The organism is Rhizobium sp. Leaf371 (assembly GCF_001424045.1).
GTDB lineage: Bacteria > Pseudomonadota > Alphaproteobacteria > Rhizobiales > Rhizobiaceae > Ferranicluibacter.
In genome coordinates this window covers 742,966-799,264 of sequence record NZ_LMQB01000001.1, presented here as the reverse complement: position 1 = coordinate 799,264, position 56,299 = coordinate 742,966, and the positions used below count along the sequence as shown (strand labels likewise).

At 65.5% G+C, this 56,299-nt stretch carries 51 protein-coding genes and 1 pseudogene (1 of these 52 cut by a window edge); 27 read left to right on the top strand and 25 right to left on the bottom strand.

The window, feature by feature from the left end:
* Positions 1-85 precede the first annotated feature (85 nt).
* The 5 genes from ASG39_RS03540 (at position 86) to ASG39_RS03520 (ending at position 6,918) form a co-directional block, all read left to right on the top strand.
* Positions 86-1,114, top strand: coding sequence for an amino acid ABC transporter substrate-binding protein (locus tag ASG39_RS03540; protein ID WP_062592824.1), 1,029 nt, complete (start codon positions 86-88; stop codon positions 1,112-1,114).
* Positions 1,115-1,218: 104 nt separating this feature from the next.
* Positions 1,219-2,430 carry an amino acid ABC transporter permease gene (locus ASG39_RS03535; RefSeq protein ID WP_062592822.1) on the top strand — a complete coding sequence of 404 codons (1,212 nt, stop codon included), beginning with the start codon at positions 1,219-1,221 and terminating at the stop codon, positions 2,428-2,430.
* Position 2,431: 1 nt separating this feature from the next.
* The gene (locus ASG39_RS03530) at positions 2,432-3,586 is read left to right on the top strand and encodes an amino acid ABC transporter permease (RefSeq protein WP_062592820.1); all 1,155 of its coding nucleotides are present in this window, start codon (positions 2,432-2,434) and stop codon (positions 3,584-3,586) included.
* A gap of 14 nt (positions 3,587-3,600) precedes the next feature.
* Positions 3,601-4,371: an amino acid ABC transporter ATP-binding protein gene (locus ASG39_RS03525; protein ID WP_062592818.1), complete on the top strand. Its 771-nt coding sequence runs from the start codon at positions 3,601-3,603 to the stop codon at positions 4,369-4,371.
* A gap of 300 nt (positions 4,372-4,671) precedes the next feature.
* Positions 4,672-6,918, top strand: coding sequence for a M10 family metallopeptidase C-terminal domain-containing protein (locus ASG39_RS03520; RefSeq protein WP_082476888.1), 2,247 nt, complete (start codon positions 4,672-4,674; stop codon positions 6,916-6,918).
* Between the two features lie 62 nt (positions 6,919-6,980).
* Here ASG39_RS03520 and ASG39_RS03515 read toward each other — a convergent pair whose 3' ends face one another.
* The 5 genes from ASG39_RS03515 to cysG all read right to left on the bottom strand — a co-directional run bounded on the left by ASG39_RS03515 (position 6,981) and on the right by cysG (position 12,294).
* On the bottom strand, positions 6,981-7,793 hold the full coding sequence (locus ASG39_RS03515; RefSeq protein WP_062592813.1) for a ferredoxin--NADP reductase: 813 nt from the start codon (positions 7,791-7,793) through the stop codon (positions 6,981-6,983).
* 262 nt (positions 7,794-8,055) lie between these two features.
* Positions 8,056-8,568 carry a DUF934 domain-containing protein gene (locus tag ASG39_RS03505; RefSeq protein ID WP_062592809.1) on the bottom strand — a complete coding sequence of 171 codons (513 nt, stop codon included), beginning with the start codon at positions 8,566-8,568 and terminating at the stop codon, positions 8,056-8,058.
* 1 nt (position 8,569) lies between these two features.
* Positions 8,570-10,243: a nitrite/sulfite reductase gene (locus ASG39_RS03500; RefSeq protein ID WP_062592807.1), complete on the bottom strand. Its 1,674-nt coding sequence runs from the start codon at positions 10,241-10,243 to the stop codon at positions 8,570-8,572.
* 249 nt (positions 10,244-10,492) lie between these two features.
* On the bottom strand, positions 10,493-10,804 hold the full coding sequence (locus tag ASG39_RS03495; RefSeq protein WP_062593408.1) for a DUF2849 domain-containing protein: 312 nt from the start codon (positions 10,802-10,804) through the stop codon (positions 10,493-10,495).
* A gap of 2 nt (positions 10,805-10,806) precedes the next feature.
* The gene (gene cysG, locus ASG39_RS03490) at positions 10,807-12,294 is read right to left on the bottom strand and encodes a siroheme synthase CysG (RefSeq protein WP_062592806.1); all 1,488 of its coding nucleotides are present in this window, start codon (positions 12,292-12,294) and stop codon (positions 10,807-10,809) included.
* 247 nt (positions 12,295-12,541) lie between these two features.
* On the opposite strand from cysG, the gene ASG39_RS03485 reads away from it, so the two are divergent.
* Both ASG39_RS03485 and mazG read left to right on the top strand, forming a co-directional pair.
* Complete coding sequence (locus ASG39_RS03485) at positions 12,542-13,129, top strand: nucleoside deaminase (protein WP_062592805.1); 588 nt, start codon at positions 12,542-12,544, stop codon at positions 13,127-13,129.
* Positions 13,130-13,238: 109 nt separating this feature from the next.
* Positions 13,239-14,078 carry a nucleoside triphosphate pyrophosphohydrolase gene (gene mazG / locus ASG39_RS03480; RefSeq protein ID WP_062593406.1) on the top strand — a complete coding sequence of 280 codons (840 nt, stop codon included), beginning with the start codon at positions 13,239-13,241 and terminating at the stop codon, positions 14,076-14,078.
* A gap of 317 nt (positions 14,079-14,395) precedes the next feature.
* On the opposite strand, the gene cobT is transcribed toward mazG, so the two are convergent.
* Entirely contained in the window at positions 14,396-15,415 is a 1,020-nt protein-coding gene (cobT, locus tag ASG39_RS03475; RefSeq protein WP_062593403.1) for a nicotinate-nucleotide--dimethylbenzimidazole phosphoribosyltransferase, read from the bottom strand.
* Positions 15,416-15,690: 275 nt separating this feature from the next.
* On the opposite strand from cobT, the gene ASG39_RS03470 reads away from it, so the two are divergent.
* Genes ASG39_RS03470 through ASG39_RS03460 form a run of 3 tightly spaced genes read left to right on the top strand, consistent with a single transcriptional unit; the run spans position 15,691 to position 17,412 of the window.
* A complete protein-coding gene (locus ASG39_RS03470) occupies positions 15,691-16,446 on the top strand; it encodes an adenosylcobinamide-GDP ribazoletransferase (protein ID WP_062593402.1) in 756 nt (251 codons plus the stop codon).
* A gap of 40 nt (positions 16,447-16,486) precedes the next feature.
* Complete coding sequence (locus tag ASG39_RS03465; protein WP_062592803.1) at positions 16,487-16,717, top strand: DUF1289 domain-containing protein; 231 nt, start codon at positions 16,487-16,489, stop codon at positions 16,715-16,717.
* Positions 16,714-17,412 carry a TIGR02281 family clan AA aspartic protease gene (locus tag ASG39_RS03460; protein WP_062592800.1) on the top strand — a complete coding sequence of 233 codons (699 nt, stop codon included), beginning with the start codon at positions 16,714-16,716 and terminating at the stop codon, positions 17,410-17,412. Before ASG39_RS03465 ends, ASG39_RS03460 begins: the two co-directional genes overlap by 4 nt.
* A gap of 62 nt (positions 17,413-17,474) precedes the next feature.
* Here the strand turns inward: ASG39_RS03460 and ASG39_RS03455 are convergent, their stop codons facing one another.
* From ASG39_RS03455 to ASG39_RS03435, 5 genes are all read right to left on the bottom strand, one after another.
* Positions 17,475-17,834 carry a type II toxin-antitoxin system PemK/MazF family toxin gene (locus tag ASG39_RS03455; protein ID WP_062592798.1) on the bottom strand — a complete coding sequence of 120 codons (360 nt, stop codon included), beginning with the start codon at positions 17,832-17,834 and terminating at the stop codon, positions 17,475-17,477.
* Complete coding sequence (locus ASG39_RS03450; RefSeq protein WP_062592796.1) at positions 17,834-18,097, bottom strand: PbsX family transcriptional regulator; 264 nt, start codon at positions 18,095-18,097, stop codon at positions 17,834-17,836. Before ASG39_RS03450 ends, ASG39_RS03455 begins: the two co-directional genes overlap by 1 nt.
* A 63-nt stretch (positions 18,098-18,160) precedes the next feature.
* Positions 18,161-18,922, bottom strand: coding sequence for an ABC transporter permease (locus ASG39_RS03445; protein WP_062592794.1), 762 nt, complete (start codon positions 18,920-18,922; stop codon positions 18,161-18,163).
* On the bottom strand, positions 18,919-19,857 hold the full coding sequence (locus ASG39_RS03440) for an ABC transporter ATP-binding protein (RefSeq protein ID WP_062592793.1): 939 nt from the start codon (positions 19,855-19,857) through the stop codon (positions 18,919-18,921). The genes ASG39_RS03445 and ASG39_RS03440 overlap by 4 nt, the downstream gene beginning before the upstream one ends.
* A 284-nt stretch (positions 19,858-20,141) precedes the next feature.
* On the bottom strand, positions 20,142-21,323 hold the full coding sequence (locus ASG39_RS03435) for an extensin family protein (RefSeq protein WP_062593400.1): 1,182 nt from the start codon (positions 21,321-21,323) through the stop codon (positions 20,142-20,144).
* An 816-nt stretch (positions 21,324-22,139) separates the two neighbouring features.
* Here ASG39_RS03435 and ASG39_RS03430 point away from each other — a divergent pair.
* A complete protein-coding gene (locus ASG39_RS03430) occupies positions 22,140-22,382 on the top strand; it encodes a hypothetical protein (RefSeq protein ID WP_062592792.1) in 243 nt (80 codons plus the stop codon).
* A 333-nt stretch (positions 22,383-22,715) separates the two neighbouring features.
* On the opposite strand, the gene ASG39_RS03425 is transcribed toward ASG39_RS03430, so the two are convergent.
* Entirely contained in the window at positions 22,716-24,593 is a 1,878-nt protein-coding gene (locus ASG39_RS03425; protein WP_062592789.1) for a methyl-accepting chemotaxis protein, read from the bottom strand.
* 355 nt (positions 24,594-24,948) lie between these two features.
* Here ASG39_RS03425 and ASG39_RS03420 point away from each other — a divergent pair, with 355 nt between their 5' ends.
* The gene (locus ASG39_RS03420; protein WP_062592787.1) at positions 24,949-25,329 is read left to right on the top strand and encodes an acyl-CoA thioesterase; all 381 of its coding nucleotides are present in this window, start codon (positions 24,949-24,951) and stop codon (positions 25,327-25,329) included.
* Between the two features lie 25 nt (positions 25,330-25,354).
* Here the strand turns inward: ASG39_RS03420 and ASG39_RS03415 are convergent, their stop codons facing one another.
* Positions 25,355-25,900 carry a cysteine hydrolase family protein gene (locus ASG39_RS03415; protein WP_062592784.1) on the bottom strand — a complete coding sequence of 182 codons (546 nt, stop codon included), beginning with the start codon at positions 25,898-25,900 and terminating at the stop codon, positions 25,355-25,357.
* An 86-nt stretch (positions 25,901-25,986) separates the two neighbouring features.
* Here ASG39_RS03415 and ASG39_RS03410 point away from each other — a divergent pair, with 86 nt between their 5' ends.
* Positions 25,987-27,036 (top strand): GlxA family transcriptional regulator, encoded by a 1,050-nt coding sequence (locus tag ASG39_RS03410; RefSeq protein WP_062592782.1) that lies wholly within the window; start codon positions 25,987-25,989, stop codon positions 27,034-27,036.
* Between the two features lie 219 nt (positions 27,037-27,255).
* Here ASG39_RS03410 and ASG39_RS03405 read toward each other — a convergent pair.
* Positions 27,256-29,049: pseudogene (locus ASG39_RS03405) on the bottom strand (methyl-accepting chemotaxis protein); the annotation flags it as partial.
* Between the two features lie 169 nt (positions 29,050-29,218).
* Here ASG39_RS03405 and uvrB point away from each other — a divergent pair.
* Complete coding sequence (uvrB, locus tag ASG39_RS03400) at positions 29,219-32,314, top strand: excinuclease ABC subunit UvrB (RefSeq protein ID WP_062592780.1); 3,096 nt, start codon at positions 29,219-29,221, stop codon at positions 32,312-32,314.
* 10 nt (positions 32,315-32,324) lie between these two features.
* On the opposite strand, the gene ASG39_RS23000 is transcribed toward uvrB, so the two are convergent.
* Positions 32,325-33,836: an anti-phage dCTP deaminase gene (locus ASG39_RS23000; RefSeq protein ID WP_082476884.1), complete on the bottom strand. Its 1,512-nt coding sequence runs from the start codon at positions 33,834-33,836 to the stop codon at positions 32,325-32,327.
* A 340-nt stretch (positions 33,837-34,176) separates the two neighbouring features.
* On the opposite strand from ASG39_RS23000, the gene ASG39_RS03390 reads away from it, so the two are divergent.
* Both ASG39_RS03390 and ASG39_RS03385 read left to right on the top strand, forming a co-directional pair.
* Positions 34,177-34,689 carry a nuclear transport factor 2 family protein gene (locus ASG39_RS03390; protein ID WP_082476882.1) on the top strand — a complete coding sequence of 171 codons (513 nt, stop codon included), beginning with the start codon at positions 34,177-34,179 and terminating at the stop codon, positions 34,687-34,689.
* Between the two features lie 1,046 nt (positions 34,690-35,735).
* Positions 35,736-36,128 carry a hypothetical protein gene (locus tag ASG39_RS03385; protein ID WP_062592777.1) on the top strand — a complete coding sequence of 131 codons (393 nt, stop codon included), beginning with the start codon at positions 35,736-35,738 and terminating at the stop codon, positions 36,126-36,128.
* A gap of 162 nt (positions 36,129-36,290) precedes the next feature.
* Here ASG39_RS03385 and ASG39_RS03380 read toward each other — a convergent pair whose 3' ends face one another.
* Positions 36,291-36,911: a J domain-containing protein gene (locus tag ASG39_RS03380; RefSeq protein ID WP_156467997.1), complete on the bottom strand. Its 621-nt coding sequence runs from the start codon at positions 36,909-36,911 to the stop codon at positions 36,291-36,293.
* Positions 36,912-37,366: 455 nt separating this feature from the next.
* Between ASG39_RS03380 and ASG39_RS03375 the strand changes: the two genes are divergently transcribed.
* A complete protein-coding gene (locus tag ASG39_RS03375) occupies positions 37,367-37,579 on the top strand; it encodes a cold-shock protein (protein WP_062473876.1) in 213 nt (70 codons plus the stop codon).
* A gap of 207 nt (positions 37,580-37,786) precedes the next feature.
* Here ASG39_RS03375 and dusA read toward each other — a convergent pair whose 3' ends face one another.
* Together dusA and ASG39_RS03365 are read right to left on the bottom strand one after the other, a co-directional pair.
* Positions 37,787-38,911: a tRNA dihydrouridine(20/20a) synthase DusA gene (gene dusA / locus ASG39_RS03370; RefSeq protein ID WP_156467996.1), complete on the bottom strand. Its 1,125-nt coding sequence runs from the start codon at positions 38,909-38,911 to the stop codon at positions 37,787-37,789.
* A 411-nt stretch (positions 38,912-39,322) separates the two neighbouring features.
* Positions 39,323-39,565, bottom strand: a complete 243-nt coding sequence (locus tag ASG39_RS03365) for a hypothetical protein (RefSeq protein WP_062592773.1) — start codon at positions 39,563-39,565, stop codon at positions 39,323-39,325.
* A gap of 374 nt (positions 39,566-39,939) precedes the next feature.
* Here ASG39_RS03365 and ASG39_RS03360 point away from each other — a divergent pair, with 374 nt between their 5' ends.
* From ASG39_RS03360 to ASG39_RS03350, 3 genes are all read left to right on the top strand, one after another.
* On the top strand, positions 39,940-40,143 hold the full coding sequence (locus ASG39_RS03360; protein WP_062592770.1) for a hypothetical protein: 204 nt from the start codon (positions 39,940-39,942) through the stop codon (positions 40,141-40,143).
* A gap of 284 nt (positions 40,144-40,427) precedes the next feature.
* Entirely contained in the window at positions 40,428-41,129 is a 702-nt protein-coding gene (locus ASG39_RS03355; RefSeq protein ID WP_062592768.1) for a fumarylacetoacetate hydrolase family protein, read from the top strand.
* A 115-nt stretch (positions 41,130-41,244) separates the two neighbouring features.
* On the top strand, positions 41,245-41,781 hold the full coding sequence (locus ASG39_RS03350) for a gamma carbonic anhydrase family protein (RefSeq protein ID WP_062592766.1): 537 nt from the start codon (positions 41,245-41,247) through the stop codon (positions 41,779-41,781).
* Between the two features lie 7 nt (positions 41,782-41,788).
* On the opposite strand, the gene ASG39_RS03345 is transcribed toward ASG39_RS03350, so the two are convergent.
* The 3 genes from ASG39_RS03345 to ASG39_RS03335 are packed head-to-tail and all read right to left on the bottom strand — an operon-like array spanning position 41,789 to position 44,011.
* Entirely contained in the window at positions 41,789-42,190 is a 402-nt protein-coding gene (locus ASG39_RS03345; protein WP_062592764.1) for a Fur family transcriptional regulator, read from the bottom strand.
* The gene (locus ASG39_RS03340; RefSeq protein WP_062592763.1) at positions 42,190-43,020 is read right to left on the bottom strand and encodes an iron chelate uptake ABC transporter family permease subunit; all 831 of its coding nucleotides are present in this window, start codon (positions 43,018-43,020) and stop codon (positions 42,190-42,192) included. Before ASG39_RS03340 ends, ASG39_RS03345 begins: the two co-directional genes overlap by 1 nt.
* Positions 43,013-44,011: a metal ABC transporter ATP-binding protein gene (locus ASG39_RS03335; protein WP_082476880.1), complete on the bottom strand. Its 999-nt coding sequence runs from the start codon at positions 44,009-44,011 to the stop codon at positions 43,013-43,015. Before ASG39_RS03335 ends, ASG39_RS03340 begins: the two co-directional genes overlap by 8 nt.
* A 222-nt stretch (positions 44,012-44,233) precedes the next feature.
* On the opposite strand from ASG39_RS03335, the gene ASG39_RS03330 reads away from it, so the two are divergent.
* On the top strand, positions 44,234-45,265 hold the full coding sequence (locus ASG39_RS03330; RefSeq protein ID WP_277995948.1) for a zinc ABC transporter substrate-binding protein: 1,032 nt from the start codon (positions 44,234-44,236) through the stop codon (positions 45,263-45,265).
* Between the two features lie 86 nt (positions 45,266-45,351).
* On the opposite strand, the gene ASG39_RS03325 is transcribed toward ASG39_RS03330, so the two are convergent.
* A complete protein-coding gene (locus ASG39_RS03325; protein ID WP_062592761.1) occupies positions 45,352-45,687 on the bottom strand; it encodes an RcnB family protein in 336 nt (111 codons plus the stop codon).
* A gap of 334 nt (positions 45,688-46,021) precedes the next feature.
* Here ASG39_RS03325 and ASG39_RS03315 point away from each other — a divergent pair, with 334 nt between their 5' ends.
* Together ASG39_RS03315 and ASG39_RS03310 are read left to right on the top strand one after the other, a co-directional pair.
* A complete protein-coding gene (locus ASG39_RS03315) occupies positions 46,022-46,606 on the top strand; it encodes a TRAP transporter small permease subunit (RefSeq protein ID WP_062593392.1) in 585 nt (194 codons plus the stop codon).
* Positions 46,603-48,366, top strand: coding sequence for a TRAP transporter large permease subunit (locus ASG39_RS03310; RefSeq protein WP_062592757.1), 1,764 nt, complete (start codon positions 46,603-46,605; stop codon positions 48,364-48,366). Before ASG39_RS03315 ends, ASG39_RS03310 begins: the two co-directional genes overlap by 4 nt.
* A gap of 265 nt (positions 48,367-48,631) precedes the next feature.
* Here the strand turns inward: ASG39_RS03310 and ASG39_RS03305 are convergent, their stop codons facing one another.
* Positions 48,632-49,738, bottom strand: coding sequence for a TRAP transporter substrate-binding protein (locus ASG39_RS03305; protein ID WP_062592755.1), 1,107 nt, complete (start codon positions 49,736-49,738; stop codon positions 48,632-48,634).
* Positions 49,739-50,078: 340 nt separating this feature from the next.
* Here ASG39_RS03305 and ASG39_RS03300 point away from each other — a divergent pair, with 340 nt between their 5' ends.
* From ASG39_RS03300 to ASG39_RS03285, 4 genes are all read left to right on the top strand, one after another.
* Positions 50,079-51,056: a sulfate ABC transporter substrate-binding protein gene (locus ASG39_RS03300; RefSeq protein ID WP_062592753.1), complete on the top strand. Its 978-nt coding sequence runs from the start codon at positions 50,079-50,081 to the stop codon at positions 51,054-51,056.
* Between the two features lie 175 nt (positions 51,057-51,231).
* Entirely contained in the window at positions 51,232-52,053 is an 822-nt protein-coding gene (cysT, locus tag ASG39_RS03295; protein WP_062592751.1) for a sulfate ABC transporter permease subunit CysT, read from the top strand.
* Positions 52,054-52,055: 2 nt separating this feature from the next.
* Positions 52,056-52,982 carry a sulfate ABC transporter permease subunit CysW gene (cysW, locus tag ASG39_RS03290; protein ID WP_062592749.1) on the top strand — a complete coding sequence of 309 codons (927 nt, stop codon included), beginning with the start codon at positions 52,056-52,058 and terminating at the stop codon, positions 52,980-52,982.
* Entirely contained in the window at positions 52,979-54,004 is a 1,026-nt protein-coding gene (locus ASG39_RS03285) for a sulfate/molybdate ABC transporter ATP-binding protein (RefSeq protein ID WP_062592746.1), read from the top strand. The genes cysW and ASG39_RS03285 overlap by 4 nt, the downstream gene beginning before the upstream one ends.
* A gap of 55 nt (positions 54,005-54,059) precedes the next feature.
* Here the strand turns inward: ASG39_RS03285 and mgrA are convergent, their stop codons facing one another.
* Together mgrA and ASG39_RS03275 are read right to left on the bottom strand one after the other, a co-directional pair.
* On the bottom strand, positions 54,060-55,091 hold the full coding sequence (mgrA, locus tag ASG39_RS03280) for an L-glyceraldehyde 3-phosphate reductase (RefSeq protein ID WP_062592744.1): 1,032 nt from the start codon (positions 55,089-55,091) through the stop codon (positions 54,060-54,062).
* 204 nt (positions 55,092-55,295) lie between these two features.
* Positions 55,296-56,299: the 3' portion of a Gfo/Idh/MocA family oxidoreductase gene (locus ASG39_RS03275; RefSeq protein ID WP_062592742.1), read on the bottom strand. It continues 130 nt past the right edge of the window; 1,004 of the gene's 1,134 nt are visible here — the last part of the coding sequence; its start codon lies beyond the right edge, outside the window; its stop codon occupies positions 55,296-55,298.

The window sequence follows — 56,299 nt, the reverse complement described above, 5'->3', positions numbered from 1 at the left end:
GAGGGTGGCGGGGGCGCTTCTTCCGGTTCGTCTCAAAAGGACGCCGGGATGAGGGCGACAGAAAAACAGAAAAAGGGTCTCAAGAATGGCAACAAGAATTCTCCCGATCGTGATCGGCGCTGCGGTCCTGGGCTTCGGCGCCCACGCAGCCTCCGCCGGAACGCTCGATGACGTGAAGGCCAAGGGCTTCGTGCAGTGCGGCGTGAACGGATCCAACCTCGCGGGCTTCGGTGCCCAGGACTCCTCCGGCAACTGGACCGGCCTCGACGCCGACCTGTGCAAGGGCGTTGCCGCCGCCGTCTTCGGCGATGCGACCAAGGTCAAGTTCACCCCCCTCTCCGCCAAGGACCGTTTCCCGGCCCTGCAGTCGGGCGAAATCGACATGCTCGCCCGCAACACGACCTGGAGCGCCAGCCGCGACAGCCAGCTCGGCTTCGATTTCCGCGCCATCAACTACTATGACGGCCAGGGCTTCATGGTGAAGAAGGAACTCGGCGTGAAGTCGGCTCTGGAGCTGAACGGCGCGTCCGTCTGCGTCCAGTCGGGCACCACGACCGAGCTCAACCTCGCCGACTACTTCCGCGCCAACAAGATGGAATTCAAGCCCGTCGTGTTCGAAGCGCAGGACGAAGCCGACGCCGCCTACAATGCCGGCCGTTGCGACGTCTACACCACCGACCAGTCGGGCCTCTATTCGATCCGCCTGAAGATGGCCAATCCGGACGATCACGTCGTTCTCCCGGAAATCATCTCCAAGGAGCCGCTCGGCCCGGCCGTTCGCCAGAACGATTCGAAGTGGTTCGACGTGGTGTCCTTCACGCACTACGCCATGATCACGGCGGAAGAGTTCGGCATCACCCAGGCCAATATCGAGGAAATGAAAAAGACCGAAAACCCCGACATCAAGCGTTTCCTCGGTGAAGAAGCCAACAACACCATCGGCGCCGATCTCGGCCTGCCCAACGACTGGGCCGTCCAGGTCATCAAGGCCGTCGGCAATTACGGCGAAGTCTTCGAACGCAATGTCGGCAAGGGCTCCCCGCTCAAGATCGAGCGCGGCCTGAACGCCCTGTGGAACAAGGGCGGCCTGCAATACGCACCGCCGATCCGCTAAACCACACGCACAGAAGAGGCGGGCCGCGTCCACCGCGGCCGGCCCGCCTCTTCCTCAACGTCTTGAACACCCGGAAAAAAGGGTGACCGACAGGGGACAAGTGAATGGCTGCAAACGACGTCCGCACCGAGGGCGGCGAACACCGACCGTCGGTGTCGCTGATTTATAATCCGGCTTTCCGAAGCATTCTCTTCCAGATCGCGACCGTGCTCATCGTCGGCAGCGCGGTCTATTACGCCGCCCATAACGTCGCGGCCAACCTCGCGCGCAACGGCATGTCCACGGGCTTCGGCTTCCTCAACAGCCGCGCCGGCTTCGACATCGGCCAGACGCTGATCGCCTATTCGCCGGACTCGATCTATTTCCGCGCCCTGCAGGTCGGCCTCCTCAACACCCTGCTCGTCGCCTTCTGGGGCATCATCACGGCCACGATCGTCGGTCTTCTCGTCGGCATCGGCCGCCTGTCGAAGAACTGGCTGATCGCCAAGCTCTGCACCGTCTATGTCGAGGTGTTCCGCAACATCCCGCCGCTGCTCGTCATCTTCTTCTGGTATCTCGGCGTGCTCGCGCTGCTGCCGAACGTCCGCACCATCTTCCAGCATGTGAAGGACAATCCGGACGCCTTCTTCTTCGTCAGCAACCGCGGCATCTATTTCCCGGCGCCCGTTCCCGGCGAAACCTTCGTCTATGTCGCCGCCGTCTTCGCGCTCGGCGTCGTCGCGGCCATCGCCTTCACGCGCTGGGCCGGCGCCCACCAGCTGAAGACCGGCAACCGCCCGCCGGTGCTCCTCGTCAATCTGGGGCTGATCGTCGCGCTGCCGCTCGTCGTGTTCTTCGCGCTCGGCATGCCGATGACGCTCGATTATCCCATTCCCGGCTCCTTCAACATGCGCGGCGGCATGGTCGTCGGGCCCGAGTTCCTGTCGCTCTATCTGTCGCTCTCGTTCTACACGGCCGCCTTCATCGCCGAGATCGTCCGCGCCGGCATCCGCGGCGTCGCCTCCGGCCAGACCGAGGCGTCCTACGCGCTCGGCCTGCGCTCGAACCTTGCGACCCGCCTCGTCGTCCTGCCCCAGGCCATGCGGATCATCATCCCGCCGCTCACCTCGCAGTACCTCAACCTGATCAAGAACTCCTCGCTCGCCGTCGCCGTCGGCTTCTACGATCTCGTGGCCGTCGGCAACACGATCCTCAACCAGACGGGGCGCTCGATCGAGATCATCTCGATCTGGATGCTGATCTACGTCTCGATCAGTCTGATCACCTCGCTGTTCATGAACTGGTTCAACGCCCGCATGGCATTGGTGGAGCGCTGATATGGCCGCTGATATCGCCTACGTCCGCCGCGACGTCCTCCCGCAGGAAAAGCCGCCCACCTCCGACGCCTCGGCTGTCGGCTGGCTGCGCAAGAACCTGTTCGCCACCCCGACCGACAGCGTCCTGTCGCTCGTCGCCCTGCTTGCCGTCGTCTGGTACCTGCCCGGCGCGCTGAACTGGCTGTTCGTCCAGGCCGTCTGGACGGGCGCCGACCGCTCGGTCTGCACCACGACCGTCCAGGGCGGCATCCAGCCGGATGGCTGGAGCGGCGCCTGCTGGGCCTATGTCAACGACCGCTTCGTGCAGTTCATGTTCGGCTCCTATCCGCGCGCAGAACTGTGGCGGCCGCTCGCCGTGCTCGCCCTCGCCGTCGCGCTGCTCATTCCCTTCCTGATGCCGAAGGCGCCGCGCAAGGGGCTGAACGCCATCCTGCTCCTCATCGTCATGCCGATCATCGCCTATGTGCTGCTGCTCGGCGGCTGGTTCGGCCTGTCCTATGTCGAGACCTCGCTCTGGGGCGGGCTCATGGTCACGCTCATCCTGTCCTTCGTCGGCATCGCCGTCTCGCTGCCGCTCGGCATCGTGCTGGCGCTCGGACGGCGCTCGGAAATGCCGATCATCAAGACCGCCTGCGTCTTCTTCATCGAGCTCATCCGCGGCGTGCCGCTGATCACCGTGCTGTTCATGGCCAGCGTCCTTCTGCCGCTGTTCCTGCCGCCCGGCACCAATTTCGACAAGTTCCTGCGGGCGTTGGTCGGGGTCTCCATCTTCGCCGCCGCCTATATGGCCGAGGTCATCCGCGGCGGCCTCCAGGCCATTCCGAAGGGGCAGTACGAGGCGGCAGACGCGCTCGGCCTCAACTACTTCACCAAGACGGCCTTCATCATCCTGCCGCAGGCGATCAAGCTGGTCATTCCCGGCATCGTCAACACCTTCATCGGCCTGTTCAAGGATACCTCGCTCGTCACCATCATCTCGATGTACGACCTGCTCGGCATCGTGAAGGCCAGCTTTGGCGACAGCGCCTGGAGCACGCCGGTCACGCCGATGACGGGCCTCGTCTTTGCAGGGTTCGTCTTCTGGATCTTCTGCTTCGGCATGTCACGCTATTCCGCCTTCGTCGAGCGTCGCCTCGACACCGGCCACAAACGATAATCAGGGGATTGACCATGGCTGCAGCCGCCCAGAATTTGACTGTTTCGTCCACCGACGTCGCCATCGAGATCGTCGGCATGAATAAGTGGTACGGGGATTTCCACGTGCTGCGCGACATCAACCTGAAGGTCATGCGCGGCGAGCGCATCGTCATCGCCGGCCCCTCGGGCTCCGGCAAGTCGACGATGATCCGCTGCATCAACCGTCTGGAGGAACACCAGAAGGGCACGATCGTCGTCGACGGCATCGAGCTCACCAACGATCTGAAGAAGATCGACGAGGTGCGCCGCGAGGTCGGCATGGTGTTCCAGCACTTCAACCTCTTCCCGCACCTGACCATTCTCGAAAACTGCACGCTGGCCCCCATCTGGGTCCGCAAGATGCCGAAGAAGCAGGCCGAGGAGATCGCGATGCACTATCTGCAGCGCGTCAAGATCCCCGAGCAGGCGAACAAGTATCCGGGCCAGCTCTCGGGCGGCCAGCAGCAGCGCGTCGCCATCGCCCGGGCGCTCTGCATGAAGCCAAAAATCCTGCTCTTCGACGAGCCGACCTCGGCACTCGATCCGGAAATGGTCAAGGAAGTGCTCGACACCATGGTGAGCCTTGCCGAGGAAGGCATGACCATGCTCTGCGTCACCCACGAAATGGGCTTCGCCCGCCAGGTCGCCAATCGCGTCATCTTCATGGACCAGGGCCAGATCGTCGAACAGAACGCGCCCGCCGAATTCTTCGACAATCCGCAGCACGAGCGCACCAAGCTGTTCCTCAGCCAGATCCTGCACTAGATCCACGTCGGCCGCGGGCCGGATCGCAAGGACGAAACCAGACCCTCCGGTGAACCCGCCTTCACCGGAGGGTTTTTCTTGGTCAGTTTTCTCCTGGCCCGTTTTCTCTTCACTGGTTTTTGCGTGCGCCGCCGGTCACCGAAACCGCATCGTCCGCACAATGGGGTTGCACGCCCTTAACCCAAGTTGCAGACGCCACCTTGACCCCCAAAGAGCCACCCTGTACCGCTTATCAAGCATGGTCTGTCCGACGGAAACGGACCGCGTTCGAACGCCCGTTTTTCTCCAAGGCACAGCGTCATGACCGGATTGTATACCCCCTCCAAATTGATCGCCAACACCGGCAATCCCCTGATCGACGGGTTGCTCTCGGGCAATGCCTGGAATGCGGCGACGCTGACCTATGCCTTCCCGACCACCACGTCGGCCTATACCTATACGAGCGGGACATATAGGGATGTCGCTCCGGTGTCGCTGGCGCAGCAGAAGGCAGCCCTGTTCTTCCTGGAGCAATCCTCCGGACCGGCGGCCAATGACGGTTTCTCGGTCGAAGGCTTCACGCTCCTGAAATTCGCAGCGGGATCGGCGACGAATGCGACGCTGCGCTTTGCCGAATCCCCGACGGCCGACCCCACCGCCTACGCCTTCTATCCCGGGAACTATGACTCCGCGGGCGACGTCTGGTTCGGCACGGCCTATGCCGGCACGGAATACGACTATCGCTCGCCCAAGATCGGCACCTATGCCTGGCACACGATGGGGCATGAGATCGGCCACGCCCTCGGCCTGAAGCACGGCCATGAGGATGCCGCCCTTCCGTCCAATGTCGACAGTGTCGAATACAGCATCATGACGTACCGCGCCTATATCGGCGCACCGCTGACGGGCTACAGCTACGGGCTCAACGATGCGCCGCAAAGCTTCATGTCGCTCGACATCGCCGCCCTCCAGGCCATGTACGGCGCGGATTACACCGTCATGAACGGCAACACGGTCTATCGCTGGACGCCCGACAGCGGCCAGACGATCATCGACGGCGTGGTCACCATCGCGCCCGGCGCCAACAGGATCTTCGCAACCATATGGGATGGCGGCGGCACCGATACGTTCGACCTCTCCGCCTACAAGACCGCCCTGTCGATCGACCTGCAGCCCGGCAAATACTCGCTCTTCAGCACCGGCCAGACCGCCGACCTCGGCGGCGGCCCGAACAATGGCCACGCCCGCGGCAACATCTTCAACGCGCTGCTCTACAAGAACAACACGGCGTCGCTGATCGAAAACGTGCTCGGCGGTTCCGGCAACGACCGGATCGTCGGCAATCAGGTCCAGAACAAGCTGTTTGGAAACGCCGGCAACGACAAGCTCTTCGGATTGACCGGCAACGACATCCTCGTCGGCGGCATCGGCGCCGATACGCTCGATGGCGGCAGCGGCACGGATACGGCTTCCTATGAGGACGCCAAGGCCGGCGTGCTGGCAAACCTGACGCAGTCGTCGCTCAACACGGGCATCGCCGCCGGCGATGTCTATGTGTCGATCGAGAACCTCACAGGCTCGGCCTACGCCGACAGCCTCATCGGCGACGCCGCCGCCAACGTGCTGAAGGGCGGTGCCGGCAACGACACCCTGTCGGGCGGCGGTGGCAGCGACGTGCTGATCGGCGGCATCGGCGCCGACAGGCTGAACGGCAATGGCGGCTCGGACACCGCCTCTTACGAAGATGCGACCGCCGGCGTCACGGCCAACCTGTTGAACGCGTCGCGCAACACCGGCTTTGCCGCGGGCGATATCTACGGCTCCATCGAGCACCTCACCGGCTCGGCCTTCGACGATCTCCTCGCCGGCAATGCCTCCGCCAATACGCTGCGCGGCGGCGCCGGCCGGGATGTGCTGTCGGGCGACAGCGGCAACGACACGCTCATCGGCGGGGCCGGCGCCGACAAGCTCTATGGCGGCGCCGGCACCGATCTCGCCTCCTACGAGGATGCCACCGCCGGCGTCATCGCCAATCTCGGCAAAGCCTCTGCAAACACCGGCTTTGCGGCCGGCGACACCTATGCGTCGATCTCGGGGCTGATCGGATCGGCCTTCGACGACCAGCTGACCGGCGACACCGGCGCAAACATCCTGATCGGCGGCAATGGTCGCGATAGCCTCAATGGCGGCAACGGCAACGACCGCCTCATCGGCGGTGCCGGGCTGGACACGCTGACCGGCGGCGCCGGGGCGGACACCTTCGTCTATGCCGCCACGCAGGAGTCCGGTCCGTCCTCCTCCGCGCGGGACCTGATCACCGACTTTTCCGGCACCTCCGGCGACCGGATCGACGTCTCGGGCATCGATTCCAATCTCGTCATCGGCGGCGTCCAGCACTTCAGCCTCATCGGCGGCGCGGCCTTCTCGAACACGGCCGGCCAGCTGCGCTACGTCACCCTGTCGACCTCGTCCTTCGTCTATGGCGACACCAACGGCGACGGCACCGCCGATTTCACCATCGCCTTCGACGATGCCGTGACCTTCCGTTCGGACTATTTCATCGTCTGACACGAAAAAGGCCGGAGGGACGATATCCCTCCAGCCTTAAACCTTTCGCAAGACGAACTACCCTACCCGACAAACGCCCGTTCGATCACGAACTCGCCCGGCTTGTTGTTCGCGCCTTCGTTCAAACCGGCCTCTTCGAGCAGCAGCTTGGTTTCCTTCAGCATCTCCGTCGAGCCGCAGATCATGCCGCGGTCGATCGCCGGATCGAAGGCGGGCACGCCGAGGTCGGTAAAGAGCTTGCCGTTGCGGATGAGGTCGGTGATGCGGCCGCGGAACGGAAAATCCTCACGCGTCGCCGTCGCATAGTGGCGCAATTTGTCGCCGACCACGTCGGCCAGGAATTCATGGTTGCGGATTTCCTCGATCAGGTCGAAGCCGTATTTCAGCTCCGCCACATCGCGCGTCGTATGGGTCAGGATGACCTCGTCGAACTTCTCGAAGGTTTCCGGATCGCGGATCAGGCTGGCAAAGGGGGCAACGCCGGTGCCGGTCGAAAACATGTAGAGCCGCTTGCCGGGCGTCAGCGCGTCCAGCACCAGCGTGCCCGTCGGCTTCTTGCGCATCAGCACCTGGTCGCCGGGCTGGATCGCCTGGAGATGCGAGGTCAGCGGCCCGTCCGGCACCTTGATCGAGAAGAACTCCAGTTCCTCGTCCCAGGCGGGGCTGGCGATCGAATAGGCGCGGTAGACCGGCTTGCCCTCGACCATCAGGCCGATCATGGCGAACTCGCCCGAGCGGAAGCGGAAGCCCGCAGGCCGGGTCATGCGGAAGCGGAACAGCCGGTCGGTATAATGCGTGACGCTGGTCACGGTCTCGGCAAACACGCCGGCCGGTACGGTCGCGGCGAAATCCTCGGTCTTGGCCGGAGCATTCATCTGTGCGTCTCATCCTCATGGGGTGCGGCGAGCCGAAGCGCGTCGACGGGAGCGAGCGAAAGGCTGACAGCGCCTCTCAGGTTTTCATGCGCGGAATATTCCAAACCGGCGCCCAAGGAAAGCAATTCCGTTTCAAAAATTGCCCCCGCGGGAGATTGGCGCAGGAGATTGGCGCGGCAGATTGGCAAGCCCTAGGGGATCAGGAGCGCCAGCACCCCTGGCCCGCCCGGACTGCCAGGAAAGGCCTGCCAGGAAAGGACGGTCAGGAAACCCGGCGCCAGCTGTAGGAGCCAGCGTCAGGCGCGGGCCGCGCCGTCGGCTGGTAATGCTGCTCGATGCCCGGCAGCCGCCCTTCCCCGAGCCGCTTCAGCGCCGTCGGGTTCGTCACAGCGAAGCTGTCGATGCCACAGCGCAGCATCAGCGGCACCTGGTCGATCAGCACGTCGCCGATCGCCCGGATCTCGCCGTCGAATTTCAGCCGCGCGCGCAGCAGCGAGGCATGGCTGAACGCCCGCCCGTCGTTGAAGGCGGGAAACGCCACCGCGACGAGCGCGATGCGGTCGAGATAGGGCTGCAGCCGCGCCACGTCGTCGGCCGGGTTCACCAGCACGCCGAGCCCGGTCTCGCCGGCCTCCGCCTTCTCGATGAAGGTCGTCAGCCCGTGGATCGCCCGCTCGTTGGAGCCCGCCTGCGTCTCGTCGGTCTCGCTCCCCTCCGTTTCGATCACCCAGGGGTCGTCGGTCACGAAGCCGGTCGTCTTCCAGATCTGCGTCATCTCAGGCGGCTTCCTGTTCCTTGGCGCCGTACAGCGCATCCTTGAAGGGCTGCGGGCCCACGCGGCGATAGGCGGCGAGGAAGGTCTCCTCCTTCGACAGCCGCAGGCCGAGATAGGTATCGACGATCGTCTCCACCGCATCCGTCACCTTTTCCGGCTCGAAACCGCGCCCGATGATCTCGCCGATCGAGGTCGTCTCGTCGCCGGAGCCGCCCAGCGTGATCTGGTAGAGCTCGGCGCCCTTCTTCTCGACGCCGAGAAGACCGATATGGCCGACATGGTGGTGGCCGCAGGCATTGATGCAGCCGGAGATCTTGATCTTCAGCTCGCCGATGTCGGCCTGCCGTTCGGGATCGCCGAAGCGCGTCGAAATCTCCTGCGCCACCGGAATGGAGCGGGCGTTCGCCAGCGCGCAATAGTCGAGGCCGGGACAGGCGATGATGTCGGTGATCAGCCCCGCATTCGCGGTCGCCAGCCCCGTCGCCACCAGCCCGCGATAGACGGCTTCGAGGTCGGCCAGCGCCACATGCGGCAGGATGATGTTCTGCTCGTGGCTGATGCGGATCTCGTCGAAGGCATACTCCTCGGCGATCTCGGCCACGGCCTCCATCTGCACGTCGGTCGCGTCGCCCGGAATGCCGCCGATGGGCTTCAGCGAGATCGTCACCATGCCGTAGTCGGGGTTCTTGTGCGGCGCCACGTTCTGCTGCACCCAGCGGGCGAAGTCCGGATCGGCCTTCTTCCAGCTCGCAAGGTTCGCCCAGCCTTCCGGCCGCTCGGCCAAGGCCGGCGGCGCGAAATAGGCGGAAATCGCCGCGATATCGCTGTCGGGCAGCTTCAGCTCGGTGTTCTTGAGTTGCAGGAATTCCTGCTCCACCTGGCCGGCCAGCACCTCGGCGCCGGTCTCGTGCACGAGAATCTTGATGCGCGCCTTGTACTTGTTGTCGCGCCGGCCGTGCAGATTGTACACCCGCATGATCGCGGTGGTGTAGGAGAGCAGGTCTTCCTCCGGCAGGAAGTCGCGGATCTTCTTGGCGATCATCGGCGTGCGCCCCTGCCCGCCGCCGACATAGACGGCAAAGCCGATGCGGCCCTCCGCATCCTTCTTCAGGTGCAGGCCGATATCGTGCACCTGGATCGCGGCGCGGTCGCGCTCGGCACCGGTCACGGCGATCTTGAACTTGCGCGGCAGGAACGAGAATTCCGGATGCACCGACGACCACTGCCGCAGGATCTCCGCATAGGGGCGGGGATCGGCGACCTCGTCGGCGGCAGCCCCGGCAAAATGGTCGGCCGTGACGTTGCGAATGCAGTTGCCCGAGGTCTGGATGGCATGCATCTCGACGCTGGCGAGATCGGCCAGGATGTTCGGCGTGTCGGACAGCGCCGGCCAGTTGTACTGGATGTTCTGCCGCGTCGTGAAATGCCCGTAGCCGCGGTCGTAGGTCCGCGCGATATGCGCCAGCATGCGCATCTGCCGGCCATTCAGCGTGCCGTAGGGAATGGCGACGCGCAGCATGTAGGCGTGCAACTGCAGGTAGACGCCGTTCATCAGCCGCAGCGGCTTGAAGGCATCCTCGGCCAGTTCGCCCGAAAGGCGCCGCTCCACCTGGTCGCGAAACTGCTCCACGCGGGCCGATACGAAGGCATGATCGAATTCGTCGTAGCGATACATCGTTTGTCTTTTCCCTGGCGCCCGTCCCTCGAACCCCTGGGGCTCCTGCAGGCGACGCTTGTCCGGCCCGACCCCGCCGCACACCGTGGCGAGGATCGCGCAATGCTCACATCCGCTGATGCATTCCTTTAGACCAGCCGTGGCTTCAGGAAAAGCAATCGCGCGGTTTTCTCTCCGCAGGTCTTGCGCGTCCTGCGTCCCTCCTGCCGATGCGCGGAAAACCCGGCTCCCGCATCACATGAAGGCAGACTACGCCGCACCCAGATGATGCAGGCCCTTGTAGCCCGGCGCATACTCCATCGTCGGCCCTTCCGCCCGGATCCGCTCGCGCAGGCGCGAGGGGCGCAGCACGCCGTCGATCTCCACCACCTCGATCACGTTGACATCGACCACCTTGTTGTCGGCGAAGGCCGCCTTGCCGGCCGCCTCCAGCGCCGCCACCGCTTCGGCATGACGCGCGATGAAGGCATCCTGCAGGCTCTCGCCCCAGTTGCCGGCCGCATCCAGCCAGACGGAAATGCCGTCGGACAGTCGGTTGGCCGTCAGGACCTTGTCAGTCATCGTCATGCTCCTTGCCTGTGATATCGCACGTCGTCGTCTCCCGTCGGAAGCGTGCCACGCCCCGATTGCGCCCGGTCCGGTTCAGCCAGACCCTGCCTCCGGGACAGCGGCTCGGACCGCTCGAAATTCGCCCCCGCCACCGCATCGCCGATGATCACCATCACCGGCCCGTCGAGATCGTCGCGCGCCTCCAGCCCCGGCAGCTCGCCGAGCGTCCCGTGCAGCAGACGCCGGTCGGCCCGGCTGGCATTTTCCACCACCGCCACCGTCGTGTCGCGGTGCAGCCCGGCCGCGATCAGCCGTGCGGCGACCGAGGCCGCCACCGTGCGGCCCATATAGACCGAGATCGTCGCGCCCGACACCGCCAGCCGCGCCCAATCGGGCAGCACGTCGCCGGCGAGATCGTGGCCCGTCGTAAAGATCAGCGAGGAGGCGACGCCGCGCAGCGTCAGCGGCAGCTCGAAATCGGCGGCCGCGGCAAAGGCGGAGGTGATGCCCGGCACGATCTCGTAGCCGATGCCCGCCGCCCGCAGCGCCGCCATCTCCTCGCCCGCCCGGCCATAGACCAGCGGATCGCCCGATTTCAGCCGCACGACGCGCTTGCCCTCGCGGCCGAGCCGCACCAGAAGCGCGTTGATCTCGCTCTGCGATTTCGAATGGCAGCCCTTGCGCTTGCCGACCGACAGCCGCTCGGCATCGCGCCGGCCCATGTCCACGATCGCCTGCGGCACCAGCGCGTCATAGACGAGCACGTCCGCTTCCATCATCACCCGCTGCGCGCGCAGCGTCAGCAGATCCTCGGCCCCCGGCCCCGCGCCGACGAGATAGACACGGCCCTCGACAGCGCTGCCCGCCTTCAGGAGCCGCGTCGCCTCGCGCCGTGCGGCGGAGATATCGTTGGCGGCCACATGCGCGGCCACGCCGCCGGTAAAGAACCGCTTCCAGAACTGCCGCCGCGGCGCACCGCGCGGCAGAAGCTTCTCCGCCGCGATCCGGTAGGATTGCGCAAGCCCCGCAAGGCTGCCGAGCGACGGCTGCAGCAACTGGTCGATCTGCGCGCGAATCATCTGGGCGAGGATCGGCCCCGCCCCCTCCGTGCCGATCGCCACCGCGACGGGCGCGCGGTTGACGAGCGCCGGCGTCAGGAAATCGCAATAGTCCGGCTGGTCGACGGCATTCGCCGGAATGCGCGCTGCCCGCGCCGCGCCCACGATCCGCCGGTCCTCGGCCGCGTCCCCGGTCGCCGCAAAGACGAGCACCGCGCCCTCCACCTGCGCCGCATCGAAAGACGCAACGACCCGGACAACGCCCTTGTCGTGAAGAAACCGCGCATAATCCGGCTCGGCCGCATCGGCATAGGCGACGATCCGCGCCTGCGTGTTCAAGAGCAGGCGAACCTTGGCATAGGCCTCGTCGCCATTGCCGAACACCGCCACACATTTCTGCGCAACGCGAAAAAAAGCCGGAAATACGGTCAGCTGCTCGCTCATGACGATGGGGGATCTGTCCTTTCAGGGTGTCCTAGATATCGCCCATCCTACCGCGAAATTGAAGAAACAGAAATCCGCAGGCTTCTGGCCCTGCGTATTCTTTTCCTCACGCAAGGCGCAATCGGAGCAAATGTGACCCGGCCCGTGGGCACCATGCATTGCACCCCGGCCGCATTGCCCGCTACATACGCCGGATCATGACCCATGCGCAGGCTCGCTTCGCCCCCTGCCCGAAAGGACCGCGCCGATGTCCACCGATCCGCTCGCCGACCGCCTCCTCTCCGTCATCGAAAGCGATATCCTGCCGCTGACGCAAAGGGGCGTCGCCGCCGGCAACAAGGTCTTCGGCGCCGCCATCCTGCGCAAGTCCGATCTCTCCCTCGTCGTCGCCGAGACCAACAACGAGACCGAGAACCCGCTCTGGCACGGCGAGGTCCACACGCTGAAGCGCTTTTACGAGCGCCAGCCCGCACTGGACACCAGGGACCTCATCTTCCTCTCCACCCACGAGCCCTGCTCCATGTGCCTCTCGGCCATCACCTGGGCGGGCTTCGACAATTTCTATTATTTCTTCAGCCATGAAGACAGCCGCGACAGCTTCGCCATCCCGCACGACCTCGTCATCCTCAAGGAGGTCTTCCGGCTGGAGCCCGGCGGCTATGCCCGCCAGAACGCCTTCTGGCGCTCCGTCGCCATCGCCGATCTCATCGCCACCGCCGACGAAGCCGACCGCCCGGACCTGAAAGCCCGCGACGCCCGCATCCGGCGCCGCTACCAGGACCTCTCCGACACCTACCAGTCCGGCAAGACCGGCAACGCCATCCCGCTCGCCTGACGCCTGCCACCCCTGATACGCGCGCCCCCTGACACCTGTTCCGGAATCCCCTTTCCACCGAGAAACCCGCCTCATGCCCGACCTCCCGAACGACACGCCGCCCGAGCCAATGCAGCCCTCCCGCGACATCCGGCAGCTTCTCGACATCATGTCCGCTTTGCGCGCGCCGGAGACCGGCTGCCCCTGGGACATCGTCCAGACCTTCGAGACCATCAAGCCCTACACGATCGAGGAGGCCTATGAGGTCGCCGACGCCATCGAGCGCGACGACATGGACGATCTCTGCGAGGAGCTGGGCGATCTCCTGCTGCAGGTGGTCTTCCACGCCCGCATGGCGGAGGAAGCCGGCGCATTCGATTTCGGCCATGTGGTCGAGGCCGTCACCCGCAAGATGATCCGCCGCCACCCCCACGTCTTCGCCCGCGCGGCGGCCGACACGCCGGATGCCGTCAAGCTCCAGTGGGACACGATCAAGCAGGCGGAAAAAGCCGAGCGCCGCGCCCGTCGCCTGCGCCGTGGGCTGACCGACGACGCGACCGGCTTCCTCGACGGCGTCCAGCGCCACCAGCCGGCGCTCAGCGAAGCGCTCAAACTGCAGCAGCGCGCCGCCAAAGTCGGCTTCGACTGGTCGGAACCCGAGCCCATCCTCGACAAGATCGAGGAGGAAATCGCCGAACTGCGCGAAGCCCTCCACGACGGCGACAGCGCGAAGATCGCCGACGAACTCGGCGACCTCACCTTCGCCCTCGTCAACCTCGGCCGCCACACCGGCACCGACCCCGAAATGGCGCTGCGCGGCACCAACACGAAATTCCGCCGCCGCTTCCGCCACATCGAAACGCAACTTCAAGCATCGGGTGAAACGCTGGAAGCCGCAACGCTGGACCGGATGGAAGCCCTCTGGCAGGACGCCAAGGCCATCGAGCGATCCCTGGCCGGGACGGCCTGAGCGGCGAGGCGTCTGAGCCCCGAAAAGCCCCTCATCCGCCTGCCGGCACCTTCTCCCCGCAGACGGGGCGAAGGGACCCGAAGACCCGCCGGATGCGACACAGAAACCCGAGGCACCGCCGGGCGAGACAAAAACCACGAGGGACAACCTCGCCGCGCATCAACCCGCCAGGCAGGCCACGTCCCCTCGCCCCGCATGCGGGGAGAGGGTTAGGGTGAGGGGCAGCCACCAGCAGAACCTTGACCACGACAGCCCTAGGCTGGGGGCAGCCGCCAGCGAATTCTCACCACGGCAGCCCGCCTCACCGCGCAAAAACATCACTCGGTGCGTCCGCTCACACCCGCCTGCTCGAACGTCGCCATGCCGGAATGGCACGCGGCCGCCGCCTTGACGATGCCGGCGGCGAGCGCGGCCCCGGTGCCTTCGCCGAGCCGCATGCCGAGCGCCAGGAGCGGCGTCTTGCCGAGCTGTTCGATCGCCGCCATGTGGCCGGGTTCGGCCGAGACGTGGCCGATCAGGCAATGGTCGAGGGCGGCGGGGTTGATGGCCTTGAGGATGGCGCCGGCGGCGGTCGCCACATAGCCGTCGATGATCACGGGGATCTTCTGCATCCGGGCGGCCAGGATCGCACCGGCCATCGCCGCCACCTCGCGCCCGCCGAGACGCCGCAGCACTTCCAGCGGATCGGCGAGATGGTCGCCATGCAGCGTCACCGCGGTTTCCACCGCCGCGATCTTGCGCTCCAGCAGCTCTCCGTGCGAGCCCGTGCCCGGTCCCACCCAGTCGCGCGCCGAGCCGCCATAGAGCGCCAGATTGATGGCGGCCGCGATCGTCGTGTTGCCGATGCCCATCTCGCCGATGCAGAGCAGGTCCGTGCCGCCCGCAACGGCCTCCATGCCGAAGGCCATGGTGGCGGCGCAGTCGCGCTCCGAAAGCGCGGCTTCCCGCGTGATGTCGCCGGTGGGATAGTCGAGCGCGAGGTCGAACACCTTCAGCCCGAGATCGTTGGTCACGCAGATCTGGTTGATCGCCGCGCCGCCGGCCGCGAAATTCTCGACCATCTGCGCCGTCACCGATGGCGGATAGGGCGTGATGCCCTGGGACGCCACGCCGTGATTGCCGGCGAAGATCGCCACCAGCGGCCGCGTCACGGCGGGTGCCCGCCCCTGCCAGGCCGCCAGCCAGAAGGCGATTTCCTCCAGCCGCCCGAGCGCGCCGGCCGGCTTCGTCAATTGCCCGTCGCGCGCCCGCGCCGCGCCGAGCGCACCCGAATCGGGGCCCGGCAACTGACGCAGCAGCGCGCGAAAATCGTCGAACGGAAGACCGCTGGCACTCATCTGGTTTTTCCTTTTCTCCGGCTGGCTGTCTGCCGGTTTTCCGGCTGCGCGGCAGCCGATGATGCCGCCGGTTGCCCGGCCACGTCCCATGCCGATGCCGCCCGGCACCATCGTCGGGCAAAGCAGCGGCACCTCGTCTTGTCTCGCGCCCTCTTAGAGCGCATGACGGTTTCCGGCAACGGCTTATGCGCGCGCCCGAAGCATCGGCCGCCGCAACCGCACACGAGGAAACAGACAGCGTGACGAACCCCGCGAGCGCCTTCCTGACCGATACGATGCGCGCCATCGCCTTTCTGAGCCGCCTGCGCGTGCCCGCGCGCTTCTTTGCGGGCGACGACGGCCGCATGGGCCGCACGGTGCGCGCCTTCCCCACCGCCGGCATCCTCATCACCCTGCCGGCCTGCCTCGTCTTCGCCGTCACGCTGGCGCTCGATGCCGATCCGCTGCTCGCCGCCCTCCTCTCGCTCGTCGTGCAGGCGCTCGTCACCGGCGCGCTGCACGAGGATGGCCTGGCAGACGCCGCGGACGGGCTCGGCGGCGGGCGCGCGCGCGGCCATGCGCTCGACATCATGAAGGACAGCCGCGTCGGCACCTATGGCGTCATCGCGCTCGTCCTCACCCTCGCCCTCCGGGCGGTCGCCATCGCCGATCTGGCGGATCATCTCTCTTCGGCCGGCGGCGCGCTGGCGCTCCTCGCCATCGCCGCGCTCAGCCGGGCGGGCATGGTCTGGCACTGGTCGCTGCTGCCGCCGGCGCGCGAGACCGGCGTTGCCGCCGGCGCCGGCGCGCCGCAGCCGGCCGCCGTCACCATGGCGCTCGCCACCGGCGTCGTGCTCGCCGCCCTCCTGCTGCTGGTCGCGGGCGTGCCGCTCACCGCAGCGCTCCTCTCCTTCGCCGCCTTCGCCGCCGCGGTTCCGCTCTGGACAAGATATGTCCGCCAGCGCATCGCGGGTCATACGGGCGACACAATCGGAGCCACACAACAACTGGCGGAAACAGCCCTCCTCGTCGCCCTTGCGATCTTCGCCTGAGGCGCCGATAGTCAAAGATCATTCCCCGCACGGACTTTTTATGGAATCACCCTGCACTTCCGTCTGCTCCATCGATATCGCCACCGGCTTCTGCCGCGGGTGCGGACGAACGGGCGACGAAATCGCGAGCTGGACGCTCTATAGCGACCGTGAACGCCGCCACATCATGACGGGCCTGCACACGCGCCTGAACGCGCTCGATCCCGGTCTCCGTCTGGAAACGCGCAACGACCGCCGCGACCGCAGGACCGGGGAGCGCGCCAGACGATGAACAGGCTGACCGTCGCCCTCGGCATTCTCGGCCTCGGGCTCGTCCTTCTGCTTGTCAATCAGGAGAGTGGCCGCACGCTCGGCCTTGCCAATGACAGCTTTGCGAGCCTCGTCGGCATGACGGCCCTGCTCACGGTCTTTGCCGCCGGCATCTGGCGCAGCCGGAATTTGAGCGAGAGCGTCCGGCAGTTCGCGTTGTGGGTGCTGATCTTCCTCGCCGTCGTCACCGCCTATCTCTATCGCGGCGAGCTCGAATCCTACTGGGCCCGCCTCTCCGGCGGCCTGATGCCCGGCCGCGCCGCTGTCTTCACCGACAATGAAGGCTATCAGGAAGTCGTGCTGCACAAGGTCATGAACGGCCATTTCGAGGCCAACGTCGCCATCAACGGTTCGTCCGTCCAGATGCTGGTCGATACCGGCGCCAGCACCATCGCCCTCTCCTATGCCGACGCGAAAAGCCTCGGCCTCGATCCCGCCAACCTCGCCTATACCCAGCGCCTGATGACCGCCAACGGCGAAGCCCGCGGCGCCCCCGTCACGCTCGCCGAAGTCGCCATCGGCCCCATCGTCCGCAACGACGTCCGCGCCACCGTCGCCGAAGACGGCAAGCTCGACCAGAGCCTGCTCGGCATGAGCTTCCTCTCCACGCTCGACATGATGCAGATGAAGACGGACGAGCTGCGGTTGAGGGATTAGTGAGGGGTGAGTGGTGAGTGGTGAGGAGGCAGCCGTGGCTTCGCAAGTGGTCGCGCCACGCCTTACGGGATGTCGATGCTGCTGACGACGCGGGCGACGATCTCATCCACCGTTGCGGCATCGAGGGTATCGACATAACGCGCGGTCTTCTGCCGGGCCCGCTCGACGAGATCGAGGCTCCGGACCTGATTGCAGAGCGCGACGCCATTGGTCGCGTGTCCGGTGATGTTGACCGCCAGCCCGGCCTTGCGGGCGAATGCCCCGCCCGTCGTGATGGCGACGGTCATGCACATGCCGAGCGCGTTGATCTCGCGCGGCGAGATGACGACGCATCGATGGTCGTCCTTCATCTCGCGTCCGACGACGGGATTGAGATCGACGATGAAAACGTCGCCGCGTTTGGGAACAGGGCTTCGGACCATCAGAGCACTTCGTTGCCGACGGAAGCGCCACTCTCCCAGTCCGCCGCCTGCCTGTTCAGGGCCTCCATCTCGTCGGCCCCTTCGAGCAGCTCGGCCAGCGTGTAACGTCTCCTGGGCTTCAACGGCGTGGCGACAAGCGCACCCTTGTCCACCACCAGCGTCAGCTCCGTGCCCACGTCGGCGCCCAGCATCTTCAAGAGCGCGGGGGGAATGCTGAAGACGGTGGCGCCGCCCTGCCGGCGGATCTTGGCTGTATTCGACATGCGCATAGCCTCCATAAAGTGCTACTTATATAGCACTTTTAGCCGCCCTGCAACACCGCGCCCTCAGTTCCTCAACCGATACCCCGTCCGGAAAATCCACAGCAGCAGCCCCATCAGCACGCTCAGGAACACGAGGATGATCGCGAAGCTGACCAGCGGGTTGACCTCGGAGATCTCGAAGAACGACCAGCGGAAGCCGGAGATGAGATAGAGCACCGGATTGGCGTGGCTGACCGCCTGCCAGAAGGGCGGCAGCATGGAGACGGAGTAAAAGCTGCCGCCGAGGAAGACGAGCGGCGGGATGACGAGCATGGGGATGAGGTTCAGCTGCTCGAAATCCTTCGCCCAGATGCCGATGAGGAAGCCGAACAGCGAGAAGGTCACCGCGGTCAGCACGAAGAACACCAGCATCACGAAGGGATGGGCGATGTGCAGGTCGACGAACAGCGAGGCCGTGCCGAGAATGATCAGGCCGATCATCATGCCCTTGGTCGCCGCCGCCCCGACATAGCCGAGCACGATTTCCGTCATCGAGATCGGCGAGGACAGGATCTCGTAGATCGTGCCCGTGAATTTCGGGAAATAGATGCCGAAGGAGCCGTTGCCGATGCACTGGGTGAGCAGCGTCAGCATGATCAGCCCCGGCGTGATGAAGGCGCCATAGGAGACGCCCTCGATCTGCTGGATGCGCGAACCCACCGCCGCGCCGAACACGATGAAATAGAGCGAGGTGGAAATGACCGGCGACACCACGCTCTGCAGCAACGTGCGCCGCGTGCGCGCCATTTCGAACAGGTAGATCGCCTTGACCGCTTCGAAATTCATGCCCGCTTCTCCACCAGTTCCACGAAAATATCCTCGAGCGTGCTCTGCCGCGTCGAGATGTCCTTGATCCGCAATCCCGCTTCGGCGACCGCCGCCAGCAGCGTCGTGATGCCGGTGCGCCCGCTCGCCGCGTCGTAATCGTAGATCAGCCGCGTGCCCGCCTCCTCCAGCGTCAGCCGGTAGGGCTCCAGCCCCGGCGGCAGCCCCCCTTCGAGCGTCGTGATCGGCTCGGCCAGCTCGATGCGCAGCTGCTTGCGGCCGAGCGTCTTCATCAGCGCGCTCTTCTCCTCGATCAGCAGGATCTCGCCGCCATGGATCACGCCCACCCGGTCGGCGATCTCCTCGGCCTCCTCGATGTAGTGCGTCGTCAGGATGATCGTCACGCCGCCTTCGCGCAGCGTCTGAACCACCTTCCACATGTCCTTGCGAAGATTGACGTCCACGCCCGCGGTCGGCTCGTCGAGAAACAGGATGCGCGGCTCGTGCGACAGCGCCTTGGCGATCAGCACGCGCCGCTTCATGCCGCCGGAAAGCTCGCGCAGCATATTGTCCTTCTTGTCCCACAGCGACAGGTCGCGCAGCACCTTCTCGATATGGGCGGGGTTGGCCTTCTTGCCGTGCAGCCCGCGCGAGAACGACACCGTGTTCCACACCGTCTCGAACTGGTCGGTCGTCAGCTCCTGCGGCACGAGCCCGATGATCGCCCGCGTCGCGCGAAAATCCCGGACCACGTCGTGCCCGTTGACAAGAACGGTGCCGGACGTCGGGTTGACGATGCCGCAGATGATGGAGATCAGCGTCGTCTTGCCGGCGCCGTTCGGCCCGAGCAGCGCGAGGATTTCCCCTTCCTCGATCTCGAGGCTGACGCCCTTCAGCGCTTGGAACCCCGAGCCATAGGTCTTGACGAGATTGGAAACGGAGACGATGGGCGCCATGGGATCATCCGGAATGAGGGGGACAGAATGCCTTATATGGCATCCCCCGGCCGAAAGTCACCCGGCGTTGCAGGAACGCGTTCCAAGGGCAAAAGGCAGGGCGAACCGGACTGTCATCAATCCTTCGCCGGAATCACGCATCCTGCCCGGACACAACAGGCGCGGTCCATCCATCCCCCGCCTTCGTGGTTTGCACCGATCGGCTGGCAGTCCCCTCCGCCCGGTTTTTTTCGGCCGGCTCCGCGCGCAAGCAGGAGACCGGCCATTTTTTTAAGCCGGACGTCTCAGTCGCAATGCCGGTAGCCGGATTTGCGCTCCCTGAGGTCGAAGTGGAAATGGTCCTTGTGAAACGGGTCGCTGCCTGGCCCGAGGACCGTGTTGAAATATTTGCAGCTGTCCTGCCGCACGGCCTTCAGCAAGCCCTTTTCCCGGAAGGCGAAGAAGCCGGGCTTGCGCACGTCGATCGCCTTGCCGTTCTTCAGCACGAATTTGCCGACATCGATCGCATTGCCGTGGGCATGCTCCGACATGGCCGCGCCCCGGCGCGAATTCATCGTCCGGCAGGAATAGCCGCCGAGCGGCTTGATGGTGCCGATGCCGCTCAGATAGCGATAGCGGGCCGAAGGCGCGAGCTCGTTCTTCACCCACAGCGCGAAGGCCTCGGTCACCTCGCAGTTCAGCTTCACCGCCGGCTTCACGGCGATGCTGCCGGAAAGGCCGGAGAGCTGGATCGGATAATCGATGCCGCAGGAGGGGGCGTTGGAAATGCGCGGCACGTCGGTAAAACTCACGCCGAGCTTCGTCAGCCGCTGGCGGCAGGCGACTTCCGACGCCGGCATCCGGCCGCTGAAATCCGGCTCGGACACCGCATCGGCGGGATGTGCCGCGCGCGGCAGAAACGCCACCTGCTCCTCGCGCGCCCGCTCCTCCCGCCGTCTGTCGCGCCGCTCGATCATCACGCGGCTCTCCTGCTCCAGAAACTGCGCCTTGCGCCGCGTCTCCATCTCCATCCGCTCGGGCGTCAGCAGCGGCAGATCGGGATCGACCCCGGATGCGGCCGCCGACGCACCGCCGCCCGCCGCCGCCATGGCACCGCCCTCGGACGGCACCGACAGCACATGCACGCTGTTCGTGCCGATCCCGTCGACCAGCACCGGCCCGGCCGAGGCACTCTGATAGGGATAGCCGGACGAACCGGCATGAATGTCGCGGCTCTGCTCCTCGGCAAGCCCGACCACGCCGCCTACACCAGACCCCGCCGTCACCATCCCGTCTATATCGACACCCTCCGCCGGGATCGGCGAAGCCTGCGCCTGCATCGCCTCGGGCGATCCCGTCGCCTCCACCGGATCGCGCGCCACCCTTTCCGGCCGCGCCTGCGCCGCGGGCCGCACGCTGCTGATGCGCTCGGACGGCTCCAGCGCATCCGTCGAACAGGCCGCCACGGTCAGAGACAACGCCAGCATCAGCCCGACCGACACCAGCGGCCGACGGAAAGAGCCCCCTGACAAGGAAGACGAAAGGAACAGAGGAAAACGGGAAGGAGAAAAAGATTTGGCCATGCCGGATATCGCCTTTCGAACGCAACCGGTTCCCCGGCCGGGAGACCTGCAGCCGCAGACCGCCCCGAAGCCCCGAAAGGCCCCAGAATTGTAAGAAGAGGCGCAGCGCCCCCAACCAGCCAAGAGGCCCGCCTCTCGCGGCCAGCCCCTCTCGGCCAGCCACCCTCGGCCAGCCCCTGTCGGCCAGCCGTCTTGATCGGGACGTCCCGGCCAACAGTCCCAGCCAGGACGGCGCACCCAAGACTGCACGCCCCAAGACCTCACGTCCGAAGACTGCACGTCCCCAGACGTCACGCCCCAAAACTCCGTGGCCCAAGGCTTACGCTCAAGCCTGCGCGGCCCGAGAGGTCGAAGCCATGACGCCACGCCCGAGACTGCCCGCACTCTTCGGTCATTTCCGGGCACACGGCGCGGGTCAGACGCCCATCGCCCGAGTTTAGGCAAGCATGGTAAATGAAAGGTTACGTCCGTCCGGTTTCGGACCCCGCGCCGCCGTTTACTCCGGCCTTGGAAACCGCTACGATCCCCGCACCGGCGGTCCCTTGCGCACCGCCGATCCGGGCAGAGGCCGCCCGCGTTCCGAGGGGGCTTGGGAACGGATGGCATGACGATATGAGCAGCCTGAAACGGTGAACGGCATGAGACGGGCGCGCCTCGACGTCGAGACGCCGACAGTCATGCGGAGGAGACCGGCGCGCGCGCCGGGAGGGAGGGCCTGGCATGCAACAATCGCAACAGACCGCAGCTTATGACGCAACCGCAGCCGTCCAGACCCTGACGGAAACAGCCACGGCCGTCCATGTCGTCCCCGACCGCGACGAATGGAACGTCGTCATCATCGAAAACGGCATCGAACGCCTGCAATCCTTCGTCCAGCACGACTGGGCGCTGAGCTACGCCCGAGGCCAACGCCTCCGCCTCGGCCTCCCCGCCCCCACGGACCCGCCCCCCGCCACCGCCTGACCCGGCACCGCCCGATCCGGCACCGATACCGCACACGGCAAACCCCCGCCACGAGTCTCTTCTCCCCGCAAGCGGGGAGAAGATGCCGGCAGGCAGATGAGGGGCCCTCGCGGACGCCCGCGTCACCACGCCGATCGCGCAACACCCCGACCGGCCGATCCGCGCGTCCGCAACGCCGTCACTGCGCGTTCTGCTTGGCATCCCCCTTGATGATCGAAACCTCATATTCAATCATCCGGGCGCTTTGACAAGCCCTTTCACCGGGAACACGCGCAACGGCAGACAAGCCCCGGCAGTGCGGTTACGAACGCATCCCGGCCCGCGCGCGCGCCCTCACGCCGCCCGCCCCATCCGCGCCGCCACACCACGCCCGTCGCCCTGCCCGTCGCCCTGCCCGCCCATACCCGCCGCCCCCAGCCGGAACTGCTCCACCAGCGCCATCAGCGCATCGGCTTCCGTCGCCAGCGCGCCGCTGGCCGCGGTGGTTTCCGCCACCATGGCGGCGTTCTGCTGGGTCATCTGGTCCATCTGGTTGACGGAGGTGTTGACCTCGCTCAGCGCCGAGGCCTGGTCGCTGCTGGCGGTCGTGATCATGTCCACATGCTCGCTGATGACGGAGATCTTGGCGCTGATGGCCGAGAGCACCGCGCCGGCCTGCGTCACGAGGCTGGAGCCCGCCCCCACCTCTTTGGTCGAGGTGTCGATCAGCGTCTTGATCTGGCGCGCGGCGTCGGCCGAGCGCTGGGCGAGTTCGCGCACCTCCTGCGCCACCACGGCAAAGCCCTTGCCCGCGTCGCCCGCCCGCGCCGCCTCGATGCCGGCGTTCAGCGCCAGCAGGTTGGTCTGGAAGGCGATGTCGTCGATCACGGAGATGATCTGCTCGATCTCCTGCGATGCCGCCTCGATCCGGCCCATCGCCGCCACCGCGCTCGCCACCACATGGCGGGAATCGTCGGCGCTCTTCTTGGTGTCGCGCACGAGGCCGTTGGCCTCCGCCGCCCGCCCGGCCGAGGATTTTACGGTAACGGTGATCTCCTCCACCGCCGCCGCGGTCTGCTCCAGCGAGGCGGCCTGCGCCTCGGTGCGGCGGGACAGGTCGTCGGCCGAGCCGTGCAGCCGGCCGCCATTGGTCTGGATCGCAACGACGCTTCCGCGAATTCCCGTAAGCGTCTCATCCAGCCGGGCGATCGAGCCGTTGAAATCCTGCCGCAGCGTTTCCAGCCGGCCGGTAAAGGGCGTGTCGATCGTCTGCGTCAGGTCGCCGCGCGCGAGCCGGTCGAGGCCGGCGCCCAGCGCCGTCACGGCCCGCTCGATCCCGGCTTCCGTCGCCCGCCGCTCGCGGTCGCGCGCCGCGCGTTCCTCGTCGGTCAGCGCCCGCTCGGCCGCATTGTCCTCCTCCATCTGCCGGCGCGAGAGCGCGCTGTCGCGAAACACGGCAAGCGCCCGGGCGATCGCGCCGAATTCGTCTTTTCGCGCGGCATAAGGCACATGGGCGGCGAGATCGCCCTTCGAAATCGCCTCGACCGAACCCGTGAGGATCGACATCGGCCGCATGGTCCGGCGGATCGCGAGCGTCGCGACGATGCCCATCAGCACGAGCACGCCGGCGCCGGTCGCCAGCGACAGCACCAGAAGTTCGTTGATCTTGGCGAAATAGACCTCCATCGGAATGCCGATGAAGATGACACCCACGACCGCGCCGGCGGCCGAGGTCACCGGCACGTAGCCGGTCATGAAATCGCGCCCGAACAGCACCGCCTGGCCGAAATAGGCCGCGCCGCGCGCCAGCGCCGCCTGTGCCGGATGCGCGGGCGCCAGCTTGGTGCCGACGGCACGCGCGCCCGTCTCCGTCTTCACATTGGTGGAGATCCGCACATAATCGGCGCCCTGCTTGGCGAAGATCGTCGCGACGCCGCCGATCGTCTCCGCCGTCCGGTCCACCAGATCGTGGTTGGCGACCGCGGGCATGGCCTCCGCCGTGACGCCGGAAAGCTGCCCGTCCGTCAGCGCGACCCGCACCGCCGGTGCCGTCACCGCATAGAGCACGGCCATGGCGCGGCTCGCATCGCGCGCGTCCACGTCCGCATTGGCCATCACATGGGCGCTCAGCCGCACATGCATGGCGGCTACCAGCGTGGCGAGGCCGAGAAAGACGAGGGTCAGGGTGATCGCGACGTTGCGCGCGACGACGGAAAGCGAAACTGGACGCATAGGGCGCTCCTGGAATGGCGGCAAGAGCCGGACGCGCGCCATCGCCGCCCGAAAAGGCGGTCGCCGGCCGAACCAATGCTCTGGCAGGAAGGGGGATCGTCGCCGAAAGCGCACGAACATGACGATGATCGTGCCGGTAAAGCTTTAAGAAAAACCTGCCGTTCAACCCCAAGATTAGGTAGAAACGACTTACAGAGTCATCGGAAACGCCGTTTTGCCTTGCACGCGCCCCGGCGAACCGGCGGGAGCGGGCGCATTTCCACAGCAAGGGGGATGACGAAAGCGCACAAGCGCGGTAGGCACGAGGCTCGGCATCGGCGCGCGCACGGAGCGCTGCAACACACGGGAGAAGGCCATGACGACGCCCAGCGGTGAACTGACCTTGCGCACCCTTGCCATGCCGGCCGATGCCAATGCCGCCGGCGACATTTTTGGCGGCTGGGTCATGGCCCAGATGGACCTGTCCTGCGGCATCCGCGCCGCCGAGCGCGCCCGCGGCCGCGTCGTCACCGCCGCCGTGCGCGAAATGGCCTTCGCCCTGCCGGTCAAGATCGGCGATACGCTCTGCATCTACACCGACATCGCCGCCGTCGGCCGCACCTCCATCACGCTCAAGGTCGAGGCCTGGGCCCAGCGCTACCTCTCCGACCGCATGGAAAAGGTCACCGACGCCACCTTCGTCATGGTCGCCCTCGACGCGGACGGCCACCCGACGCCGGTGCCGGGCGACCGCTGAGCCGCATCGATCGCCGGCCGGCCGGCTACCCGGCCAGATAATCCTCGGTCGAGACCACCTGCCCGTAAGCGAAGGCCAGCGCCGACATGAAGGCGGCGTGAACCGTCGCGGCCGGCACGGTCCGACCCTTAAATTCCAGATCGCGCGTCGCGCAGGCATCCTCCACGATCGTCGTCGCATAGCCGAGATCGGCCGCCGCCCGCGCCGTCGCGTCGATGCACATATGGCTCATCGCGCCGATCACGGTGACCGCCGGAACACCGGCAGAGGCCAGCATCTCCGCCAGCGCCGTCTCGCGGAACGCGTTGGGATAGTGCTTGGTCACCACCGCCTCACCTTCCAGCGGTGCCATCGCGGCGACGATCTCCGCCCCGTCCGTGCCCACCGCGAAGAACGGCCCATCGGCCGGGCTCTCATGGCGGATGTTGATCACCAGGTCGCCGGCCTGCCGCGCCGCGGCGACGACGCGCGCGGCGTTGCCGACGGCCTGGTCGGTGTCCGTTAGCGGAAACCGACCTTTTGCCAGATAATCGTTCTGCAGATCGACGACGAGAAGGGCGCGCGGGCTCATGGAGTATCCTTTCAAGAAATCCTGTCTTGTCATAGCCGCGATCCCCCCGCCATAAGAGGGGCATTCCGGACAAAGAAGCGGGCGATATGGACAAACCGGCACAGGTCGCGGAGATCGCGATCCTCTCTTACGATGGCGCGCAGGCCGCAGCCGTGCTCGGCCTGACCGATCTACTCGCCGCCGCCGCCCGCATCGCCGCCGGTAAGCCGGGCGAGATCGGCACGCCGCCGCGCCTGCGCGTCAGCCACTGGACCCGCCTTGCGGGACAGGACGCACCGACCCGCATCTTCTCCTCCGCCCCCGGCGTAGCCACGAACAGCACCCCGGCCAGTCCCCCAGACAACTCAGCCGACAGCCCGACCGACATCCCGACCGTCATCGTCATCCCCCCGGGGCTCGGCGATCCCCTGCCGCAGGCCGAGGCGCGGTTCTACGCGGCCTGGCTTCGCGCCGGCCATGAGCGCGGCGCCGGCCTCTGCTCCATCTGCAAGGGCGCCTATGTGCTCGCGGAAACCGGCCTGCTGGCCGGCCGCACGGTCACGATCCACTGGACCGACGAGGCGCATTTCACCGCCCGCTTCCCCGATATCCGGGTCGATGCCGACCGCCCGATCATCGATGACGGCGACATCGTCACCGCCGGCGGCGTCATGGCCTGGATCGATCTCGGCCTGATCCTGATCGAGCGCTTTCTCGGTGCGGCGGTCATGCAGGACACCGCCCGGGCCTTCCTGGTCGATCCCCCCGGCCGGGAGCAGAGCGATGACAGCGCCTTCTCGCCCCGTCTGAACCATGGCGATGCGGCGATCCTCAGGGTCCAGCACTGGCTCGGCGCCAGCCACGGCAGGGAAACCCGCCTCGACGCCATGGCCGACCGCGCCGGCCTCGATCCGCGCACCTTCATCCGCCGGTTCAAGGCGGCGACCGGCCACACGACCGGGGATTATGTCCAGCGCCTGCGCGTCGAGGCGGCCCGCGACCTGCTGCTGTCGTCGCGCGATCCGGTGGACGCCATCGCCTGGCAGGTCCATTACAGCGACCCCGGCGCCTTCCGGAAGATCTTCACCCGCGTGACCGGCCTCACCCCCACCGCCTACCGCCAGCGCTTCCGAACCCGCACCACGCCGTCCGGCTAACCCCAGCCGCAAAGCCCCTCGTCTGCCTGCCGGAATCGTCTCCCCGCCTGCGGGAGACGAGACCCGGAGCGGGCCGTACCACGGCCCTCTCCCCCCCTGCGGGCGGAACGGTCACACCACCGCTCAGGCAACCCGCCTGATCGGGCGGACGCCCCCGGCATCCGAAGACGCCCCCGCCGAAGACGCCCCTGCCGAGGACGCGCCCGCCGAAGACGCCATGGGAGACGCACCCTGCCCCGCCAGCCGGAAGGTCTGCAGCAGGGCCATCAGCGTGCGGCTTTCCTCGGCCAGCGTCTGGCTGGAGGCCGTGGTTTCCTCCACCATGGCGGCGTTCTGCTGCGTCATCTGGTCCATGCTGTTGACGGCGATGTTGACCTCCTGCAGGCCGGTCGCCTGTTCGCGGGCGGAGGTGGCGATCGAGACGACGTGGTCGTTGACGCGGTTGACCAGCGTTTCGATCTCCGACAGCGCCTGGCCCGTCGACCGCACCAGCGCGACGCCGGTTTCCACCTCTTCGCTCGAGGTGCGAATCAGGCCCTTGATCTCCTTCGCCGCATTGGCGGAGCGCTGGGCGAGCTCGCGCACCTCCTGCGCCACCACGGCAAAGCCGCGTCCCGCCTCGCCGGCCCGCGCCGCCTCGACCCCGGCATTCAGCGCCAGCAGATTGGTCTGGAAGGCGATCTCGTCGATCACGCCGATGATCTGGCCGATCCGCTCGGACGAGCCCTCAATCCGGCTCATGGCCGCGATCGCATTGCGCACGATCCCGCCGGATTTCTCCGCGCTCGACTTGGTCTCGGCCACCATGGCCTGCGCCTCGCCGGCCCGGTCGGAGGCGTTGCGCACGGTCGAGGTGATCTGGTCGAGTGCCGCCGCCGTTTCCTCCAGCGCCGCCGCCTGCTGCTCCGTGCGCCGCGACAGATTGTTCGCCGCCTCGGAAATATCGCCGGCATTGTCGTGCACGACGTCGGCGGAGCGGGCGATCGAGGTCACCGCCCCCGCCAGCGAGGACACGGCCGCGTTGAAGTCGTCGCGCAGCTTGGCATAGTCCGGCGAGATCCGCCGCACGTCGGCCGTCAGGTCGCCCTGCGCCAGCGCTTCCAGCGCTTCGCCGATGGTGGCCATCGCCTGCGCCTGCTCTTCGGCACGGCGCAGGGTCTGCGCCTCGTTGCTGCGGCGCTCGCCCTCGATCTCGCTCTGCTGCTGCGCCTCGCGGTCCCGCAGCGCGATCCGTTCCGAGACGCTGTCGCGCAGCGTCACCAGCGCGCTCGCCATCTCGCCGATCTCGTCGCCGCGATCCGTCGCCGGCACCGGCGACGACACGTCCTCGCGGGAGATCGCCAGCATCGCCGTCTTCAGCCGGTCGATGGGACTGACGACACTGCGCACCACGGCCAGCGCCAGGCCGAGGATCGCCAGGCCGGCAATGCCGAGGATCATCGCGATCTGCATCAGCCCGCTGCGGAACAGCGCCGCGAGATCGTCGGCATAGACGCCGGTCGCGACGATCCAGCCCCAGGGCTTGAAGCCGACGACATAGGTGTATTTCAGCACCGGCGCGTCGGCGCCGGGCTTCGCCCAGCGATATTCGACGAGACCCCGGCCCTGGGCTTTCACCATCTCCACGATGCGCAGGAAGAAGGTCTCGCCGTCGGCGTCCTTGACACCGCTCTGGTCCTGGCCCTCCATCTCCGGCCTGAGCGGATGCATGATCATGCGCGGCTGCATGTCGCTGACGAAGAGATAGCCGGTCTCCTGGAACCGCATGGCGCGGACGGCGTCCAGCGCCGCGGCCTGCGCGGCATCCCGCGTCATGTGGCCGGCGACCTCCAGCCCGTTGTAATAGGAGAAGATGCCGACCGCGCTCTCGTCGAGCGCCGCCAGCATCGACGTGCGCTCCCCGACCAGCCGGTTATGCGACTGGAACAGCGAAAAGATCATGGCCCCCGCCATGATGATCAAGGCCATTCCCACCAGTCCGTACAATCGCACGGAAATTCTAAACTGCTTCATGACCGGCCCCTCGCCTGTCTGCTTCTCGTCTCTGAACAGATTTTGCTCATACAAATCTTTCTAATATGTAAGCGACGGCTCGGGATATTTGGGCCTTACGGAGCATAGGTCCGTACACGATGCGTTCTCTCCCCTTCCTTTTCCGGAAGACTCTCTCCATATTTCGCGCATGGCCAGATCTCCGAAGAAACCCGCAGCGTCCTCCCCGAAAACCGCCGGATTCGACGAAGCGCCGCAGGCGCCGTTCGAAGGCGCGCCCCTCTCGGGCCCCCTGTCTGGCTCAGTCTCCGACTGGGTGAAACAGCTCGAGGCCGAGGCCGAGGCGACCTCGCATGAAAGCCGCCGCGATGTCGCGTCCAAGGCCGGCAAGCACCGCAAACAGGTCGAGATCGCCGCCGCCAGGGCGAAGGCCAAGCCGGTCGAGCCCGCCTTCTCCGCCAAGGCGTCGAAATCGGCGCGCGGCACCTCCATGGGCGGCGCCAGCGATCCGAAATCGCGTGCCGCCGCGGGCCTGCCGGCCGTCTCGGGCATGGATATCTCGCTGGAGGACTCCGCCACGCTCGCCCCCGGCGCGGTCACCGCCACCGTCGATGCGCTGGCCAGCCTGATCGAGAGCGGCAACCCGCTGTTCAAGGACGGCAAGATGTGGACGCCGCACCGGCCGGCCCGCCCGTCCAAGTCCGAAGGCGGCATCCAGATCGAGATGGTCAGCGCGTACCAGCCGGCCGGCGACCAGCCGACCGCCATCAAGGATCTCGTGGAAGGGCTCAGCAATGGCGAGCGCAGCCAGGTGCTGCTCGGCGTCACCGGCTCGGGCAAGACGTTTACCATGGCCAAGGTGATCGAGGCGACCCAGCGCCCGGCCGTCATCCTCGCGCCCAACAAGACGCTGGCGGCCCAGCTCTATTCCGAGTTCAAGAATTTCTTCCCCAACAATGCGGTGGAATACTTCGTCTCCTATTACGACTATTACCAGCCGGAAGCCTATGTGCCGCGCTCGGATACGTTCATCGAGAAGGAAAGCTCGATCAACGAGCAGATCGACCGCATGCGCCACTCCGCCACGCGCTCGCTGCTGGAGCGCGACGACGTCATCATCGTCGCCTCGGTCTCCTGCATCTACGGTATCGGCTCGGTGGAAACCTACACCGCCATGGCCTTCCAGATGTCGGTCGGCGACCGCCTCGACCAGCGCCAGCTGCTGGCCGATCTCGTCGCCCAGCAATACAAGCGCCGCGACATGGACTTTCAGCGCGGCAGTTTTCGCGTGCGCGGCGATACGATCGAGCTGTTCCCCGCCCACCTGGAGGATGCGGCCTGGCGCATCTCGATGTTCGGCGACGAGATCGACGCGATCACCGAATTCGACCCTTTGACCGGCACCAAGACCGGCGATCTCCGCTCGGTCAAGATCTACGCCAACAGCCACTATGTCACCCCGCGCCCGACGCTGAATGCCGCCATCAAGTCGATCAAGGAGGAGCTGAAGCTGCGGCTCGCCGAACTCGAAAAGGCCGGCCGCCTGCTCGAAGCCCAGCGGCTGGAGCAGCGCACCCGCTACGACATCGAGATGCTGGAGGCCACCGGCTCCTGCGCCGGCATCGAGAACTATTCCCGCTATCTCACCGGCCGCCGTCCGGGCGAGCCGCCGCCGACCCTGTTCGAATACATCCCCGACAACGCCCTCCTGTTCATCGACGAGAGCCACGTCTCCGTCAGCCAGATCGGCGGCATGTACCGGGGCGACTTCCGGCGAAAGGCGACGCTGGCCGAATACGGCTTCCGCCTGCCCTCCTGCATGGACAACCGGCCGCTGCGCTTCGAGGAATGGGACGCCATGCGCCCGGATACCGTCGCCGTCTCCGCCACCCCGGCCGCCTGGGAAATGGAACAGGCCGGCGGCGTCTTCGCCGAGCAGGTCATCCGCCCCACCGGCCTGATCGACCCGCCGGTCGAGGTCCGCCCGGCCAAGAGCCAGGTGGACGACGTTCTGGGCGAGATCCGCGACACCGCCGCCAAGGGCTATCGCACGCTCTGCACCGTGCTGACCAAGCGCATGGCCGAGGATCTCACCGAATATCTGCACGAGCAGGGCATCCGCGTGCGCTACATGCATTCCGACATCGACACGCTGGAGCGCATCGAGATCATCCGCGATCTCCGCCTCGGCGCCTTCGACGTTCTCGTCGGCATCAACCTGCTGCGCGAAGGCCTCGACATTCCCGAATGCGCCTTCGTCGCCATTCTCGATGCCGACAAGGAAGGCTTTCTCCGCTCGGAAACCTCCCTCGTCCAGACCATCGGCCGCGCGGCGCGAAACGTCGATGGCAAGGTCGTGCTCTATGCCGACAAGGTCACCGGCTCCATGCAGCGCGCCATGGACGAGACCGCCCGCCGCCGCGAAAAGCAGATGGCCTATAACGAGGCCAACGGCATCACCCCGGAATCGGTCAAGGCCAAGATCTCCGACATTCTCGACAGCGTCTACGAACGCGACCACGTCCGCGCCGACATCGGCGGCGCCACCGGCAAGGGTTTTGCCTCCGGCGGCCACATGGTCGGCAACAACCTTGCAGCCCATCTCGAAGCGCTCGAAAAACAGATGCGCAACGCCGCCACAGACCTCGACTTCGAAACCGCCGCGCGCCTGCGCGACGAAATCAAACGCCTCAAAGCCACCGAACTCGCCACCATGGACGACCCGATGGCCCGCCAGGAGGCGAGGAGCGCCGAAGGTTTCGTCAGCAAGGCCGACCAGAAGTCCGCCAAAGCAAGAGAGGCCGCGAAAGGGCAAGAAGTCGCCACCGGTAAACCGAAAGCTGCGCGAGACCTGAATGCTACGGAAGACGAAGACGCGGACAGCGCCACGGGCGCCGTCTCTTCTCCCCGCGCGCGGGGAGAAGGTGCCCGCAGGGCGGATGAGGGGCAACCCCAGCCCGCACCCTCCCTCTTCCGCCAGAACGCCCTCGACGATATGGGCCCCGGCACCGACACCGAACGCCCGCTTTTCCGCCGCAACGACCTCGACGAAATGACCGTCGGCCGCACCGAAAAACCCGTCCCCGGCGCCCTCCCGATCAAACCCGACGCCGCCAGGGCCACGAAACGCGTCTCACCGCTGACCGAAGGCCAACCCGAACGCGCCACCGACGACCCCCGCCCGCTGGTGCGGGCAAAGGCAGGCGTCGGGAGCTATGAGGATGCGGGAGATGTGAAGCGGCAGAAGGGCCGGACGAAGGGCAAGACGGGACGGCCGGGGCGGTGAGGCGAGGAAATCAAAGTTGTCCATCGACCTCAATTGTATGAAGTGCCGTCCTTAAGCTTTCCATAACGGTATCTTCAAGATAGGCGTAGAATGGTGACTTCAGATCAACGTATGGGATTTTTTTGTTGTCAGTATAATCCTGCAAACACCCATCGTCATCCTTCCTCTTACTTCTCTGAAAGAGTTCTCTGTATCTTCGGGGTGTTATGCCAAAAAAATGCGAGAAATCCACAGACGGATAGTCGTGATACTCACCACGTTCCTGGCGATCAATATTGATTGAGTCAGCGTGAAGTCTCGATGCTAAGCTCTTTGGGTAGGGCTCCAAGTAATATACCTGATTAATCCCGCTTGAGACGATATGCTTTGCACACATATGACACGGAAATGTCGTTGTATAAAGAACCGACCCTGACAACGCGCCTCTCAAGCGCGCCGCATCAGTAATTGCAGACATCTCCGCGTGGACAATACGTCCGTACTCGAGTGCATCCATAAAACCGGTACTATTCAAACTTTTTATTTTTTCTTTGTCTAGTTCGTCTATAGAAATTTCGACAACCCTTAATATCTCTTCCAGTAGCTCTTTTTTGCGTCTATCATTTGAATCGTTTTTCCTCTGAAATTCTCGATCGTCGTATTCTTCGTCCGGCCAATAAGTTCCACCGCCAGCCTTTGGAACTTCATTGGATCCTAGCGCAATGATCTCGCCTTTCGCACTGAAGATTGCCGCTCCAACTTGGCGTGATAGATCGGATGTTCGGAGAGCCGCAGATTTTGCTGCGAACATCCCATATTCCATTTTGCTTGGAGTTATGACGTTTGACGAAAAAAGTAACTCGAGAAACCTGTTTAATTGCTCAAGCAAAGCGGGAGACCGAACGTCGCGGTTCAGAACCAGATCGGCATCATGGAAAATCTTCGCTACACGCTGACCAAACGGTTCTCTAATCTGATTTTCGTCAGTATCTACAAGTTGTTCGGCACTGGATCTAAAAGAAGCATGCACTGCTTGGCCGGCATCCTCAGCAAATTTTCTTGAAAGAAAATCCACCCTCGACGACCTCATCGAATAAACAGATATTTGAAAAAAGACTTTGCCGTAAACGGATCTAAGTAAATCTATTTCTTCCGGTCTTTTAAATTGATGCACGATAAAAACATTTTTTGTGAATTTATCGTTCTCAGGATTACTCCTGTTCATCCTCGATTCTACGATAGTCTGGACAGTAAGCGCAGCCAGAACTGAGGGATCGTTCGCAAACTCTCTAAGTTGATTTCCGTAAGAAATGTAACTTTCATAGCGCATATTAAGCGGGGTCGTTTTCAACTCCTTTTTAGGAACAACGATTTTCTCCATTCGTTTAAACAGATCCGTGACTCGAAGCTCATGAATCGTGTACCCAACCGATATGAAAAATTTCTTGAGGCCTGATATGGTTTCAGCAAGGGGAGTTCCGATCGGAGAGACCAACCCAATGACTATCTCCGGGAATTCGATGCGAGGAATGAGGGGCGTCATAGCAGCAGCCTTCGAATCATGAGAGTGTGAATTAAATTAGGAGGTCACAACATGGTTGTAAAATCAAACGCAACACTCGCGGCGCAACTAGCAAACAAGAGACTAGAAAAAGTCATCTCTTCTCACCGCGATTATCTTACGACTTGGAGATCTGAGCGTTTTGATCGATCCTCGATGAAGTCGAGCTCCAACAGGGAAGAGCTTCAGAGTGAAGCCGTCGCGTCTACTATCTCTTCTTACAAGACGGACCATTTGTAGTATTTCTATTGCTTACCCACCACTCCGGAACAACCCACCCCCACCCCAGTTCCCTCCCGAGCCCAAACCTCAGGAGCGCCCCATGACAGCCCTTGCCGAGACCTTCATTTCCGCCCTTCGCCGCCTCGAATCCGAGCGGGATGCCGACACCATCGCCGGCCTGTTCGCCGAGGATGTGAGCCTGTCCAATCCGCTGGTGTCCTATGAGGCGGGCGGGGCGGCGGCGGCGCGGCGGTTCTGGTCGCAGTATCGCGCGGCCTTCGAGGAGATTTCCTCCGAATTTCGCACTGTCAAGGAGACGGACGGCGTTACCTTTCTCGAATGGCGCAGCCGCGGCACCCTCGCCGGCGAGGCGTTCGATTATGGCGGCGTCAGCGTGCTGGAAGGGGCGGATGGCAAGATCGCGTCGTTCCGCACCTATTTCGACAGCGCTCAGCTGCCGCGCGCACGCGCGCCCCTCACCCATCCGGCCGGCGATGCCGCCCCGACGGCCAGACCCGACATCGCGCCGACGGGGAAAAACAAAGGCGGCGACGCTCTCGACCGCGCCCAGCGCGAGGCCGCCGAACAGCGCGCCGAAGGCGGCTACAGCTGAGCCGTCCGCTCGTCGCCCAAACCTGAAACCTCCCTGAAAACAAAGCGGCAGGCCGGAAGCGCGCCGGCCGCTTCGTTCCTTTGGCCACCCATCGTCCCGGCCGCCGATCGCCGGCAAAACCCCCGCCGCCCCCGAGACAGTCCAGAATTTTTCGCGCACCCCTTTCCCCGCGCCGCGCAAGCCCCCGCATACTGGCCCCGTTCCGCTCTCGGATACACCGGCAGGCGTGCCGGCGAGGCGGAGCCGGCTGTGGGGTGAGAGGAACGACGTGCGCCTCCCATGTCACGGTTCGCAGAACGACCTCCCCCCGAGGCGCCGGTGCGTCGCGCAAGCGATGCGCCCGTACGGTTCGGGTTTGCCTTCGCGGCATGGAGCGTCGTCCGAGGACGCGCCGCAGGGCGCGTCGGGACGGCGGCAGAGAGGCACCTGCGGGCAAAAACCGCCGAACGGGGCGCCGGAAGGTGTCATTTTTATCATCATCAACGCGGCAGCTTCCAGCGCCCCGTCCGATCCTCGGCCCGAACGGCCGAAAAACCCCGATGCGCCACACCGCGAGGCCGAACCGCCTGCGTGAAGGAGACCGCATGTCCAGACGACGCAAACAATCCGCCGCCCGACGCGAGACGTCCCAAGCCCGACCGACCCCGTCCCTCGGCCCCGCACCGGCCGATCCCGCCAGCCAAACGCTTGCCGGTCAAACCTCTGCCAATCTTCGGGATGCCGGACCAAAGCCGAGCGAGCCACCTCACGCCGGGCCACCTCACGCCGGGCCACCTCACGCTCGGCCACCTCACGCCGGGCCACGTCAGGCCGCGCACCGTCAGGCCGGGCCAAACCGCACCAACCCCATGCCCGCCAACCCCATGTCCGCCAACCCCACGCCCGCCAGACATCCTCCGGCCGGGCCCGGTTCGGCCGGGATGCCCCCAGCCAGCGCCATCGGTACCGGCCCCAGCGACACCGGCCCCAGCGACACCGGCCCCAGCGACGCCAGCCCCTCGCCCGCGCGTCCCGGGCCATCCCGCCCGTTCGAGCCGCGCAGCCGCGTGTGCGCCACCGCCGACAGGCTGTTCACCCAGGCCCTGCTCTGCGACCGCGCCCGCTGCCGCCGGCACCGGTGCTGCAGCCTTCCCGGCGCGACGCCGCACGATCCGGCCCGCGGCCTCCATCAGGCCGAGACGGTCCTGCCCCGCTGCCTCGCCGGCATGCCGCGTGATCTCGTCGAGGACTTTCTCGTGATTCTCGCCTTGTCGGTCGAGGTCGAAACCCTTCTGGCGCCGGGCGCGCTGAAGGAGATGGGCCGTCTCCTCGGCAACGATCCCATGGACACCGACATCCGCAACGCCCTCGCCGTCGCCCGATCCTGCCTCCCCCGCGGCGACCCGCTCAAAGCGGAATTCCAGGATTTTTGGAGAAAAGGTATGGTGAGTAGTGAGTAGTGAGTGGTGAGCAGGGGTTAGGCAGTCGGCAGTGGGCGGTGGGACGGGAAATGGCTCCCTCGGTCGGCCTGCTGATGACGCTTTGCGACTGCGTAATCGCGGCTCACTGCTCACTACTCACTCCTCACCACTCACCACTCACCACTCACTCCTCACCCCTCACTATTCCGCCGCTTCCTCCCGCGCCGCTTCCAGCTCGTAGCGATAGCCTTCCAGCATCAGATAGGCCTGCTCGATCACCTCGATCTGGCTCTCGGCGCTCTTGATGGCGTCGGCGATGGATTGGGAGCGGGCGCGCAGCATGGAGCCGAGCACGTCGGCGTCCGGGCGGCGGCCGAGGCGGTCCATGTGCTGGCGCACGCGGGTGCGGTGGCGTTCGAGCTCGAGAATATGGAAGCGGCTCTTGACGATATCGTCGGAAAGCCGGCGGCGCATGGCGGCCACGGGGTCGAAGCTGCCGGGCTCGCGCTCGTCCAGGATCACCTCGTTGACCAGCGTCTCGATCACCAGCAGGCCCTTCAGGTCGCGCGGGTCGGCCAGCTCGGGGTCGTAGCCGGTATCGTCGAAGATCTTGCGGCGCACGGGGTCGCGCAGCAGGTCGTAGGCCGCCTGCAGCTTGCCGAAGGCCGCCGCGTCGCCGCCCTGGTCGGGATGCGCCGTCTTGGCCACCAGGCGATAGGCGGTCTTGATCGCGGCCTCGTCGGCATCGCGTTCCACGCCCAGCATCGCATAGGGATCGATCACCTTGCCCCCAATCCTTTCACCGCATCGGCCTTTCGACATCGGCCACCCTGCAGTACCCGCCCCGGCCTCCGGCATCAACCCTTGGGGCTGCCATGGCGCGACGCTGTGCACCGCTTCGGGACACTCCGCCATGCATCCGACGAAAATGTGGAGGCGCGGCCTTTTTCTCCGATCCGTCCGCCGCCGGACCCGCTTGCCAAGGCGCGTATTTGCTGGCAGAAATATACCGTTCGGGCTGTTCATCCCGGAGACTGGACTGATGTGGTTGTGCCGCTCGGCGGCGTTCCGGTGGGGTTTCCCGCTGTGGACACGGTCGAACGGCAGCATGGGGCGGATGGCCGGCCAAGGCCTTGCGGCTCCCATGGGCGTAGACGTTCTTTGCTCCCGTACGTGACATCCAGACCGCGTGTCCCCTTTCGGCACGCACGACCGCCCGCCTCCCCGGCACCGGGGGTGCGGTTACCACAGCAAGGGAAGACCAGAGGACATCCCCCATGGCCACCAAAGGCACCGTAAAATTCTTCAACCAGGACAAGGGTTTTGGTTTCATCACTCCGGAAGGCGGCGCGAAGGACGTTTTCGTCCACATCTCCGCTCTCCAGGCCGCCGGCCTCCAGACGCTGAAGGACGGTCAGCAGGTCACCTTCGACACCGAGCCGGATCGCATGGGCAAGGGCCCCAAGGCCGTCAACATCAGCGCTGCCTAATTTGCCGCTGATACCTTACGGAAACGGCGCCCGCGTGGCGCCGTTTCTGTTGGCGCAAATCCCTATTCAAAAATCTCTGCCGCCGTCTCCCCGTCTTCAAAGCCCGGGATACACTGAGCGCTCATGTCCGGGACGACGGCAGCACCCCTTGTCCGGACCGCTCTTTGAAACGGACCGTTTTTCGCCACCCGTTTACGCCCCCACCATTCACTCGGCCGCGTCGCGCTCTCCCGCCACAGACGCCGCGTCCAGCACGGCGGCAAAGGCGGCAAAGATCACCTCCGGCCCGGCCCCGGCCCGCGTCGCCTCCGCCGAAAGGATCTGGCGAAACCGCCGCGCGCCCGGCCAGCCCTGAAACAGGCCGACCATGTGCCGCGTCACATGCACCAGCCGCCCGCCGGCCGCGATATGCCCCGCCGCATAGGCCATCATCGCATCCCGCACGCCGCACCAGAAATCGGGCGATCGCCGGTGCCCGGCCTCGGTCATGTCGGCGTCTTCCGGCACCACCGGCGCCGCCCCGCTCAGCGGGTGCGGAAAGGCGCGATCCACGCCCGTCAGCATCGCGCTGTCGTGATAGGCCGCCCGGCCGAGCATCACGCCATCCAGCCGGCGGCCCGCATCGGCATCGCCAAGCTGCGCCAGAGCCGCGCCAAGCGTGTGTAGCCCGCCATTGATGCCGACGAACAGATCCGGGTTTTCGGCCGCGATCCGGTGCACCAGCCCATAATCGAGCGGCGGGATCTCGCGATTCTCCTTGGGCGAAAGCCCCTGCAGCCAGGCCTTGCGCGCATGCACCCACACGCCGTCCACGCCCGCCGCCCGCACGCGCGTCAGCAGGTCGCGCAGCGCCACCTCCGGCGACTGATCGTCCACGCCGATCCGGCATTTCACCGTCACGGGCAGCGCCACCGCCGCCTTCATCGCCGCCACGCAGTCGGCCACCACCGCCGGCTCCCGCATCAGGCAGGCGCCGAACGTGCCGGATTGCACCCGGTCGGACGGGCAGCCGACATTCATGTTGATCTCGCAATAGCCGAAATCCGCCCCGATCCGCGCCGCTTCCGCCAGCTTCTTCGGATCGCTGCCCCCCAGCTGCAACGCCACCGGCGTGTCGGACACCGGACACCGCAACAACCGCTCCCGATCCCCCCGCAACACCGCATCGGCCACGATCATCTCGGTATAGAGCAGCGCATGCGCCGACAGCTGCCGCGCCAGAAACCGATAATGCCGATCCGTCCAGTCGATCATGGGGGCCACGGCGAAGACGGGCACCGTGTAGGCGCCGGTCGGAACCGTCTTCGGAGCGTTCGCAATGTCCGTCATCATCTCGTCTCGTCGCCTGAAAGGATCGGCCGGCGAAACGCCGGAGCCGCGCACCTCTTCGGAACGCCCGCGCCTGTTTCCGCCCTCATAAACCCCGCAGACCGGGGCGCCAAGGCCCCGCGATGAACCGTTCGAACCCATCACGGCGAATCAAAACAAAAAAGCCTGCCGCGGGAGGAGGTGCGGCAGGCTTCTTGAATGGATCCTGGGGTCGGGAGGAGGTGACCCGGATCGCGCGAAGCACCTGGGAGGAGGAGGGGTGCTTCGGTGAGAAGAAGATAATGCTGCATTGCAGCAGAAACAAGACCATCCCAATAAAAATTTCAGCGGCGAGAGAAAATTTCACTTGAGCCCGATATCTGGGGTCCTCGCCCCGCCGCTGCCAGCCCTTCCGAGCGCGTCACGCCGGACGGATTACCGCCAGGAGCGCCAGTCCCAGCGGTCCCGCCGCTCTCTGGTGCCGAGCACGTAACCGGCCAGGAAGGCTGCGGCGCCGACCAGCAGCAGCACCGATCCGGTCGCCGCCCGGTGATCCTGCGCCGTTGCCGCCACCGCGCCGGCCTCCCGCTGCACGGCGGTGGCGGCACGCTTCACCTGGGCTTTCACGGTGGTCCTGTCTTCGAGTTCGCCGGTAAATCCTGTCTTGATGTCGGACATCTCTCTGCTCCGCATGTGTGAGGTACGTCTCATGAAGTTAACCAGAAGGAAATTTGTTCCGCAGCGCCAAATAAAACGTTACAATTTGGCATTATGTTTTTGCAGTGCAGTATAACGAGACGAAATTTCCTTTACACGCCCGCCTTATTTTCGATTTCGCGTATTTTTCGCTGGTTGCGGCGGATCGTTTCTGGCAAGCTCATGGTGAGGTGCCTCATAAAAACCCGCTTCGCAGCAACACATGCCCTTAACGTCGCAGAGCGAATCGCCGCAGAGCGAGGACTCGAAAAGACGACGACGGATCGAAGAGAACCGAGTGCCGGAAGACGGGTCTTCAGAAAACGGATCGCAAAAAAGAGGCAAGGGAGAGAACCATGGTCGAGGAAAATCTGTATCGCATTGTAGAAGTGAGTGTGAAGCGTGGCGCCGATCGGCGCGATGTCGGCATCATGACGGTGCGCCAGGCTCTGGCCCTCCCCGATGTGCCGAGCCTGGAATACACCAACCCGGATCGCAAGACCCGCAGCGGTGGCCCCTTCATCACCCGCGCCCAGCTCCAGGCCTACGCCTGCCGCTGAGGTCGCCTACGCGACGGCCGACCGGCGACGACACGGCGCCGGCCGGCCACACCGTTACCCCGCGAGCGGCGTCCCAAGCAGCGTCCCCACCGGCGTCGAGGCGGGTGGAAATGCGCTCCCGCCCTGAACGCGGCGGTTTGGCAGGCGCGACGCCGGCATAGGTCGGAGATCCGGCAACCGCTTCGTCCATCCGCAACCATCCGCGTCAAAATCACCCCGTCGTCTTCCCCGCGGCTCGCCCCCGGTGCTATCCTCGCGCTGTCGTCACCAGCACCCGGATCGCCATGAACACCGCCACGGAAAACACCGTCATCCCCGCCGCCCCGCCCGTCATCCTGCCCGTTCGCGGCAGCGCGGCCGGTTTTCCCGTTCGCCGCGTCTATTGCGTCGGCCGCAACTATGCCGCCCATGCGATCGAGATGGGCCATGACCCCGCGCGCGAGCCGCCCTTTTTCTTCCAGAAGAACCCCGAAAACGTCCTCCTGCCGGCCTCCGGCTTCCCCTATCCCTCCCGCTCCGGCGATGTGCATCACGAGGTCGAACTGGTCGTGGCGCTGAAGGCCGGCGGCACGGACATCGATCCGGCCCGCGCGATGGATTGCGTCTGGGGTTACGCGGTCGGCATCGATTTCACCCGCCGCGATCTGCAGGCGGAGGCGAAGACCAAGGGTCATCCCTGGGCCGCCGCCAAGGCGTTCGAACATTCCGGCCCGGTGTCCGCGCTTGTCGCGGCGGCGGATTGCCCGGACCCGGCCAGCGGCCGCATCCACCTCGCCGTCAATGGCGAGATCCGGCAGGATGGCGACCTCGCGCAGATGACGTGGAAGATCCCGGAGATCATCGCGGAACTGTCGAAACTGTTCACGCTCGCCGCCGGCGATATCATCCTCACCGGCACGCCGGCCGGCGTCAGCGCCGTCACCCGCGGCGATGTCGTCACCTGCGGCGTCGACGGCTTCGGCGATCTCACCGTCACCATCGTCTGACATGCGCCTCTGACATGCGCCTCTGACACACGGGCGGGCGGGGAAACGACATCCCGCCCGCCTGAACCCCGAACCCTCAACCCCGATCCCTGACCCTCGGATTTCCGGAGCCACCATGCCCCTCTACGCCCTCGGCACCATACGCCCCACCTGCCCGGCCGCCGGCCGTTACTGGATCGCGCCGGACGCGCATGTCATGGGCCATGTCGTTCTGGGCGAGGATGTCGGCATCTGGTTCGGCGCCGTGCTGCGCGGCGACAACGAACCGATCACCGTCGGCGCGCGCAGCAATATCCAGGAAGGCGCGGTCGTCCATGTCGATGCGGGCTATCCGGTCAACATCGGCGAAGGCTGCACCATCGGCCACCGCGCCATCGTCCATGGCTGCACCATCGGCGACAACAGCCTCGTCGGCATGGGGGCCACCATCCTCAACGGCGCGGTCATCGGCCGCAATTGCCTCGTCGGCGCCAATGCGCTCGTCACCGAGGGAAAGGTCTTTCCGGACAATTCGCTGATCGTCGGCGCGCCGGCCCGCGTCCTGCGCACGCTGGACGAGGCCACCATTGCCGGCCTGCGCGCCTCGGCCGACAATTATGTCCGCAACTGGCAGAACTTCGCCGCGACCTTGACGCGCATCGAGGAAGCGTAAGCCCCGCTCACGCCGCCGTGCAGTTGCCGCAATGGCCGCGCATCTCGATGGTCGTCTTCTCGGTGGTGAAGCGCCGCCGGGTCGCCAGCAGCGCCAGCCGGTCCTCGATCTCGGGGTCGCTGATCTCGCTCACCTGCCCGCAATCCTCGCAGATCGCAAAGGCGATCACGCCCTTCTCCGGCCCGTGATCGTGCGGATGGGTGCAGGCGACGAAGGCGTTGAGGCTCTCCAGCCGGTGCACGATGCCGAATTCGGTGAGCTTCTCCAGCGCGCGGTAGACCTGCAGCGGCGCGCGAAACCCGTGGTCGCGCAGCTTGTCGAGGATCGTGTAGGCGCTGAGCGGCGCCTCGGCCTGGGTCAGCGTTTCCAGCACCAGCGCCTGGTTGCGCGTCAGCTTGCGTGGCTCCATCAGTGATGTCCTCCGGGCGGTGAAAAGGGCGTGCCGTCCCGCCCGCGTCGGCCGAACGGCAGCAGGCTGAGGACGAAGATGACGAGGGCCGCGACCACGATCGACGGGCCGGACGGCGTGTCGAAATGCAGCGAGCCGAACAGCCCGCCAACCACCGACACCGCCCCGATCAGCGAGGCGAACACCGCCATGATTTCGGGCGAGGCCGAAAAGCGGCGCGCGGTGGCGGCGGGAATGATCAGCAGCGACGTGATGAGCAGGATGCCGACGATCTTCATGGCAATGGCGATGACCAGCGCCATCAGCAGCATGAAGAACAACCGCGACCGCTCGGGCTTCAGCCCCTCGGCCTCGGCGATCTCCGGATTGACCGTGGCGGCGAGCAGCGGCCGCCAGAGCATCACCAGCGCCATCAGCACGAGAATGCCCCCGCCCCAGACGATGTCGATATCGGCTTCGGACACCGCGAGAATATCGCCGAACAGGAAGCCGACGAGGTCGATCCGCACCCAGGTCATGAAGGCGACGATGACGAGGCCGATCGACAGCGAGGAATGCGAGAGGATGCCGAGCAGCGCATCGGTGGAAAGCCCGCCGCGCTTCTGCAGCGCCAGCAGCAGCAGCGACACCAGCGCCGCGACGAGGAAGACGCTGACCATCAGGTTCAGGTCGAGCAGCAGCGACAGGGCCACGCCGAGCAGCGCGGAATGCGCCATGGTGTCGCCGAAATAGGCCATGCGCCGCCAGACGACGAAACAGCCGAGCGGCCCGACCGTGATGGCGAGCCCGACGCCGGCGATGAGGGCGCGGATGAAGAAATCGTCAAGCACGGTCGCGCTTCCCCGGTTCGAGCCGCTTCAGGCGGATCTGGCTGTGGCCGCAGCCGCAGCTGTCGTCATGCACGTGGTCCGCAACGGCCGTATCATGCTCCCGATGCTGGTCAGGGTGGCGGTCGTCAGGGTGATGGCCGTCCTCGGGATGGCAATGGTCCGTCAGGCTTCCGTCCGCATGCAGGACGCGGCCGTCGGGAAGATGGGTGTGGTCATGATCGTGATTGTAGACGGCCAGCGTCTGCGCGGCCTTCACGCCGAACAGGCGCTGATATTCCGGGCTCTGGCTCACCGCCTGCGGCGTGCCGCGGCAGCAGACATGCCCGTTGAGGCAGATCACCGTATCCGTCTCCGCCATCACCACATGCAGGTCGTGGGAGATCAGCAGGATGCCGCAGCCGGTGCGGTTGCGAATGGTCTTGATCAGGTCGTACAGCGCGATCTCGCCGGAAAAATCGACCCCCTGCACCGGCTCGTCCAGAACCAGCAGGTCCGGCCGGCGGGCGATCGCCCGCGCCAGCAGCGCCCGCTGGAACTCGCCGCCGGAGAGATGCTGCACCTCCGCCCGCGCCAGATGCAGGATGCCGGTGGAGGACAGCGCCTCGGAGATTTCGGCGCTCTTCAAGGGCCCGGTCAGCGTCATCAGCCGCTCCACCGTCAGCGGCAGCGTCCAGTCGATCGACAGTTTCTGCGGGACATAGCCGACCTTCAGCCCGCCGATCTTTTCCACGCGCCCCTCGTCCGGCTTCAGCACGCCGATCGCGGTCTTGGCGGTCGTGGATTTTCCCGAGCCGTTCGGCCCGATCAGCGTCACGATCTCGCCGCGCGACACGGAAAAATCGACGCCCCGCACCAGCCAGCGCCCGCTCCGGCGGATCCCCACCTCCCGCAGCGTCACCAGCGCATCGCTGGCGGCGCGCGCAGGCGTTGCGCGCGTGCCCGCGGGGCCGGGCGAAGGCGCGGTATGGAGAGGAGCATCTGTTTCGGACATCGGAAATTTCCCGGAGGACCCTGTTGCCAGCGGCTATGCCACACGTTATAGCATAACGCAATTGATGTAATAACATTACATTGAGAATGCAAGATGCCGGCGCCCCTCTCCCCCGATCCGCGCCCGCGGCTTGCCCGACCAACGGCCCGACCGCCCACACCGCGACGACATCGTCGCCCACGGGACGGCCGGACCCGTCATGAACCCTACAGGAGCATTTCCATGCCTCACCGCGTCGTGTCCCCCCGCCTCATGTCCTTGCGCCTCATGTCCTCCCGCGCCCCGCTGATTCTCGCCGCCACCGCCTTCCTCGCAGCCGGCACGGCCCATGCCCAGACGTCCAATAATGCCCCGTCACCCGATGTCGTGGTGTCGATCAAGCCGATCCACTCGCTCGTCGCCGCCATCATGGCCGGCGTCGGCGCGCCGAAGCTGATCGTGGAAGGCGCCGCCTCCCCCCACACCTACAACATGAAGCCGTCCAATGCCGCGGCGCTGCAAAACGCGAAGATCGTCTTCTGGATGGGCGAAGGCATGGAGCATTTCCTGGAAAAACCCCTGGAAACGCTCGGTTCCAAGGCGACCGTCGTCGCGCTCGAGGACGCGCCCGGCGTCGAAAAACTGCCGCAGCGCGAAGGCGGCCCGTTCGAGCCGCATGACGATGGCGACGAGGCGGACGCCGGCCACGACCATGATGCCGCCGCCGAAGCCAGCCACGCCCATGACGACGGCGAATTCGACATGCATTCCTGGCTCGACCCGCGCAACGCCAAGGCCATGGCCGCCGAGATCGAGACGACACTGGCGAAGGCCGACCCGGAGCACGCCGCGGCCTACCGCACCAATCGCGAGACGCTGGACGCCCGCATCGACGCGCTGGATCGCGCCATCGCCGCCACGGTCGCCCCGATCAAGGATCGCCCTTTCGTCGTCTTCCACGATGCCTACCAGTATTTCGAGCACCGCTACGGCGTCTCCGTCGCCGGCTCGATCACGGTCAGCCCGGAAACGGCGCCGGGCGCCCAGCGCTTGAAGGAAATCCACGCCAAGATCGAAAAGCTCGGCGCCACCTGCGTCTTCGCCGAACCCCAGTTCGAGCCGAAGCTGGTCAACGTCGTGCTGGAAGGCACCAGCGCCAAATCCGGCACGCTCGACCCCGAAGCCGGCACCCTCACCGCCGGCCCCGACCTCTACTTCCAGCTGATGAACGGCATCGCCCAGTCGCTCGCAAGCTGCCTGTCGCAACAGGGCTGAGTCGCGCAGAGACGGACGCGAACGGCAGGCGCCGTTGGAAAAAGAAATGCCGCAGCCCCTGTCTCGGGGCCGCGGCGAACAGAGGCTCAGCGGCCGGAGGCGAGACCGACGATGACGCCGGTGGCGACGCTGATGAGCAGGAAGTCGTTGTCGACCTTGACCCAGCGCTGGCCGCGCGGCGGGGCGTTCAGGCGGTAGCGGCGATAGTCGCGGACCTCGGCGGTGCGGCGGCGCTCGGCCGGCGACAGGCGGTGGCCGCGGGCCCAGCGGGCCTTGCGCACCACGGTCTTCTTGATCGTCGTCGTCGTGTGCCGTTCCACCGTCCGCCCCCGGACGTTATCCTGCCGGTCCTGGGGCGCGGCGAAGGCGCCGGGTGCGGCCAGGAAGGAGGTGGCGAGGAGAGTGATGATAAACCGTTTCATGAGGCGTGTCCTTGTTTCGAGAGACAGGGGGAACCTAGGGTCGGGCGGATGAATGGGAAATGAAAACCAGCATTACATTTTCGTAATTATATCAGCAGATTATAAGACAAAGATCATCTCCTGAACGAAACCGGCGCAAACCCTGCCGGTCCCGATCCCGCCCCGCATGCCGTAGCGCAGCGTACCGGTGGCAGCTTCGACTTTGGTCGCATGGTCCGGCCTGCCCGCGCCAAACTCTGCGCAAAACCGGCCGGACCGCTTGAAAGCACGGCCGAAATCGGCAGTGTGGTGTATGAGCAAGGCCGCAGGGGAGCGGCCCGAGTGGGAGATCGATATGACAGCATTGCTGGGCCTCAGCCGCCTCATCGACGCGACGACGGAATTCATCGGGAAATCCGTGACCTGGCTCATTCTGGTCGCCGTGCTGGTCAGCGCCGGCAACGCGGTCATCCGCAAGGCCTTCAACATGTCGTCCAATGCCTGGCTCGAAGCGCAGTGGTATCTGTTCGGCGCCGCCTTCATGCTGGCCGCCGCCTACACGCTGAAGCAGAACGAGCACATCCGAATCGATGTGGTCTACGGCAATTTCTCGCGCCGGGTGCAGCACTGGATCGACCTGCTCGGCCACCTCCTCTTCCTCATGCCCTTCGTGCTGATGATGATCGCCTATCTCATCCCCTATGTCCGGATGAGCTACGTCTCCGGCGAAGTCTCCTCCAGCGCCGGCGGTCTCATCCTCTGGCCGGCCAAGGCCATCCTGCTTGCGGGCTTCGTCCTGCTCGCCTTCCAGGGCGTCTCCGAAATCATCAAGAAGATCGCCATCATGCGCGGCGTCATCGACGATCCCGCGCCTTACGTGCCGACGCATGCGCCGCTCGACATACCCCTGCCGCACGCCGATCAGGAGGTGCGCCCGTGATCGAATTCATCGCCGAAAATCTCGCCCCGATCATGTTCCTGTCGCTGATCGTCTTCATGCTGGTCGGCTATCCCGTCGCCTTCTCGCTCGCCGCGAACGGCCTCCTGTTCTTCGTCATCGGCGTCGAGCTCGCGCCGTTCTCCGACAGCATCAACCTCTCCTGGCCGCTGCTGAACGCCCTGCCGGATCGCTTCTGGGGGGTGATGTCGAACGACACGCTGCTCGCCATCCCCTTCTTCACCTTCATGGGCATCGTGCTGGAGAAATCCGGCATGGCCGAGGATCTGCTCGACACGATCGGCCAGCTGTTCGGCCCGGTGCGCGGCGGCCTTGCCTATGCCGTCATCTTCGTCGGCGCGCTGCTCGCCGCCACCACCGGCGTCGTCGCGGCCTCGGTCATCGCCATGGGCCTGATCTCGCTGCCGATCATGCTGCGCTACGGCTACGACCGCCGCGTCGCCTCGGGCGTCATCGCCGCCTCCGGAACGCTGGCGCAGATCATCCCGCCCTCGCTGGTCCTGATCGTGCTCGCCGACCAGCTCGGCCGCTCGGTCGGCGACATGTATGCCGGCGCGCTCATTCCGGGCCTCGTCCTCACCGGCCTCTATATGGGCTATATCCTGCTCGTGTCGTTTCTGAAGCGCGACGCCATGCCGGCTTTGCCGCTCGAAGCCCGCACGCTCGGCTCGGGCGTCACCTCGCTCATCGTCGCGCTGGCCGTCGCCTTCGCCTTCGCCTATGCGGCCCATGTCGTGCTGTCGCCGACCTACGGGGCGGATGCGGACATCCTCGGCGGCACCTGCGGCGTCGCCTTCATCTACGTCGTCGCCCTGATCGATCGCGCGACCGGGCTCAACAGGATGTCGCGGCTGGCCCAGCAGGTCATCATCGTCCTCATCCCGCCGCTGGCGCTGATCTTCCTCGTGCTCGGCACCATCTTCCTCGGCATCGCCACGCCGACCGAAGGCGGCGCCATGGGGGCCGTCGGCGCCCTCATCATGGCCGGCGCCAAGGGTCGCCTGTCGATGGAGGTCATCCGCTCGGCCCTCACCGCCACGACGCGGCTCTCGGCCTTCGTGCTCTTCATCCTCATCGGCGCCCGCGTCTTCTCGCTCACCTTCTACGGCGTCAACGGCCATATCTGGGTCGAACACCTGCTCACCGCCATGCCGGGTGGCGAGACCGGGTTCCTGATCGCGGTCAACGCGCTCGTCTTCTTCCTCGCCTTCTTCCTCGATTTCTTCGAACTCGCCTTCATTATCGTGCCGCTGCTCGCGCCGGCGGCCGACAAGCTCGGCATCGACCTCATCTGGTTCGGCGTGCTGCTCGGCATCAACATGCAGACGAGCTTCATGCACCCGCCCTTCGGCTTCGCGCTGTTCTACCTGCGCTCGGTCGCGCCGAAGATCCCCTATCTCGATCGTCTGACAGGCAAGATGACGCCGCCGGTCACGACCGGGCAGATCTACTGGGGCGCCGTGCCCTTCGTCTGCATCCAGATCGTGATGGTGGCGCTGACCATCATGTTTCCGCAGATGGTCATGCACTACAAGGGCGATGGCGCGGTGGTCGATCCGAACACGATCAAGATCGAGGTTCCCGGCTTCGGCAACACGGGCGGCGGCCTGAGCCTCCCCGGCGGCCTGCAACTGCCCTCCGGCAATCCGCTCGACGGCACCAAGCCCGCCGACCCGCTCAGTGCCCCGCCACCATCGCCGCCGCCTGCGAACGATCTCAGCGCCCCACCCTCGTTCAAGTAACACGGAATCCGGTTGATCAAACCGGATCCCGTATTCCGTCCATGGAAAATCTGGCCTTCCGCCAGAGATTTTCGATGGCTCTTGTTTCCGGTTCGCGGAACGCGATCAGCCGGAAACCGTGTAAGGCTGTCAAGCATCACCAAAACTGAAAAAACGGCCGGCTCATCCCCGGCCGTTTTTCACAGGGTAGAACCGACAAACGAAAACCGCCGGAGCCCGTGGTGAAATCGGGCTCCGGCGGCGGTCTTTGACAGGGTGGATAGGATCAGAGCTTGCCGTTGCGCTGCTGGATCATCATGAACGTATCGTAGTTGTATTCGGCGATCTGCGCATTGAGGTAGAACTCGGCCCGGAAGGCCTTGATCGAACCCCAGATCTTCTTGAACGTCGGGTTCGTCGCTTCCATGTCGGCATAGACCTTGTTGGAGGCGTCGAAGCAGGCGGACAGGATTTCCGCGCTGAACGGGCTGAGCTTGGCGCCCGATGCCACCAGCCGCTTGATCGCGGCCGGGTTCAGATAGTCGTACTTCTGCAGCATGTTGGCATCCGCCGCCTGGCAGGCCGTGCGCAGCAGCGACTGGTAGGATTTGGGCAGGCCGTCGAAGGCCGTCTTGTTGAACATGGCGTGGACGGTCGGGCCGCCTTCCCACCAGCCGGGATAGTAGTAATAGGGCGCGACCTTGTAGAAGCCGAGCTTCTCGTCGTCATAGGGGCCGACCCATTCGGCCGCGTCGATCGTGCCTTTTTCGAGCGAGGGGTAGATGTCGCCGCCGGCGATCTGCTGCGGCACGACGCCGAGGCTCTGCATGACCTTGCCGGCAAAGCCGCCGACGCGCATCTTCAGGCCCTGCAGGTCGGCCACCGTCTTGATTTCCTTGCGGAACCAGCCGCCCATCTGCACGCCGGTATTGCCGCCGGGATAGGCGACCAGACCCTGCGGCGCCAGGAACTCGTTGAACATGTCGATGCCGCCGCCATGATACTGCCAGGCATTGTGACCGCGGGCGTTGAGCGCGAAGGGAACGGCGGCGCCCAGCGCCCAGACCGGGTCCTTGCCCCAGTAGTAATAGGAAACGGTGTGGCAGGCTTCGACCGTGCCGGACGAGGCCGCATCGGCGGCCTGCAGGCCCGGCACGATCTCGCCGGCGGCAAAGACCTGGATCTTGAAATTGCCGTCCGTCGCTTCGGAGACGTATTTCGAGATGACTTCGGCGCCGCCATAGATGGTGTCGAGCGATTTCGGGAAGGACGACGTCAGTCGCCAGGAGACCTTCGGCATCGTCTGGGCGATGGCCGGCGCCGCCAGAACGGTTGCAGCAGCCGCCCCGGCGCCACCGATCCCTGCATGACGAATAAATGAACGACGATCCATATCTTGTCTCTCCTCGTGTCGCAGTCAGCCGATAGGATGCCGGCTGTCCTCCCTGCGGGTGCCATTCCCAAGCACCTGATCCAAGAAGCGGTTTGCGTAACGAAACCGCTTGCCCGAAGGGAGATTACACGCCCCGGTCGCCGTGTCCAGCAGGGGCGGCGGCCGGAAACATCGACTTTCGCAGCAAAGACCGGAATGCCCCGTGACGACGACAGGTTTTCCGCCCCGGCCTCCTTCCCGGCAATATTTTTCCCGGATGGTCGAACAACCTGCGATAGCCGACCTCGGCCAGAGAGCGCCACCACCCTATGATGCCGCCATCAACCCACCGGAGATCCGAATGAAACGCTTCCTCCTGATCGGTGCCGCCCTTGCCGCATTGACCGCTTCCGCCCATGCCGACGACAAGCTGCTGAACGCGTCCTACGACGTCTCGCGCGAACTGTTCGAGAAGGTCAACGAGGCCTTCGTCGCCAAACATCCCGGCGTCACCGTCGACCAGTCGCATGGCGGATCGTCCAAGCAGGCGCGCGCCATTCTCGAGGGCCTCGAGGCCGACGTCGTCACCTTCAACCAGGTGATCGACATCGATGCGCTGGTGAAGGGCGGCTTCGTCACCGACGACTGGAAGAGCGACTTCCCGAACAATGCCTCGCCCTATTACTCCTTCCCGGCCTTCCTCGTGCGCGAAGGCAATCCGAAGGGCATCAAGGACTGGAGCGACCTCGTCCGCGACGACGTGAAGGTGGTGTTCCCCAATCCGAAAACCTCCGGCAATGCGCGCTATACCTATCTGGCAGCGCTCGCCTTCGCCAAGGAGACCTTCAAGGACGATCCGGCCAAGGTCGATACCTTCATCGCCAAGCTGTTCGACAACGTGCCCGTGTTCGACACCGGCGGTCGCGCCGCCACCACCACTTTCGTCGAGCGCGAGACCGGCGACGTGCTGATCACCTTCGAGGCGGAAACCAAGGGCATCGCCAAGGAATTCGGCGAGGACAAGTTCGACATCGTCGTGCCCTCCGTCAGCCTGCTTGCGGAATTTCCGGTCGCCGTGGTCGACAAGGTCGTGGACAAGCACGGCACCCGCGATCTGGCGAAATCCTATCTCGACTTCCTCTACACGCCCGAAGGCCAGACGATCCTTGCGGAAAACGGCAACCGCGTGAACGACCCGGCGGTCGCCGCTAAATTCAAGGATCAGTTCCCGGACATCCGGCTCTTGAAGGTCGAGGACGTGTTCGGCGGCTGGGCCAAGGTGAAAAAGGAAGAGTTTGCCGAAGGCGGCCATCTCGACAAACTTTACGGCAGCCGTTGATCGCAGGCGTAATCTATGGAAAACGGAAGCCGCGGCGGGACACGACGTCCCCCGCGGCTTCCATCCGTTTGCAGCATCGCCCTTGACCATTGACGAGGGCCCCGCGCTGCGGCCCGTCACCGACCGCCGGATGGCCCTTGCCCGCCGCGCGATCCAAGAGATAAGAGGACCGGCCTTGGCTCGGCGCATTCTTCCCGGCCTGCCGCTGACGCTCGGCATCACGCTGGTCTATGTCGCCGTGATCGTGCTGCTGCCGCTCGGCGCGCTGATCTTCAAGGCGGCAAGTCTCGGCCCGGCCGATTACTGGACCATCGTCTCCTCGGATCGGGCCGTCGCCAGCTATCGCGTGACGATGCTCTGCGCGGCCGCTGCGACCGCCTTCAACCTCGTCTTCGGCATGGCGCTCGCCTGGGTGATCGTGCGCTATCGCTTCCCCGGCCGCCGCATCGTCGATGCGCTGGTGGACCTGCCCTTCGCCCTGCCGACGGCCGTGGCCGGCATCGCGCTGACGACCCTGTTTGCGAGCAACGGCTGGTTCGGCGGCGCCTTGTCGGCGCTCGGGCTCAAGGTCGCCTACACCCCCCTCGGCATCATCGTCGCCATGGCCTTCACCAGCCTGCCCTTCATCGTGCGCACGGTGCAGCCGGTTCTCGAAGAGCTCGACGGCGCGCTGGAAGAGGCCGCCCAGACGCTCGGCGCAAGCGATGGCGAGATCTTTCGCAAAGTGCTGCTGCCGCAGCTGTTCCCGGCCCTCCTCGCCGGCCTTTCGCTCTCCTTCGCCCGCAGCCTCGGCGAGTTCGGCGCCATCATCTTCATCGCCGGCAACCAGCCCTACGAGACGGAGATCACCGCCCTCCTCGCCTTCATCCGGCTCGAGGAATACGACTATCCCGCCTCCGCCGCCATCGCCTCGGTCATGCTCATGGCGGCCTTCCTCATGCTGGCGATCACCAATATCCTGCAGACCCGCGCCCTGCGCTACACGGTGAAGGGCTGACCATGGCGACCGCACCAAAACCGAGAAACCGCCGCCCCCCGCGCATCGGCGAGAAGCCGATCTTCCGCAACGGCCTGATCGCGATTGTCCTCGTGCTGGTCCTACTCGTCATCGTCGCCCCGCTCGCCATCATCGGCGTCCAGGCCTTCTCCAAGGGCGCCGCCTTCTTCGCAAAGTCGATCACCGACCGCGACACGGCGCACGCCATCTGGATGACGGCGCTGACCGCGCTGATCGCCGTGCCGATCAACACCGTCTTCGGCGTCGCCGCCGCCTGGGCCATCACCAAGTTCGACTTCCCCGGACGCCGCCTGCTGCTCGTGGTCATCGAGATCCCGTTCTCGGTCTCCCCCATCGTCGCCGGCGTCGCCTATCTCTTCGTCTATGGCCTCCAGGGCCTGTTCGGCGACGCGCTGCAATCGGCCGACATGAAGATCCTGTTCGCGCTGCCGGGCATCGTGCTGGCCAGCCTGTTCGTCACCGCGCCCTTCGTCGCCCGCGAGCTCATCCCGCTGATGCAGGCCCAGGGCCGCGATCTGGAGGAGGCGGCGACCTCGCTCGGGGCGAGCGGCTGGCGCACCTTCTTCTCGGTCACCCTGCCCAACATCAAATGGGCCCTGCTCTACGGCGTCATCCTCTGCAACGCGCGCGTCATGGGCGAATTCGGCGCCGTCTCGGTCGTCTCGGGCAATATCCGCGGCCAGACCAACACGCTGCCGCTCCATATCGAACTGCTCTACCACGACTACAACGCGGTCGGCGCCTTCGCCGCCGCCTCGATCCTTGCAAGCCTCGCCATCGTCACGCTGATCGCCAAGGTCGCGCTGGAGCGCCGCGGCGCCGGCCGCGTCCGGCGCCCGGCCCTGGCCGGGCCTGGGCTCGCGGGCCCAACCCTTGAAACGACTGAACCCGGGATGTCCAAGCCGTGAAGATCCGCCTCGATACGATCGTCAAGACCTTCGACACCTTCCGCGCCGTCCACGGCGTGTCGCTGGAGATCGAAAGCGGCGAACTGGTCGCCCTGCTCGGCCCTTCGGGCTCCGGCAAGACGACGATTCTCCGCATGGTCGCGGGTCTCGAATATCCCGACGAAGGCGCGATCTTCTTCGGCGAGGAGAATGCCACCGACATCGAGGTCCGCCACCGCGGCGTCGGCTTCGTGTTCCAGCATTATGCGCTCTTCCCGCATATGACGATCGGCGAGAACATCGCCTTCGGCATGAAGGTCTCGAAGACCCGGAGGTCCACAGCCGAGATTGCCGAGCGGGTGGAGGAGCTTCTGCGCCTCGTCCAGCTCGACGGCCTGAAGGATCGCTTCCCCGCGCAGATCTCCGGCGGCCAGCGCCAGCGCGTGGCGCTGGCACGGGCGCTTGCGGTCGATCCAAAGGTGCTGCTGCTCGACGAGCCGTTCGGCGCGCTCGATGCCAATGTGCGGCGCGACCTGCGCCGCTGGCTGCGCAAGATCCATGAGGACCTCGGCATCACCACGCTGTTCGTCACCCACGATCAGGCCGAAGCCCTCGACCTCGCCGATCGCGTCGTCATCCTCGACAAGGGCCGCATCGTGCAGGCGGGCACACCGGAAGAGGTCTGCCGCGCGCCGGACAATGCCTTCGTGATGAATTTCCTCGGCGACGCCAATCGCCTGAGAGCGACCGTGACCGCCGGCCGGGCCAGCGTCAACGAGATCCTGTTCGATGCGGCAGGCGTGCCCGACGGTCCGGCCGAACTGTTCTTCCGCCCCGCCGACGTCATCTGGCGCGAAGAGGGTGCCGGCATCCCTGCCGTCATCCTGCGCGTCATCGACCGCCCGGATTCCAAACGCATCCTCGCCGTGACCGCGGACGGCCAGCATGTCGAATTCGACACCGCGCCGGAATTTCCCTTCCGCATGCAGGCCCGGGGAACGCTCGAAATCCTGCGCCCGAAAGTGTTCGCGGCGTCAACCTGATCCGACAGGCCGGCCATCAGACCGGCCTGTCGAACGTGAGACTGAAGCCAGTTCGTCAGGCCAGTTCGGCCGACTTCGCCCAGAGATTGATGTCGGCCTCGCGGGCATAGGTGTCGATCTCGGCCAGTTCCTCGGCCGTGAACGACAGGTTGTCGATCGCCTTGACGCAATCCACGATCTGCGACGTCTTGCTGGCGCCGATCAGGGCCGAGGTCACGCGTCCGCCGCGCAGCACCCAGGCGACGGCCATCTGCGCCAGCGTCTGGCCCCGACGCGCGGCGATGTCGTTGAGCTTGCGGACGTTGTCGATGACCTCCGGGCGGATGAGGCGCTGGTTGAGATAATGGTTCAGCGCCGCGCGGCTGTCGTCGGGAATGCCGTTCAGATATTTCGTCGTCAGCATGCCCTGCGCCAGCGGCGAGAACACGATCGTGCCCACACCGAGATCGTCCACCGTATCCAGCAGGCCGTCCTCTTCGACCCAGCGGTTGATCATGGAATAGCTCGGCTGGTGGATCAGCAGCGGCGTGCCGAGATCCTTGAGGATGGCGGCGGCTTCGCGCGTCCGCTGCGAATTGTAGGAGGAGATGCCGACATAGAGCGCTCGGCCGGAGCGGACGATATGATCGAGCGCACCGCAGGTCTCCTCGAGCGGCGTGTCCGGATCGAAGCGGTGGGAATAGAAGATATCGACATAGTCGAGGCCCATGCGCTTCAGGCTCTGGTCGCAGGAGGCGATCAGATATTTCCGGCTGCCCCATTCGCCATAAGGACCCGGCCACATGTCGTAGCCGGCCTTGGACGAGATGATCATCTCGTCGCGATAGGGCTTGAAGTCCTGCTGGAAGATCTCGCCGAAGGCCGTTTCGGCAGCGCCATAGGGCGGGCCGTAATTGTTGGCGAGGTCGAAATGGGTGATGCCGAGATCGAAGGCGGTCTGGCTCAATTCGCGCTTCAGCGCATGCGGCGTGGTCTCGCCGAACGTGTGCCAGAGCCCGAACGAGATCGCCGGCAGCTTGAGGCCGGAGCGGCCGCAACGGTTGTAGATCATCGTGTCGTAGCGGGTGTCGGCGGGGTGCCAGGTCATGGGTGGTTCCTCCATGGGAGTGTCCCGACGGGCCGCCGCGCAGATCCGGCGGCGGCGGCGTGTGGGTCCCTGATTGTTATCAGCGCCGGACGAGCGGGGCCGGCGCGGCCGCTTCGGTTCGTCAGAAGCGGCTCTTCCATGTAACGCAGAAGCCCGGAGACCGAAACCGGTTTCCGGGCTTCTGCAGGACGACGTGCGACACGATCAGCGCAACAGCGCCCGCGCCGCCTCGATGCCGAGCGGGGCCGGCTGGGTGCAGGTGGTTGTTAGGTCCACGAACCGGCCTTCGTCACCCGACTTCAGGATCGAGACCATGACATCGACGCCATGCAGCGTGCGCTCCAGCGAGCAGCGCGGGTCGCGTCCCTCGGTGATCGCCTGCGCCATGTCGGCAAGCCCGGCCGTACGGTAATTGGCGATCGGTCCCTGCGGGTGCTCCTGGTTCTCGACCGAGAACGGATGATCCCAGCGATCGACCGGCGAGATCTCCTTGCCCTTGCCGCTGACCTCGACCTTGCCGCCGAAGAAATTGGGGTCCGGCACGTAAAGAGAACCCTCGGTGCCGTAGAGCTCCATATTGCCGTGGCGATGCGACCAGACATCCCAGCTCGCCGTCAGCGTCACCGTCGCGCCGCTGTGGAATTCGAGAAGCGCGTGGATATTGGTCGGCGTCTTCACCGGGATGACCTGGCCCTTGCGCGGTTCGCTGGAGATGGTGCGGGTCTTGGCGGCCTTGGATGCGAGCGCCGCGACGCGCTTCACCGGACCGATGAGGTTGATCAGGTTGGCGACGTAATAGGGGCCGAGATCGAGCACCGGACCGGCACCCGGCAGGAAGAAGAAGTCGGGATTGGGATGCCACATCTCCATGCCGGGGCTCATGACGTGGCAGGTGCCGGAGGTGACGCGACCGATGCGGCCGCTGTCGACCTGGGATCGCGCCAGCTGATGCGCGCCGCCGAGGAACGTGTCCGGCGCGCAGCAGACGGTGAGACCCTTCGATGCGGCCAGCGACCGCAACTCCTCGCCCTGCTCCAGCGTCAGCACGAGCGGCTTCTCCGAATAGACGTGCTTGCCCGCCTCCAGGATCTGCCGGGAGACCGGGAAATGCGCGTCCGGGATCGTCAGATTGACGACGATGTCGATCTCCGGATTGGCGAGCAGTTCATCGATCGACTGCGCCTTCACGCCGTATTCGCCGGCGCGGG

Bases quoted from the DNA above. Each gene is read 5' to 3' on its own strand.
- ASG39_RS03540 (WP_062592824.1), top strand. From the start codon at position 86: ATGGCAACAAGAATTCTCCCGATCGTGATCGGCGCTGCGGTCCTGGGC.
- ASG39_RS03535 (WP_062592822.1), top strand. From the start codon at position 1,219: ATGGCTGCAAACGACGTCCGCACCGAGGGCGGCGAACACCGACCGTCG.
- ASG39_RS03530 (WP_062592820.1), top strand. From the start codon at position 2,432: ATGGCCGCTGATATCGCCTACGTCCGCCGCGACGTCCTCCCGCAGGAA.
- ASG39_RS03525 (WP_062592818.1), top strand. From the start codon at position 3,601: ATGGCTGCAGCCGCCCAGAATTTGACTGTTTCGTCCACCGACGTCGCC.
- ASG39_RS03520 (WP_082476888.1), top strand. From the start codon at position 4,672: ATGACCGGATTGTATACCCCCTCCAAATTGATCGCCAACACCGGCAAT.
- ASG39_RS03515 (WP_062592813.1), bottom strand. From the start codon at position 7,793: ATGAATGCTCCGGCCAAGACCGAGGATTTCGCCGCGACCGTACCGGCC.
- ASG39_RS03505 (WP_062592809.1), bottom strand. From the start codon at position 8,568: ATGACGCAGATCTGGAAGACGACCGGCTTCGTGACCGACGACCCCTGG.
- ASG39_RS03500 (WP_062592807.1), bottom strand. From the start codon at position 10,243: ATGTATCGCTACGACGAATTCGATCATGCCTTCGTATCGGCCCGCGTG.
- ASG39_RS03495 (WP_062593408.1), bottom strand. From the start codon at position 10,804: ATGACTGACAAGGTCCTGACGGCCAACCGACTGTCCGACGGCATTTCC.
- cysG (WP_062592806.1), bottom strand. From the start codon at position 12,294: ATGAGCGAGCAGCTGACCGTATTTCCGGCTTTTTTTCGCGTTGCGCAG.
- ASG39_RS03485 (WP_062592805.1), top strand. From the start codon at position 12,542: ATGTCCACCGATCCGCTCGCCGACCGCCTCCTCTCCGTCATCGAAAGC.
- mazG (WP_062593406.1), top strand. From the start codon at position 13,239: ATGCAGCCCTCCCGCGACATCCGGCAGCTTCTCGACATCATGTCCGCT.
- cobT (WP_062593403.1), bottom strand. From the start codon at position 15,415: ATGAGTGCCAGCGGTCTTCCGTTCGACGATTTTCGCGCGCTGCTGCGT.
- ASG39_RS03470 (WP_062593402.1), top strand. From the start codon at position 15,691: ATGCGCGCCATCGCCTTTCTGAGCCGCCTGCGCGTGCCCGCGCGCTTC.
- ASG39_RS03465 (WP_062592803.1), top strand. From the start codon at position 16,487: ATGGAATCACCCTGCACTTCCGTCTGCTCCATCGATATCGCCACCGGC.
- ASG39_RS03460 (WP_062592800.1), top strand. From the start codon at position 16,714: ATGAACAGGCTGACCGTCGCCCTCGGCATTCTCGGCCTCGGGCTCGTC.
- ASG39_RS03455 (WP_062592798.1), bottom strand. From the start codon at position 17,834: ATGGTCCGAAGCCCTGTTCCCAAACGCGGCGACGTTTTCATCGTCGAT.
- ASG39_RS03450 (WP_062592796.1), bottom strand. From the start codon at position 18,097: ATGTCGAATACAGCCAAGATCCGCCGGCAGGGCGGCGCCACCGTCTTC.
- ASG39_RS03445 (WP_062592794.1), bottom strand. From the start codon at position 18,922: ATGAATTTCGAAGCGGTCAAGGCGATCTACCTGTTCGAAATGGCGCGC.
- ASG39_RS03440 (WP_062592793.1), bottom strand. From the start codon at position 19,857: ATGGCGCCCATCGTCTCCGTTTCCAATCTCGTCAAGACCTATGGCTCG.
- ASG39_RS03435 (WP_062593400.1), bottom strand. From the start codon at position 21,323: ATGCTGGCGTTGTCTCTGACCGTGGCGGCCTGTTCGACGGATGCGCTG.
- ASG39_RS03430 (WP_062592792.1), top strand. From the start codon at position 22,140: ATGCAACAATCGCAACAGACCGCAGCTTATGACGCAACCGCAGCCGTC.
- ASG39_RS03425 (WP_062592789.1), bottom strand. From the start codon at position 24,593: ATGCGTCCAGTTTCGCTTTCCGTCGTCGCGCGCAACGTCGCGATCACC.
- ASG39_RS03420 (WP_062592787.1), top strand. From the start codon at position 24,949: ATGACGACGCCCAGCGGTGAACTGACCTTGCGCACCCTTGCCATGCCG.
- ASG39_RS03415 (WP_062592784.1), bottom strand. From the start codon at position 25,900: ATGAGCCCGCGCGCCCTTCTCGTCGTCGATCTGCAGAACGATTATCTG.
- ASG39_RS03410 (WP_062592782.1), top strand. From the start codon at position 25,987: ATGGACAAACCGGCACAGGTCGCGGAGATCGCGATCCTCTCTTACGAT.
- uvrB (WP_062592780.1), top strand. From the start codon at position 29,219: ATGGCCAGATCTCCGAAGAAACCCGCAGCGTCCTCCCCGAAAACCGCC.
- ASG39_RS23000 (WP_082476884.1), bottom strand. From the start codon at position 33,836: ATGACGCCCCTCATTCCTCGCATCGAATTCCCGGAGATAGTCATTGGG.
- ASG39_RS03390 (WP_082476882.1), top strand. From the start codon at position 34,177: ATGACAGCCCTTGCCGAGACCTTCATTTCCGCCCTTCGCCGCCTCGAA.
- ASG39_RS03380 (WP_156467997.1), bottom strand. From the start codon at position 36,911: ATGTCGAAAGGCCGATGCGGTGAAAGGATTGGGGGCAAGGTGATCGAT.
- ASG39_RS03375 (WP_062473876.1), top strand. From the start codon at position 37,367: ATGGCCACCAAAGGCACCGTAAAATTCTTCAACCAGGACAAGGGTTTT.
- dusA (WP_156467996.1), bottom strand. From the start codon at position 38,911: ATGATGACGGACATTGCGAACGCTCCGAAGACGGTTCCGACCGGCGCC.
- ASG39_RS03365 (WP_062592773.1), bottom strand. From the start codon at position 39,565: ATGTCCGACATCAAGACAGGATTTACCGGCGAACTCGAAGACAGGACC.
- ASG39_RS03360 (WP_062592770.1), top strand. From the start codon at position 39,940: ATGGTCGAGGAAAATCTGTATCGCATTGTAGAAGTGAGTGTGAAGCGT.
- ASG39_RS03355 (WP_062592768.1), top strand. From the start codon at position 40,428: ATGAACACCGCCACGGAAAACACCGTCATCCCCGCCGCCCCGCCCGTC.
- ASG39_RS03350 (WP_062592766.1), top strand. From the start codon at position 41,245: ATGCCCCTCTACGCCCTCGGCACCATACGCCCCACCTGCCCGGCCGCC.
- ASG39_RS03345 (WP_062592764.1), bottom strand. From the start codon at position 42,190: ATGGAGCCACGCAAGCTGACGCGCAACCAGGCGCTGGTGCTGGAAACG.
- ASG39_RS03335 (WP_082476880.1), bottom strand. From the start codon at position 44,011: ATGTCCGAAACAGATGCTCCTCTCCATACCGCGCCTTCGCCCGGCCCC.
- ASG39_RS03330 (WP_277995948.1), top strand. From the start codon at position 44,234: ATGCCTCACCGCGTCGTGTCCCCCCGCCTCATGTCCTTGCGCCTCATG.
- ASG39_RS03325 (WP_062592761.1), bottom strand. From the start codon at position 45,687: ATGAAACGGTTTATCATCACTCTCCTCGCCACCTCCTTCCTGGCCGCA.
- ASG39_RS03315 (WP_062593392.1), top strand. From the start codon at position 46,022: ATGACAGCATTGCTGGGCCTCAGCCGCCTCATCGACGCGACGACGGAA.
- ASG39_RS03305 (WP_062592755.1), bottom strand. From the start codon at position 49,738: ATGGATCGTCGTTCATTTATTCGTCATGCAGGGATCGGTGGCGCCGGG.
- ASG39_RS03300 (WP_062592753.1), top strand. From the start codon at position 50,079: ATGAAACGCTTCCTCCTGATCGGTGCCGCCCTTGCCGCATTGACCGCT.
- cysW (WP_062592749.1), top strand. From the start codon at position 52,056: ATGGCGACCGCACCAAAACCGAGAAACCGCCGCCCCCCGCGCATCGGC.
- mgrA (WP_062592744.1), bottom strand. From the start codon at position 55,091: ATGACCTGGCACCCCGCCGACACCCGCTACGACACGATGATCTACAAC.